This is a genomic window from Sarcina sp. DSM 11001 (assembly GCF_900101015.1).
Lineage (GTDB): Bacteria > Bacillota > Clostridia > Lachnospirales > Lachnospiraceae > CAG-791.
Genome location: NZ_FNFZ01000016.1, coordinates 23,159 through 80,829, shown reverse-complemented (window position 1 = coordinate 80,829; position 57,671 = coordinate 23,159). Strand labels below are relative to the sequence as shown.

Annotated in this window: 39 protein-coding genes; 8 read left to right on the top strand and 31 right to left on the bottom strand. The window is 50.1% G+C overall.

Translation table 11 applies throughout. The features are described from left to right. Positions 1–598: 598 nt before the first annotated feature. From BLT02_RS09940 to BLT02_RS09860, 17 genes are all read right to left on the bottom strand, one after another. Positions 599–1,345 (bottom strand): ATP-binding protein, encoded by a 747-nt coding sequence (locus tag BLT02_RS09940; protein WP_092994574.1) that lies wholly within the window; start codon positions 1,343–1,345, stop codon positions 599–601. Positions 1,346–1,659: 314 nt separating this feature from the next. Further along, entirely contained in the window at positions 1,660–3,303 is a 1,644-nt protein-coding gene (locus BLT02_RS09935) for an AAA-like domain-containing protein (protein WP_175453771.1), read from the bottom strand. A gap of 388 nt (positions 3,304–3,691) precedes the next feature. Next, positions 3,692–4,447 carry an adenosylcobinamide-GDP ribazoletransferase gene (locus tag BLT02_RS09930; protein ID WP_092994568.1) on the bottom strand — a complete coding sequence of 252 codons (756 nt, stop codon included), beginning with the start codon at positions 4,445–4,447 and terminating at the stop codon, positions 3,692–3,694. 149 nt (positions 4,448–4,596) lie between these two features. Beyond that, the gene (cbiB, locus tag BLT02_RS09925) at positions 4,597–5,922 is read right to left on the bottom strand and encodes an adenosylcobinamide-phosphate synthase CbiB (protein WP_092994565.1); all 1,326 of its coding nucleotides are present in this window, start codon (positions 5,920–5,922) and stop codon (positions 4,597–4,599) included. Between the two features lie 252 nt (positions 5,923–6,174). After that, on the bottom strand, positions 6,175–7,239 hold the full coding sequence (locus tag BLT02_RS09920; RefSeq protein ID WP_139187529.1) for a P-loop NTPase family protein: 1,065 nt from the start codon (positions 7,237–7,239) through the stop codon (positions 6,175–6,177). 155 nt (positions 7,240–7,394) lie between these two features. After that, the gene (locus BLT02_RS09915; protein ID WP_092994559.1) at positions 7,395–8,435 is read right to left on the bottom strand and encodes an AAA family ATPase; all 1,041 of its coding nucleotides are present in this window, start codon (positions 8,433–8,435) and stop codon (positions 7,395–7,397) included. A gap of 500 nt (positions 8,436–8,935) precedes the next feature. After that, positions 8,936–9,304 (bottom strand): RidA family protein, encoded by a 369-nt coding sequence (locus BLT02_RS09910; RefSeq protein WP_092994556.1) that lies wholly within the window; start codon positions 9,302–9,304, stop codon positions 8,936–8,938. 93 nt (positions 9,305–9,397) lie between these two features. After that, on the bottom strand, positions 9,398–10,312 hold the full coding sequence (locus BLT02_RS09905) for a Fic family protein (RefSeq protein ID WP_092994553.1): 915 nt from the start codon (positions 10,310–10,312) through the stop codon (positions 9,398–9,400). A gap of 362 nt (positions 10,313–10,674) precedes the next feature. Next, positions 10,675–13,500: an ATP-binding cassette domain-containing protein gene (locus BLT02_RS17875; protein WP_092994550.1), complete on the bottom strand. Its 2,826-nt coding sequence runs from the start codon at positions 13,498–13,500 to the stop codon at positions 10,675–10,677. 28 nt (positions 13,501–13,528) lie between these two features. Next, entirely contained in the window at positions 13,529–14,563 is a 1,035-nt protein-coding gene (locus BLT02_RS09895) for a FecCD family ABC transporter permease (protein WP_092994547.1), read from the bottom strand. Positions 14,564–14,601: 38 nt separating this feature from the next. Continuing rightward, positions 14,602–14,817, bottom strand: a complete 216-nt coding sequence (locus BLT02_RS09890; protein ID WP_092994544.1) for a DUF896 domain-containing protein — start codon at positions 14,815–14,817, stop codon at positions 14,602–14,604. Between the two features lie 311 nt (positions 14,818–15,128). Continuing rightward, the gene (locus BLT02_RS09885; RefSeq protein WP_092994541.1) at positions 15,129–17,378 is read right to left on the bottom strand and encodes an ABC transporter substrate-binding protein; all 2,250 of its coding nucleotides are present in this window, start codon (positions 17,376–17,378) and stop codon (positions 15,129–15,131) included. A 435-nt stretch (positions 17,379–17,813) separates the two neighbouring features. Beyond that, on the bottom strand, positions 17,814–18,347 hold the full coding sequence (locus BLT02_RS09880; RefSeq protein WP_092994538.1) for a hypothetical protein: 534 nt from the start codon (positions 18,345–18,347) through the stop codon (positions 17,814–17,816). Continuing rightward, positions 18,344–19,777 carry a DUF6765 family protein gene (locus BLT02_RS09875; protein WP_092994535.1) on the bottom strand — a complete coding sequence of 478 codons (1,434 nt, stop codon included), beginning with the start codon at positions 19,775–19,777 and terminating at the stop codon, positions 18,344–18,346. Before BLT02_RS09875 ends, BLT02_RS09880 begins: the two co-directional genes overlap by 4 nt. Then, positions 19,767–20,300: a hypothetical protein gene (locus tag BLT02_RS09870; RefSeq protein WP_092994532.1), complete on the bottom strand. Its 534-nt coding sequence runs from the start codon at positions 20,298–20,300 to the stop codon at positions 19,767–19,769. The genes BLT02_RS09875 and BLT02_RS09870 overlap by 11 nt, the downstream gene beginning before the upstream one ends. A 387-nt stretch (positions 20,301–20,687) precedes the next feature. Continuing rightward, complete coding sequence (locus tag BLT02_RS18105) at positions 20,688–21,020, bottom strand: HepT-like ribonuclease domain-containing protein (RefSeq protein WP_092994529.1); 333 nt, start codon at positions 21,018–21,020, stop codon at positions 20,688–20,690. A 39-nt stretch (positions 21,021–21,059) separates the two neighbouring features. Further along, positions 21,060–22,094 carry a DMT family transporter gene (locus tag BLT02_RS09860; protein WP_139187527.1) on the bottom strand — a complete coding sequence of 345 codons (1,035 nt, stop codon included), beginning with the start codon at positions 22,092–22,094 and terminating at the stop codon, positions 21,060–21,062. A gap of 790 nt (positions 22,095–22,884) precedes the next feature. On the opposite strand from BLT02_RS09860, the gene BLT02_RS09855 reads away from it, so the two are divergent. Together BLT02_RS09855 and BLT02_RS09850 are read left to right on the top strand one after the other, a co-directional pair. Beyond that, complete coding sequence (locus BLT02_RS09855) at positions 22,885–23,847, top strand: D-2-hydroxyacid dehydrogenase (RefSeq protein ID WP_092994523.1); 963 nt, start codon at positions 22,885–22,887, stop codon at positions 23,845–23,847. A gap of 27 nt (positions 23,848–23,874) precedes the next feature. Next, positions 23,875–26,490 (top strand): UvrD-helicase domain-containing protein, encoded by a 2,616-nt coding sequence (locus BLT02_RS09850; RefSeq protein WP_139187525.1) that lies wholly within the window; start codon positions 23,875–23,877, stop codon positions 26,488–26,490. A gap of 236 nt (positions 26,491–26,726) precedes the next feature. Here BLT02_RS09850 and BLT02_RS09845 read toward each other — a convergent pair whose 3' ends face one another. Beyond that, complete coding sequence (locus BLT02_RS09845) at positions 26,727–29,318, bottom strand: DUF6273 domain-containing protein (protein WP_092994517.1); 2,592 nt, start codon at positions 29,316–29,318, stop codon at positions 26,727–26,729. Between the two features lie 755 nt (positions 29,319–30,073). Continuing rightward, positions 30,074–30,553, bottom strand: a complete 480-nt coding sequence (locus BLT02_RS09840; RefSeq protein ID WP_092994514.1) for a TFIIB-type zinc ribbon-containing protein — start codon at positions 30,551–30,553, stop codon at positions 30,074–30,076. A 450-nt stretch (positions 30,554–31,003) separates the two neighbouring features. Between BLT02_RS09840 and BLT02_RS09835 the strand changes: the two genes are divergently transcribed. Further along, positions 31,004–32,770, top strand: coding sequence for an AAA family ATPase (locus BLT02_RS09835; RefSeq protein WP_092994511.1), 1,767 nt, complete (start codon positions 31,004–31,006; stop codon positions 32,768–32,770). A 481-nt stretch (positions 32,771–33,251) separates the two neighbouring features. Here BLT02_RS09835 and BLT02_RS09830 read toward each other — a convergent pair whose 3' ends face one another. Next, positions 33,252–34,307: a hypothetical protein gene (locus BLT02_RS09830; protein WP_092994508.1), complete on the bottom strand. Its 1,056-nt coding sequence runs from the start codon at positions 34,305–34,307 to the stop codon at positions 33,252–33,254. 644 nt (positions 34,308–34,951) lie between these two features. On the opposite strand from BLT02_RS09830, the gene BLT02_RS09825 reads away from it, so the two are divergent. From BLT02_RS09825 to mnmA, 5 genes are all read left to right on the top strand, one after another. Further along, the gene (locus tag BLT02_RS09825; RefSeq protein ID WP_347474935.1) at positions 34,952–36,139 is read left to right on the top strand and encodes a Rossmann-like and DUF2520 domain-containing protein; all 1,188 of its coding nucleotides are present in this window, start codon (positions 34,952–34,954) and stop codon (positions 36,137–36,139) included. Further along, positions 36,139–36,987 (top strand): 3-methyl-2-oxobutanoate hydroxymethyltransferase, encoded by an 849-nt coding sequence (panB, locus tag BLT02_RS09820; protein ID WP_092994502.1) that lies wholly within the window; start codon positions 36,139–36,141, stop codon positions 36,985–36,987. The genes BLT02_RS09825 and panB overlap by 1 nt, the downstream gene beginning before the upstream one ends. 156 nt (positions 36,988–37,143) lie before the next feature. Next, positions 37,144–37,998: a pantoate--beta-alanine ligase gene (gene panC, locus BLT02_RS09815; protein WP_092994499.1), complete on the top strand. Its 855-nt coding sequence runs from the start codon at positions 37,144–37,146 to the stop codon at positions 37,996–37,998. After that, the gene (panD, locus tag BLT02_RS09810) at positions 37,999–38,391 is read left to right on the top strand and encodes an aspartate 1-decarboxylase (protein WP_092994496.1); all 393 of its coding nucleotides are present in this window, start codon (positions 37,999–38,001) and stop codon (positions 38,389–38,391) included. It abuts the gene before it with no gap. A 218-nt stretch (positions 38,392–38,609) separates the two neighbouring features. Next, a complete protein-coding gene (gene mnmA / locus BLT02_RS09805; RefSeq protein ID WP_175453769.1) occupies positions 38,610–39,815 on the top strand; it encodes a tRNA 2-thiouridine(34) synthase MnmA in 1,206 nt (401 codons plus the stop codon). A 116-nt stretch (positions 39,816–39,931) separates the two neighbouring features. On the opposite strand, the gene BLT02_RS09800 is transcribed toward mnmA, so the two are convergent. From BLT02_RS09800 to BLT02_RS09750, 11 genes are all read right to left on the bottom strand, one after another. Continuing rightward, the gene (locus BLT02_RS09800; RefSeq protein WP_092994490.1) at positions 39,932–40,567 is read right to left on the bottom strand and encodes an MBL fold metallo-hydrolase; all 636 of its coding nucleotides are present in this window, start codon (positions 40,565–40,567) and stop codon (positions 39,932–39,934) included. Positions 40,568–40,580: 13 nt separating this feature from the next. Next, the gene (locus BLT02_RS09795) at positions 40,581–43,220 is read right to left on the bottom strand and encodes a homocysteine S-methyltransferase family protein (protein WP_242869761.1); all 2,640 of its coding nucleotides are present in this window, start codon (positions 43,218–43,220) and stop codon (positions 40,581–40,583) included. Between the two features lie 183 nt (positions 43,221–43,403). After that, positions 43,404–44,198, bottom strand: a complete 795-nt coding sequence (locus tag BLT02_RS09790) for a vitamin B12 dependent-methionine synthase activation domain-containing protein (protein ID WP_175453768.1) — start codon at positions 44,196–44,198, stop codon at positions 43,404–43,406. Between the two features lie 46 nt (positions 44,199–44,244). Beyond that, positions 44,245–45,108 (bottom strand): methylenetetrahydrofolate reductase [NAD(P)H], encoded by an 864-nt coding sequence (metF, locus tag BLT02_RS09785; protein WP_092994481.1) that lies wholly within the window; start codon positions 45,106–45,108, stop codon positions 44,245–44,247. A 289-nt stretch (positions 45,109–45,397) separates the two neighbouring features. After that, positions 45,398–47,695, bottom strand: coding sequence for a hypothetical protein (locus BLT02_RS09780; RefSeq protein ID WP_092994478.1), 2,298 nt, complete (start codon positions 47,693–47,695; stop codon positions 45,398–45,400). 109 nt (positions 47,696–47,804) lie between these two features. After that, complete coding sequence (locus BLT02_RS09775) at positions 47,805–48,773, bottom strand: pseudouridine synthase (RefSeq protein ID WP_347474933.1); 969 nt, start codon at positions 48,771–48,773, stop codon at positions 47,805–47,807. Between the two features lie 199 nt (positions 48,774–48,972). Further along, positions 48,973–49,662, bottom strand: coding sequence for a response regulator transcription factor (locus BLT02_RS09770; RefSeq protein ID WP_092994475.1), 690 nt, complete (start codon positions 49,660–49,662; stop codon positions 48,973–48,975). Positions 49,663–49,873: 211 nt separating this feature from the next. Continuing rightward, complete coding sequence (locus BLT02_RS09765; protein ID WP_092994472.1) at positions 49,874–51,391, bottom strand: sensor histidine kinase; 1,518 nt, start codon at positions 51,389–51,391, stop codon at positions 49,874–49,876. Positions 51,392–51,475: 84 nt separating this feature from the next. Beyond that, positions 51,476–52,429, bottom strand: coding sequence for a glycosyltransferase family 2 protein (locus tag BLT02_RS09760; protein WP_092994469.1), 954 nt, complete (start codon positions 52,427–52,429; stop codon positions 51,476–51,478). A gap of 56 nt (positions 52,430–52,485) precedes the next feature. Then, positions 52,486–55,563 (bottom strand): YfhO family protein, encoded by a 3,078-nt coding sequence (locus tag BLT02_RS09755; RefSeq protein ID WP_175453767.1) that lies wholly within the window; start codon positions 55,561–55,563, stop codon positions 52,486–52,488. A 223-nt stretch (positions 55,564–55,786) separates the two neighbouring features. Then, on the bottom strand, positions 55,787–57,391 hold the full coding sequence (locus BLT02_RS09750; protein ID WP_092994463.1) for an AAA family ATPase: 1,605 nt from the start codon (positions 57,389–57,391) through the stop codon (positions 55,787–55,789). Positions 57,392–57,671 lie beyond the last annotated feature (280 nt).

Here is a 57,671-nt window from a genome sequence, read left to right as displayed (position 1 = left end):
ATCAGTTCATCATAAGCCTCTGTACAGGTCCCGCACATATTCTCTAAACAAAGGCAATGTGAAGGACAGCTTCCCGTATTCTTCTCCTCTGACAATTCCTTTTTTAATCAGCCGCCTTCTGTATGGAGAAAAAGCACTGTTTCCCATTTTTGCCAGGCTCTGGATTTTTGATACTTCATCTGTCTCTGTCATTGCAGATACGATAAGTCTTTCTTTTGCGCTCATCTCAGACCAGAGTTTATCATAGACATACTCTTCGAGAAGCTGTCTGTATTCATCATATACCTTCTTGTAATCATGTTCCGGATTCCGAAAGGTCAGAAAGTGCAGATTGAACACGTATCCGGCCAGTAAGGACACATTTCCCGGTCATGTAAAGACATAATGCGCGGTCAATAATTGTCATTATTCCCGGTCAGCATAATTGATAGTTGTATCAGGGGCCAGCCCCCGAACCCCCGAGGTTTATCGCTTTGGGGTTTCCGTAAGAGAGTGATGCCGTTTGGTGCAAAGGGGAGTTATCTGGCCGTGACGCTGTCATCATCTGGCCAGAGATAGTGTCTTTTCTTGGCCGTGCATTGCGTCTTTATTGGCCGGTTTAGATGGCTGTCTGCAGAAAGCCCAGAACCTGAAATGCAAAGGCGTAACCTTTCGTCTCCCTGGCCATTTTAAAAGAGATCTCATCGTCTTCAAACCGGAATACGTTCTGGTATCTGACCGCCATTGCCCTGATATTCAGCGGAGTGATCAATATTTTCGGTGCTCTATATAAAAAGGTAAGACTCTTTTCATTCTGAAGGCTGTTGATGTTCTCATATAGTCCGGTCATCAGGAGGAAAACAGGCAGTTCCTCACGGGTCATGATCTGAAACTCCGCCACAAACTTTTTTACATAACTGTTGCTGGTGACCTCATCAATGGCGAACAGGACTCTGTCCCCTTTCTTCTTTATGCTCTGCAGCATACGTTTAACTGCTGTCCGGGTATCTGTGATCGGAGGTTCCCCGTCGATCTCAAAATTGATACCCGGCAGAGAAATGCTGATTTTCGCATCCTGAAACAGCTCTCTGTATTTTCTGGTATAACTCAGTTCTGCTGCAATCGAATGCAGAATATCATCTTCGGGGTTGACAGAGATAACGATCCAATGATCCCTCGTTTTCAATTCATTACAAATATCTGTCATCAAGACTGTTTTCCCGGATCCTCGTATGCCGGTGATCATAAAGACGTTCTGATACGTCGGTTCAGCGCTGAAGGCTTCAATCACTTCCTCACGCTGCATTGTCCGGGAAACAAGTTCCAGGGGTTTTGCTCCAAATAAAAGAGAAAATGGATTATTCATGGCATTCTCCAATTACTAAAATCAGCTAATTATCTAAAATAATTTTATTACTTCCAATTTTTTGCTTATTTTATAATTATTTCCGTAATTATTTATTAATTCTAATTATTTTAAATTATTTTTATTTCTTGAAATTATTTTAGTAAAACAATTTAGAGAATGCAAGATTGTCAATGGCTGCTTAAGTGACTGTTTTCAGGAGACAAGGGACGGTTCTCTGTCTCCTGTTCAGCTTAGGAGGAGACAAAAAAACCGTTCCTTGTCTCCTCTGGAAAGCTCTATCTCCTCTACTGGTCTCTTCCTTCAGCATTTTTTCACACAATGGCTTCGTGAAGGATCCTGCCATCGATGGTGTGAGTGTCGATTCCGACTTTCTTGTGTTTATTGAAGCTGAATGTCAGCATGTATCCGACATTGAGATTGAAATAATCCAGATATCCCCTGAGCTGTTCTTCGCCATCGCTGTTATATTTCGCGCCGTGCCAGATCTTGATTTCCAGGATGTAGCGCTTTCCGTGATAGTGGATGACCACGTCCATGCGGCGTCTGTCCAGGGTCTGTTCTTCGATGGAATAGGTTCCAGCGCCATTGATAATGGGAGTGAGGTAGAGGAGGAACTGTCTGCAGCCGACGTCTTCGATAAACTCGTTTTCCTGTGCTTCCTCATCGGGAAGGGCGGAAATCTTCCTGACGCGTGTGAAGGTGCTCAGGAAGTCTTCCAGGATGCGGTAGACATTGAGGTCGCCGGCAGGGTCCACGTATTTATTTTTTGACGCTTCCCCGGCATCCCAGACAGCTTTGTCCCGGGGACTTTTATTATGGAAGTCATCATCAAACTTTCTGCACAGGCGCACTCGGAAGATCTCGTTCGCAATCATAAGGCGAGCCCCGGAGACGCGGGCAAAGCCATAGAGCAGGAAGGATCTCTGCCGCTCGTTGTCGATGCTGAAACTGATATTTTTCCCTTTATAGAGGAAATCGCTCAGGTCCTGCGCAAGCGCCGGATCGTTATTGATCTTTCCCATCAGGGAACTCATCAGGCTGCTGTCTTCTGTGACGATCTTTGTGGCGGCTTCGTCGACTCCGGCAGTGGTCCAGGCTTTTGTGAGGCTTTTGAACCGGCCGGGCACCATTTCGGTGTCCAGGATCTCGCAGATGCGGGAGACCAGGTAGGGATAACCATTGGTCCATTTCATGATGGCGTCCGTGACTTTTTTGACATTCATCCGGATCCCGTGGTCTTTCTTATATTCCTGCAGCATCTGCTGAACACCTTTTGCGGGCAGCTCCATGGGGATCGTGATATTGGAGGCGATGTTCCAGGGGCTTCCCCTGCGCCGGGTCTCGTCATCCGGTCTGATCCCGCTCTTGAGGTGTTCGACATCGGTGACGCCCGCCAGGATGACGGACTGGAATGTGATGTTCATGTTCTCAGGATCCCTTTTGATAAAGGCGCTGCGGAGTTTTCCCAGAAAATCGCGGAATACGTCGCTTCCTTCCGCTGCGTCAACTTCATCAATAAACAAAACGACCGGTTTAAAGGAATTCCTGCACCATTTTCGAATCAGGGAAAACAACTGCTGAAGGTTTGCCGTGGTCTCTCCCCTTGCAATGGAGGCTATACTGTCTGAGACAGTATCAGGAAGGAGCAAGTCACTTTCTCTCCTCTCCAGGATATGATCCATAACCTGAAGGCAAAAAGCTTTTGAAAATGCCCTGCCGGATGAAAATGCCTCGTGATCCAAATCGATCATATCCATATTGATAATGATATATTCCTTTGAGAGCACCTGTGCCAGGGAATAGAGAGTTGTAGTCTTGCCAAACTGCCTGGGCCGGCTGACGATAAAATATTCTCCGGCCTTTACCATAGCTTCCATTTTCTCTATATTTTCGCTCATTTTTACCATGTAATGGATAGATTCAATGCATCTTCCCTGGCTGACAAATGATTTCATATTGTGCCTCCATATCAATTTCGATGTAATCTTCATTATACACAAAGAACCCTGCGGATTCCATAAGGATTCCGCAGGGGCTGGCAGGGACTGGAGGGACTGGCAGAAGAAAGATCTGGTCTCTTCAGGTCCTAAGCACTTTGGTTTCTCGATTGTGCCATACCATGGATAACTATTATGGGGAAACAATCTGGTTACACTTTATCTGTTGCTTCTCTGTCTGGTGACACTTTATCTGGTAAAACTCTATCTAGTGGCACTCTATCCGGTGGCACTCTGTCCGGTGGCACTCTGTCCGGTGGCACTCTAAGGATGTCTTTCTTATCGTAGAATCGCTGCAGTGATGTCACTACAGCGACGACTCCGGCAGCACCTTAAGGAAGTATTTTCATCGCAGAACCGCTGCGGTGATGACGATGGCTCCGCCGGTCACCAGTTCGCACAGTTGGGTGAACCATCCGGACAGATCACCTGTGATTCCTCCGAAGACTGTGACGGCCATTCGGTAGTAAAAGGCCAGTGTGAGAACAGAAGCCAATACAGCGGCAGCGCCGGGCAGGCCGCCCGTGTATATCATTACGGCGGCTAGTGCAAGGGATACTGCCGCCATGGCAGCGGCGGAGCTTTTCGCGGCAGGGTCTGTCTCCTGGCGGAGCATGCCGTCTTTTTTTGCCTTTGGAAAAAACAATGCGGAAAATGCGCTGAGGGCACGGGACAGGGCAAAGGTGATGCAGAGCGGGACAATGGTCCGGTTTTGGGCTTCTGACCACACACCCAGCTGGAGGGTGAACCAGACAAGGCCGCCGATTACCGCAAAGGCGCCGACGTGGGGGTCTTTGAGGATCTCCAGCCGTTTTTCACGTGTTCCATAGGAATGGATCGCGTCGCAGGTATCCAGAAATCCGTCCAGATGAATGCCCCCGGACAAAAGGACCGGAAGAGCTGTGAAGGCAGCCCCGCAAAAGACCGCGCCGGCGGACAGATGTGCCAGCAGCCAGTACAGAAGGCCCTGGGCTGCCCCGATGGCTGCGCCCACCGCGGGAAGAAAACAAATACACCAGCGCATGCTTTTTTCATTCCACTCTGTCTGGGGAACCGGTATTCTGGAATATAAAGAAAAAGCCATGAAAAAAGAGGTCAGCATTCCATAAATCTCCTGGTTCTACTGATTTTCTGAAACCGCTTATTTTCAGGTATTGCTGTAAAGCCTTTTTTCAGAGTATTTCTGTAAAGGCATTTTTCAGGGTATTGCTTTAGAGGCAATCGCAGTCGGGGCCCGGCGGGACAACTCAATCAGGGCCAGCACAATAACTTAATCAGGGCCAGCAGGACAGCTGTTCCAATCACATAGAGCAAAAGGGAGGTGCGGACCATTAAAGAGACTGCGCGGGTGATATCATGCGGCTCTACAGTCCGGTCTCCGTCACCGATTTCAGCCTTATGGTGGAGTTTCCCGAAATACCAGGTGTCTCCGAGCAGGCGCAGATGCAGGGCACCTGCACAGACGGATTCTGTCTGGGCGGAATTGGGGCTGGGGCTCTTCCTCCTGTCTCTTCGCCAGATTCGAAAGGCGGCGCGCATGTCCGGCAATTCCTTTCGTACTTTGTCCTGTGATTCCCCTTGCTGGCTGTCCGGCGATTCTTCTTTTAATCTGCCCCGTGATTTACTTTGAAATATACCTTTTGGGCTCTGAGGATTGGATATCCCTTTGAAGGGCACCGCACAGGTCAGGATCATCAGCAAAGCTGAGAGTCTGGACGGAATGTAGTTCATGACGTCATCGAGCCTTGCCGCAGCGGTTCCGAAAAAGCGGTAGCGGTCATTTTTATAACCGATCATGGAATCCATGGTGTTGACGGCTTTGTAGAAAATCCCTCCGATGCCTCCGAACAAAATCATATAAAAAAGAGGAGCAGTCACGCCGTCGGAGGTGTTTTCAGCAACGGTTTCCACAGCGGCTTTGGCGATGCCTTCTGCGTTGAGGGGGTCTGTATCCCGACCGACGATCATGGAGACTGCCCTTCTGGCCCCGTCCACATCTCCCTGCAGCAGAGGGTCGCGCACAGCATAAGCAGCTTCCCTCAGGCTCCGGAGCGCGAGCAGGCGTCCGCAGAGGATTCCTTCCGCTATGATCCCGAGCCAGGGGTTGATCCTGCGGCAGAGGGCAAGGAGAAGGAGGACCAGGCCTGTACTGGCAATGAGGACCAGCAGAACCAAAACACCGCCCGCGGCACGCTCCCGAGACTCTCTCGCGTTTTGAGTATCTTGAGCATTTTGAATGTCTTGAGTGTCTTGAGCGTTTTGTGTGCTTTGTGTGTTTTGAGTGTTTTGTGTGTGTTGAGTGTTTTGAGTGTCTTGGTTGTCTTGAGTGTCTTGAGTGTCTTGAGCGCTGCGAGCATTATCAGCATTGTTAATGTTGTTAATGTTGTGAGACAGTTTCTCTTTTCCCACGGGGATTTTAAAGAGTCGGCGAAGGCCGGATTCTGTTCTGCTGATGAGGGCTCCGATGCCCTGTACAGGGTGCCAGAGTCCGGGCGGATCTCCGACTGAAAGATCGACGATGGCCGCAATCAGCAAAATCCATATTCTGTTTCGGGCTGCAATTGCGATGACTGGCATTTCTTTAACCGTACAACTATCAGGCACTATGTATCATTTCATCTTTATGCCTCCATGACATAAACAATGCATGATTCATTATACACAAAGAACCCTGCGGATTCTATATGGAATCCGCAGGGGGATGATCGGAGAAAGGCCTGCTGTTACAGACCGTCTCGAAATTCGAAGCGTTTTTGCGTAATTTCCAACGCAAAAACCCGAGTGGAGCAGCCTGCTTACTCTGCCTGCTATACGGTCGGAAATGCAGCTTCATTCATCCATATGGTAGTCCTTAACAAAATTCCCGAAACGAGGAAGCGTAAGGTAGTAGCCGCGCTCAATTCCAGAGGAAACGCCAAGAATTCCCTTTTCTCTTAGTCTGCTCTGATACCGATTCATCATAGAAGAAGAAAAGCCGGTCTCGTTCATCAGAACCTGACGATTCACGGGATTTGTCCCTTCTGCACCGCATTTTACCATTCCTTTAACAACCAGCCTGTCTTTTCCGGAAAGCTCTGACCATATTTTGTTGTAAGAGTAAATGATCAATTCGCTTTCATATTCCAAAATAATATCTTCTATGGAAGTCGTGTCTGCTTTATCAAAATACAGTTTGCCAAGTACCTGAAATGCGAATGCATATCCGTTTGTCAGTCTGGATAACCGAACTGCTTCCTCTTTGGTTATTCCAAATACCCGTTTATAGCAGACCGTAATAGCACTGAGATCCAGAGACTGGAGGATGATAAAGGGAGCACGCTGTAAGAATGTACATCCCTCCATATTCTTAATGTGGTGGATATTTTGATACAATCCTGTCAGGATCATATAAACCGGGAGGTTTTCCCGGATCAGACGTTGAAAAGTCAGACAAAATACCTGCATGGATTTATTAGTTCCGGCTTCGTCGATCGTGATCAGTACTTTTTTCTTTTCCTTTTGCACAGCTCTCAGCATCTTCTCTATGGCGGATTCGATATCAAAGATCTCGTTTCCTTTTTCTATCGAAACACCCAGTCCAAACAAAGAGAGATCTATCTTCGCTTCAATAAAAAAGCGTTTCATAAAAGGAAGTTCATAGAGCCTGGCACCAAGAGACTGCAAAAGGTCTCTGGAAGGGTTCAAATCAATAACGATCCAGTCCTGCCTGCTTCCAATCTGGTTGGAAACCTCAGTAAGCATTACGGTTTTTCCGGAGCCTCGGATGCCTGTTATCATATATGCTTTTTCTACGGGGTCATCATAAGAAAAATTCTGCAGGATCACCTCAGATTGTTCGTTGCGTATATATTCTCTGGGCCTGACTCCAAATGTATAGGTAAATGGATTTTGCATTTTTGTCATCCCCTTCTTTGTGCATACGTGTGCATCAAGTGCTGTGATGTGCATCCGTGTTTACTCTTGCTCATATTGTAAATCCTTGTGCACAATCGTGCAATCGTGTTCTGTAAAAAAGGGGGGGATACTCCCCCCGAGAGACAAGTGGACGGTTATTGATAAGCGCGGGCTACTGAAGAAAATCGCGGGAGCGCCAGTGCCACGTATCCATGTTGCGGGGCGACGATCAGTCCTCTCCTGAGAAGGCGTTCTCTGTATTTGGAAAATGTAGCGGATGTCATAGCTGCTGAGATGCATAGTTCTTGTACTTTAACAGGGGTGTCTCCCATTGCACGTACGATTCTGCGTTCCTGTCCGGAAAGGCCTTCCCAGATTTTCTGGTAGACGAAATCATCCAGGATGTCATCCAGTTTTAAAAGTATCTGCTCCAGAGGCAGTTTTTCCCGGTATTCGTAATACAGCATGCCCAGCGCCTGAAAGGCGAAAGCATATCCCTTTGTCAGATACGCCATTCCCCTGGCTTCTTCAAAATCAAGGTTAAATATATCCTGATACTGCTTTGTAATCTGATGCATACTGAGTGGAGTCAGTCTGATTTTTGGTGCTCTGAGCAGGAAGGTCAGGGCAGGATCGTTTTGAATAGCATAAATATTCTCATACAGTCCGGTCATCAGCAGAAATACGGGATAGTCTTTTCTTAAGAGTATCTGGTACTCGCTGGCAAAGTGCCGCATGTTGCGGTCATGCTGCACTTCGTCAATGGTAATCAGGACTTTTTTCCCTTTTTTCTGCAGAGAAGACAATATCTCCTGTATCACACTGACAGAATCATGGAAGCTGGAACTTCGATCCAGGCTAAAGCCAAAGCCGGCAGCCGATACACTGAAACTTTCATGACGCAGATCAGGAATCTTTTTACAGGAATCTGAAAGGCGTACAGCAAGGTCAGTCATCAGGTCCTGGGTAGAGTTAAGGTCCACAACTATCCATTCCTGTGATGCTGCCAGTTGGCTTTCAATCGATGTCATTAGAACGGTTTTCCCGCTTCCACGGATTCCCTCAATCAAATATACCTGGCTGATGGGATTGTCTGCGGTAAAAGTGCTGATGATCGTATCTGTGTTTTCATACCTCTCGATATACTCCGATGGTTTTCTTCCAAACGTCAGGGTAAAAGGATTGTTTTTCTTCATAGCACTCTACTGCATTCCTTCTTGTTCAAATCAGTTTTGTTTTTACTTTCTGTTTTGTTACTGATCTATGCAATTGTATCCATCCGGCTGTTTCTTTTTATGTTGTTTTTCTTCTGTATCTTTCCTATTGCATCTTTTTTCTGCTGTATCTTTCCTATTGCATCTTTTTTCTGCTGTATCTTTCTTGTTATATCTTTTTTCTGTTTTATCTATCCGGTTACATCTATTGTGCCTGTACGATCACAATGCAGCTTTTTTCATAATTCCGCCTGACGTTCATATTTTATCATAAATCTTCTATTTTTTCATACTTCTTCATAATTTAAAGGTTCATGATAAAAAGGAAGGACTGATAATATCTGAATTAATACCTTTTTGCGCAGGATTCATCTGATATGTATCGAAAAGTCTGATTCTCAGGATTCATCTGATATGTATCGAAAAGTCTGATTCTCAGGATTCATCAGATATGTGTCGAAAAGTCTGATTCTCAGGAATCATCAGGCTTCCGCGATGCACTCGATCTCGCAGAGCGCGCCCTTGGGCAGATCCTTTACCGCAACACAACTTCTCGCCGGTTTAGATGTGAAGTACCTGGCATAAGCTTCATTGAAGGCAGCAAAATCAGCAATCTCGGCGAGGAAGCAGGTGGTTTTAATGACTTTCCCGGCACCGGAGCCGGCCGCCTCCAGGATTGCCAGCACGTTTTTGCAGCACTGCTCTGTCTGTGCTGCGATCCCTTCCGGCATCTCTCCTGTCGCGGGATCGATCGCGATCTGACCGGATGTGAAAACAAAACCGTTGATCACAAAGCCCTGGGAATAGGGACCGATTGCGCCGGGTGCGTTTTTTGTTTCGATTTTTTTCATAGTGTTTTCTCCCTCGTAAAAAATTTGTTATCTCAAAGTTGAATAAACTGCCAAAGCAGTATATTTTCATAATTATATTTTCATAATCAGTCTTCAATCTGCCTCTATATCAAACAGATCAAGGAGTCTGTGAAAAGTATCCTGTCCGTCCAGACATGTGTCTGTCAGATACCCTTTTTCGATGTCCCATTCTGAAAGCCCGCGGTAATAAAAAGCCTTCTTTGAATCCTCGATAATAAAGGGAACGATATTCCAGTGAAGGCATTCCTTCAGTGCGATCAGCCGCCCAACCCTTCCGTTTCCATCCTGAAACGGATGAATGTGTTCAAAATCCGAGTGAAATGTAATGATGTCCTCGATTGTAATATTCGTTTTTCTATTGTATTCGGCCAGCAGTTCCTTCATTTTTACTGGAACGTCTTTGGGTTTTGTAGTCTCATGCCCTCCCACAACGTTTACTCTGCGCTTATACTCGCCGACCGCAAACCATGAAAGCGAGGCAGCTTTGGTGTCATGTTTCAGAATGTAATGGAGCTCCTTGATGAAGTCTTCTGTCAATACTTCTTCAGCGTGTTCAATTACATAATCGATTGCCCGAAAGTGATGTACTGTTTCTAAAATGTCATCAACAGGAATACCATCATCGGCATCGATGGTATTGGTCTCAAAGATCAGGCGTGTCTGCTCTTCAGACAGAGCACTGCCTTCCATGTGATTAGAATTATAGGTCATTCTGACCTGCAGCTCATGATATAAACCGCTGGATAGCTTTGCCTCCTTTTCCTCCCGCAGACACTGCAGGATCGGATTATCGGAAATGATTTGATAGAGTTCATCCGGCTCACAGGCGAGGTAGCCGGCGATTTTATGTAAAACGATACGAGAAAGTTTTTCTCCTTTCCCAATCTTTGCAATTGTACGGGAGGAAATCCTGAGATCACGTGTCAAATCTGTTTTGTTCAATCCCCCGGCAGCCAGTTTCTTTTCAAGTTTTTCATATGAATACATTCGAAGTGCCCCCTGTCTTTACTTTATTGTACCCGCAGCGCGGTAATAAGTAAAGATTTTGCGAGGGATTTGCTAATAAGTAAAGATTTTGCGAGGGATTTGGTCAAAAGGTAAAGTTCCCGGAACCGATTAGAAATGTGACACATCGTCCCTAGTGTGCCGTCTCAATCATTTTTGAAGTTAAAATTGCCAGATCGTCGTCGTTCCCGCAAGGCGGAAGAAGGAGTCGATGTGAACCCATCGACGACTGATGACAACGCAGCGGGCGGCGACGAGATGGTGATTTTAATTCTAATTATGATTGAGACGTCACACTAGCGCAGCCATAACCATGACATCGTTTTATCCCTGCTTAGAAACAGCTATTGCGTTGCTCTTTTCGTTATCCTTCTCTTTATCCTCTCCGTCAGTTTCCTTATTTTACAGCCTGAATACATCCTGCACCGATCCAGAAATCTATTTATAAATCCAGGATTGGATCTGTAATACAGATGCGGAAAACCCGCCACAACATTTCCCTGTACAATCATACAGTCCCATGTGCGTTTTCCTCCAGGTTTTACAGCAGTACAGTATTCACCGTTGTTTGTAGAATCAAAGTAATGGAATTCATGACCCCTGATCACAGTTCCGGCACCTGATTCTGATTTTGGAGAAATCTCGATATATCCAAACCGTACCAGGTGATCAGTTTTTTTGCATGTGCCTTCTAAAATGCCGCACATAGTATATTTTTGCGTTCTCTGTGGTTCCCGTGTTTTTTGTGGTTCCCGCGTACTCAGTGGTTTGACTGATTTTTCTGCGGAATCGCGTTCTCCAGAATCCTGCTTTTCGAGATTCTGTTTTTCAGAATATTGCTTTTCGGGAGCCTGTTTTTCAGGGGCCTGTTTTTCAGAAGCCTGTTTTTCATCTGAAGTAACTTCCAGGTATTCCTGCAAATACATAAACCCACCGCATTCTGCCAGGACCGGCATGCCCTCTGCCACACGGGTCCGAATCTGTTCTTTCATCCGTGTATTTTCCGCAAGGGATTGGGCATACAGTTCGGGATAACCGCCGCCCAAAATCAGGCCGTCTGCTTCCGGCAGTTCGCTGTCATGAATCGGTGAAAAAAAGATCAGGTCCGCACCGCATTCCTGCAAAAGCTCCAGATTGTCCTCATAGTAAAAATTGAATGCCTCATCGCGGGCCACTGCAATCCGGACAGGACTGGATCGTAAGTTTTTCTCTGGCTTCAGGTTTTGTTCTGCGAGTTCTTCCTGAACCAGACTGACAGACAGGGACTTTTTTGTTTCCGGGTTTTGTTCTGAGGATTCTTCCTGAACAGGGCAGCCTGATTCAGAGACTTCGCGCCCGATCTTCAGCAGGAGTTCCGTGTCCAGGGTCGTCTCCAGCTTATCAGCCAGGCGGTCGATCTGCTCCTGAAAATCTGCAATCTCTTCCGGCTGCATCAGTCCCAGATGCCGGCTGCCCCAAGAGAAAGATGTATCCTGAGGAAGATAGCCTACGACACTCAATCCGGTCTCCTCTTCGATCCATTTTTTCATGACCGGAGCCATTCCCGGGGAAATGCAGTTGAGGATAACGCCGCGGATTTTCCCGGGGGACGTGTGTGCTGTTTTAACTGTTGTTTTATCTGTTGTTTTATTTGGTGTTTTATCTACTGATTTATCTACTGATTCATCTATTGATGATTCTTCAATTGATTCTTCTATCGGTTCTTCTATTAGTTCTCCTATTCGTTTTTCTGCTGGTTTTTCTGCTCTCTTATCTGCCGCCAGTATCGGCAGCTTTTCTGCCGCTCTGATTTCGTAATCACAGAAGCCTTTAATCAGGGAGACAATGGAACGGCCCATGCCTTTCGCGTTGACAAGCAGGATGACCGGAGTCTGTGTCTGCATTGCCAGGTCAAAGGAAGATGCTTCCATCCCGGTTTTGCCGGTTCCGTCAAAATATCCCATAACGCCTTCTATGATTGCGATGTCTGCTTTATTTTTTCTGACTGCCTTCTGCAGGATTTCAAGGGTCTGACCGTCCGGGGAAAAGAAGGTGTCGAGGTCTCTGGACGGTATTCCGAGTACCTGCCGGTGGAACATGGGGTCAATGTAGTCAGGACCACACTTAAAGGCAACGGGACTGAAGCCTTTTTTCTGCAAAAGCCTCAGGATCCCGCAGGTAACGAGCGTCTTGCCGCTGCCGCTGCCCGGCGCAGCTATCAGGACGCGGGGGGCGGATATTCCTTTTTCTTCTTTATTTTTGTCTTCCTTATCTTTGCCTTTACTATCTTTCCCTTCTTTATTCTTGTCTCCCTTTTCTTTGTCTTCCCAGCCTTTAACTACTGTGTCTTTATCTTTCTCATTATCTTTATCTTTCTCATTATCTTTATCTTCCCCTGGTTTCCGGTTTTTTACAAAATTCAGTTCCAGGCTTCCTGTCTGTGTATCAAAACGACCAAGGGCAGGGTCAAGGTCGTAAAGCTGCCGGATCGCTTCGTCGTTCAGGACCTCTCCCGGCGCACCGCAGGCAAAGATCCGGTCTCCTTTGACGCATATGATCCGGTCGGAAATTTTCATCGCGAGATCTGTCTCATGCAGGGACATGACGACCGTGATCTGCTCCTGTTTTGCCATTTTGTGGAGGATTGAAAGGAGTTCCAGCTTGTGTCGTATGTCCAGAAAGGAGGTCGGTTCGTCAAGGACAATGATCTCCGGTTCCTGGCAGATCGCGCGGGCAAGGAGAATCCGCTGCCGTTCGCCGTCGCTGACCGCGTCGAAGGGACGCTCCGCCAGATGTTCCGCATGCACTGCGGCCAGAGCTTCATCTACCTTTTTTTCATCATGCGGAGAAAGGATGCCCAGCCACCCGGTATAGGGATATCTTCCCATCGCTGTCACATCGCGGCAGGTCATCAGTTCGGTCTGGATCCGTCCCGTAAGCACTACAGCCATGCGCCGGGCCAGCTCTCCGGGGGTAAACTGCAGGAGATTTTTCATCTCCAGCAGGACTTTCCCGTCAATCGGTTCCAGCTGACGGGTGATACTTTTGAGGATCGTCGATTTTCCCGCGCCGTTTGGGCCAATCAGCGTCACGATCTCGCCGCGCCGCACGCCAATCTCGATTCCGTGGATCAAGGCGCGACCGTTATAGCCGACCGCCAGCTGGTGCAGATGTAAATGAACTCCTGACATATTTAACAACCTTTAATGCGAAGCTTCTTTAAAAAGCACGTTTCTTCCTGATCAGCATGTAAATGACGATCGGGGCACCGAGCACGCTGGTCACTGTGCTGATATTGAGTTCCGTCGGGGCGAAGGCCATGCGGGCGATCAGGTCGCTGATCATGCAGAAAACAGCGCCGCCCAGAAAGGCCGCAGGGATGACGACGATAGGTTTCGAGGTTCCCAGGGCCTGTTTGACCAGAAAAGGCACGGCGATGCCGACAAAGGATACCGGTCCGGCAAAGGCGGTGACGCAGGCAGACAGGATGCCGGAAAGCAGGATCAGAGCCACGCGGAAGCGGCGGATGTTCACGCCCATGCTCTGCGCGTAGGCCTCTCCCATCTGATAGGCACCGATCGGTTTGGAGAGAAAAAAGACGCAGACAAAGGCGGTCCCGGTGATGAGAGCCGCTGTTCCTGTGCTGGACCAGTTTGCGCCGGAAAAGCTTCCCTGAGACCAACCGTGAAGATTTACGATGTCGGAATCCTCCGCGAAAGTGATGAGAAACTCTGTCACCGCGCTGCAGATATATCCGATCATAATACCAGCGACGAGCAGGCCGGCCATATGCCGGACGGAACGTGAGACCACGAGAATAAAAGCAGTCGAAAGCATGGCGCCCGCAAAAGCTGCCAGAATCAATATCCATGAAGACACTTCGCCGAATCTTCCGAGCAGGGCGATCATCACCAGGGCAACACACATTTTTGCCCCTGAGGAAATGCCCAGCACAAAGGGACCTGCTATAGGGTTTCCAAAAAAAGTCTGCAGCAGAAAACCGGAGAGGGCAAGCCCTCCGCCCAGCACTGCTGACAGCAGGATCCGCGGCATACGGATCTTCCAGATAATGCCGACTTCACTGGTCTCCCCCCGGCCGGTAAACAGGATCCGAAGGATCCTCCCCGCAGGGATATGCACACTGCCGGTATTTATATTTAAAACCGTGACGATCAGAATAGCTGCTGCGAGCATGGTGAAAACCACCGTATAACGCAGCCTCCGCGCTGAAACTGTCTTCTCTGTACCACTCATTTTTCAGTTCTTACCTGCAATGCTTGATTATTTCGATTCTATTTTTTCTTTTTCCGCAAAGTCCTGACCGGAGTAAGGCTCCCATCCGGTTCCACGATCGTTATATTCTCAATCTGCCCGCGAAGAGCCTCCCTGAAATCACGAAGATATTCCTGACGAAGAACCTTCTGTTCCTCCTTCTCTTCTTCTGTCAGACCGACACTTTTTGATTTGCGCGCCAGTTCATTGATTCGATCAAGTCTTTTCTGATTCATATTCATCCATTCTTTATTTGTAAGTAATGTAATTTGTAAGTGATGCAATCTGTAAGTGATGCAATCTGTAAGTGATGCAATTTGTAAGTGATGTAATTTGTAAGTGATGTAATCTGTAAGTGATGTAATTTGTAAGCGATGTAATTTGTAAGTGATGTACGTGTAAAAGATGCCTGAGCCGCATAAAGCGGGACAGCGGCACAGCATTTATCGGATTTTTTTCTTTTTCCGTGACAGGGCAGACCGTCCGAAAACCAGCCAATGTGGGAGGCTGGAGAAAAGGAGACAAAGAACCGTCCCCTTCCTGCTTTTCAGTCACTGACCGGTTCCAGGAAAGTCATTTCTGTTCCGTTTTGTTCTGTCAGCATGCGCCGGAGGTCGGTGATCATCCGGGCGGCAATGTCCGGGGACTGGTAGAGGCTGCTCCTGACTTGCCAGACGTGTCCTTCCTGCACTGCCTTAAACTCTGAAAGGAGGGCGAATTTGCTGCAAAGTTCACGGATACTGCCCACCGGCTTCTCAATGGTGGCGTTGTAGATGAGGTAATCCGCATCCTTTGCGGTGTTGTAGAAGTCCTCCATGGACAGGCGGACGGAGGCGCTGTTTCCGGTCCCTTTTGTCAGATCCGTAAAAATATAGTGTCCGCCGGCCAGGCTGATCATTTTAGGTATGTAGTCGTCAGCGGCGCGCACGATTACATTTCCGTTGGAAGTGATTGAGAAAAATGCCGTCGTTTTCCCGGTATCGGTATAGGAATCCGACTCTGCAAATATTTCAATCTGTTTTTCAAAAAACTCATCCGCTTCTTTTTCGTGTCCGGTCAGGATACCGTAGAGGCGCACCCATTCGGTCCGGCCCATGGGATGGGTTTCTGAACTGGAGGTGTCAATGAAGACCGGGATGCCAAGCTCCTCCAGTTTTTCTTTAACCTCGGGCGTGTGCAGGATCATCATTGACTCGACTGCGAGGTCACATCCGGAGACTGTCAGAAGCTCGTAGTCCGGTGCGCTGTACTTGCCGGCATAGACCATGCTTCCGTTTTCCAGTGCCTGCCTGGGGGCATCGATATACCATCCCTTTGCATCTGTACCGGTCAGCTTCACCTGGCTGATCGCGCCCGCTGCGTCAAAAAGGGCCATGGAGGAAGTCGCGGCGACATAGAGGTTATCCAGCGGTGCCTGCAAAACCGTGATTTTCCCGGTTATTGCGGAACTGTCTGTGTTTGTGTTTATGTTTATGTTTGCCGGGGAATCCTTTTCCCCGCGCAGGGTTTCCTGCTGATCTTGCTGCAGCGCTTTCTGCTGCTCTTGCTGCGGTGTTTTCTGCTGCTCGTTTTGTAACGTTTTCTGCTGTTCTTTCTGCGGTGTTTTCTGCTGCTCTTGCTGCAGCGCTTTCTGCAGTTCTTTTGGTATTTTTGCGCCTTCAGGCACGAGCAGGTAGCGTGCGCCGCCATTTCCGTACACATCGATCAGACGGAAAAGTCCGTCTGTGGAAGAATCTGAAGCAGCATCTGTAGTAATATTTCCGGAAGTGTCTCCCGCAGAATCTATGGTAACGCCGCCTGGAGTATTATTGGAAACTGCGTCTTGGGCGATCCCCGACTCTGCAGCTCTGTAATTGTAGACTGCGAAGGCCTCCGCATAAGCCAGTTCTTTCTCCGAGACAAAAGTCAGGCCCGGAATCTCCGGTGCTGTGTGGCTTTCAGGCTTTTCCCGTTCATAGATTTCCTCATCTTCGCTATCCGGGAGGATACTGGTTTCAGATTTTTCGAGTGCACCTGTTTTCTCAGATGTGTCTGTTCCTTCAGGGGCATCTGCTTTTTCAGGTGCGTCTGTTTCTTCAGGAGCATCTGCTTTTTCAGGTGCGTCTGTTTCTTCAGAAGCATCTGCTTTTTCAGGTGCGTCTGTTTTCTCAGATGTGTCAATATTTTCAAGCGCGTCTGTATTTGGGGAATCCTGCGTTTCCTCATTCAGGCTGATAAAAATCGTGTATTCGATTTCATGAGGCTCCGACATTGCCGTCGTCAGCGCACTGATCTTCATCTCCTCATCCAGGAGGACGGGAATGGTAAAGATTGATGTCTCTCTATTGGATTCCTCTGTATTATCCGGGAGATACTCGATCCCATCCGATTTTACCCATTCATAGTGGGGACTGCTGAAGACAAGGACTGCTTCCGCAATTTTATCCCTATTTTTATCCTTTTCCCCGTCTGATATTTGGCCGTTTATCTGGGTGCTTGTCTGGCTGCTTATTTGATTGCTTATTTGATTGCTTGTCTGGCTGTTGATCGTTACTTCAGGGCAAGTGATGGTTACTTTGCCTGTTCCGCCTGAAAACGAAAAAAAGGCAGGTTTACAGGTTTTAGGGAAAGCAGCGGCATCCGCTTCTGTCACAGGCACGGACTCAGAGAGAGTCACAGATTCAGCAGACAGACCGGGGGTTCCCCCTTCATCCGGTCTGCTCTCATCTGCTCTGCCGGTTCTGCCGCAGGCTGCCGTGAAAATCAGCATTGTAAAAAATATAGACAAGATTTGTGTATACAGCTTTTTCCTGAGCATCAGCTTTTATTCCCCTCATCGTTTGCCTGGATAAAATCAGTTGAGAGTACAGTATAGCACATCTCCTGAACAATGTTCTTGTAATTCCATAAGTGTTTTCAGCGTTTTCAGTTGCCTTTTTCATTCACTTTTTCAGTTACTTTTTCAGTTGCCTTTTGAGATATCTTTTCAGATACCTTTTCAGTCACCTTCTCAGTTACTTCACTGATGCGCTGTCCTGATTCTGTTGACAGCCGGCGGCGAAGGGCACCACAACAATTTCAGAGAAATATGCGTATAAAATGTGCTATATTTCTCTGAAATATCGTTTTATGACCTGTTTTTAGAGGATTATCAGCTTTTTTTGATTATGATCTATACGAAATCTATACGAATAAATGCCGAAAGCAGCAAAGTGGAAGGAGATATTTAAGGTACTGTTTATAGTATCCAACCTTACTGGATATACACGATTGCGGTGCTGCGTAAGGCCGATACAATGTGGACAATTCCGGAGTATATGATTCCGGCGCAGAATAAAATAACGAGCCTGCGGACGGAAGAGGCGTATCGGATGGCTGCCGCCATGATCAGCATGTGGAGAATTCCCTGCATGCAGTCTCTCCTCCAGGTCGGCGTGAGGTTTCTTTTTTCCACGACCGCTTTTATGATATTGAGGCTTCCCCAGAAGAAGTGGGAGACGATCAGGTAGCTGATGAGGAACAGCTTTGGCCTCTCGACCAGGGAATAGGAGAATATCCCGAAATCCATGAAGAGCATGCCGATAAAGAGGATCATCTTTCCTCCGACCATATGCCGGGCCATCAGCACGTAGTACAGCAGATTTCTCAGTCCCATCAGAACCAGGACTGCCACAAGGATCCTGGCGATCGGGACATAGGATTCAAAGGGCTTATAGATCATGAATATGCCGAACAGTACTCTCACCAGGCCTGCCAGTGAATATTCGATCCGTTGAAGAGTGCTCATGCTTTCCTCCTGTCATCCTTTTCCACCAACTTCATGAAATCCTTGATCCCTTTGAATCCTTTTTGTCTGAAATCAATGGAAAAGCCGGCGAGCATATTTCCAGATTTGAAGATCTTGTTGGTCACCATACTCTTCTGTTCCATGGCGGCCAGGATGAATTTCCCCAGAAAAGTATCATCCCGGGTCTCTTCGGGAGCAAAGGTGTATTCCCGCGTATAAGCCTCCTGATCAAAATCCTCGATCTCTCTGCCTGATAGTTCCTGCGCGAACGCTTTCCAGTCTGCAGAGGCATCAGTCTGTCTCTTTTCGAGGATCTGTCTGATCCCGGGCTCCCACGGCGCCACGGCTTCTGTGTCATATTTCTTTCTTTCAAAGGTGTCACAGGACCCGCGCAGATATTTCATCGCGTAGATCATCTGACAGAAGGCATGGTAATAATCCGATGGATTGTCTTTGACGATTTCCGCATAATTTCCCCAGGCAGGCATATACCGGTACCGGGCATAGCTGTAATCCGGCAGGTGCCCCGCCCTCCCGTGGCCGAGGTTCATGGGGGAATTCTCCCTCACCTGATAGAAGGTATTGATATAGATCTGATGCTCCGGGTCATCCTCCTGACCGGGATTGTGGATGAACTTTATCGGAAGGAGGGTACAATGTCTTCCGTCAGGGAGATGGATATGGGTGGCAGTCCCTTCTTCGTTGAAAAATATGATGTGTTCAGCGGCTTTCTCTTTGTCCTGATCCTTTTTCTCCTGCGACGGGGAAAATGTTTCTGCAGGCGGATTCTGATCTTTTTTCTCCCGCAGCGGGGAAAGTGTTTCTGCAGGCGGATTCTGATCCTTTTTCTCCTGCAGCGGAGAAAATGTTTTTGCAGGCGGATTCTGATCTTTTTTCTCCTGCAGCGGGGAAAATGTTTCTGCGGCAGGATCCGGAATCAGTTCAAAAAAGACGGGATTGGTATTGTTGATGACCAGGGACGGTGTGCCGGCAAAGAATTGATGGGCCCAGGTATCCGCAAGGATATGCATGGCGATTCCGACCGCCTGCAGGCTGCCGTCGTTTTTTGCCAGTTCGACCGTGTCGGACACGAGCTCGCCGTTGGGGCCGCAGATCAGCCTGTATTTGTTCCGGTAACTCTTTGCGGTCCATTTCCCGGTCTCCGCATACAGGTCTCTGGGCAGGAAATGAAATGAAGCCCATATCCTGGTCATTTCCTGCAGACTCAGGATATCTGCCTTTGCATCCACGAGCTCCAGTTTCTCCTGGGTCGTGGCTGCGGCCCTGGGTCCTTTGATCCTGGAAAGGAAGCTGCGTGAACAGCAGTCTACCATCTGGGCACTGTAACAAATCTCGAGACTCTCTTCATGAGTATAGCCCGCCAGAAAAGCGGCGCAGTATGTCGCATAGTAATGAAAATCAAGCTGCATTGCTTTTTCCCTGCTTCTTTAATTCTTTGCGGATGCCTCTGATGGCCATTGCAGAGTTGATCAGCTGTGTCAGGGTGATCAGGGAAGTGAGCTCTACGGCAGCCGTTACATGAGAGATCGTTGCGACCCTCTCCCCTGTCACGATCGCCCTGATCTGTGCAGTTACCAGAGTTGCCGAAGAAAAAGCCAGGAACAGGGCTATTGCAACAAAAACAAACCTGCTCTTTCCCCCTCTTCCCACTGAGATCGCGGACATGCCCACAAACAGACGAAGTCCCAGATCAATTAACAAAACCAGGACCACCGCAACAGAGGCAGCGATCCTCCCCACCAGAGTATCCTCCTGCATAATCATGTCATACATGCTCCCCATATTCAGCAGGAGAGTAAACACTGCTTTCAGAAGGCTCCATAGCCCGAAAATGATGACACCTGTCCCGACAATGATCAGCGTGTCCTGGTTACGTCTCAGGGTAATCTCCCGGGGCTCCTTTTGTTGTTTGTTTTGTGTTGAAAAAAACATCTGTCCGCCTATTTCTGTTATGTGTTATGAAAATATTATTATCGATAACGGTGCGTAAAACCCCGGCCAGCCAGAGTGTTGTCCGCGGGTACATCGCCTGTTCATAACCATCTGTTCACATTTATCTGTTCACATTTATCTATTTGCATTTATCTATTTGCATTTATCTATTTGCATTTATCTATTTGCATTTATCTATTCACAATCAGGGAAAAACCCCCAATGAATCCAGTGAAATGAGGAATAAGCAACTCTGAATCAAAGACACAGAAATAGCCGCCCCGTCCCGACAAGATGAGCGGCTAGTCTTGCAGACAATCGCTTTTGATTGGCTGACATCCAGGGCAAGTTATCCGGTCTATTGCGTCCGACAACGAATATAGTGGCTCACAATAGTTTTTCAATTTGGTTCACAAAAACCGGAAGTTCATCAAAAACCACCGCGACAATTATGTTCCAGTTCGTACCATCATAGTCATGAACCAGCCTGTGTCTTAATCCTGCTATCATAGCCCATCCTTTTATTTTTTCCTCTATAACATTTCCTTTATAATAAGACAAACAGACATGTGACAGCAACCCTGTTTTCAGGAGGAAGAAACAATTCAGAGCCAGCTCTGAATTGAAGTCACAGGAATGACCGTCCGATTCTGACAAAGTCAGCCGGTCATTTTGTAACTTGAAACTAAAATCAGGGGTTAACGTCTGTCGGCAGCACATTTTCCTGATTATGCGGGATATTATCCAGTATTCTGCTCATCAGACTGATTCTCTGCTGAAGGGATCAGGAAGAGGAATCTGGACCAGAATAATAGCAACAAACATGACCACGCAGCCTGCCATTTCGCGCAGCGTCATGCGTTCGCCCAGGAGGATCGCTCCGGCCAGCACCGCAAACACAGACTCCAGGCTCATCAAAAGTGACGCAATTGTCGGATCCGTAAACTTCTGCGCTATGATCTGCAGTGTATATCCGACACCTCCCGAGAGTATCCCGCAGTAGAGAATCGGGATGGCAGCCGAGAAGACCTTTTCCCAGGTCGGATTCTCCAGGATGCAGGCGGTGACAGCAGAAAGCGCGGAACATGTGACAAACTGAATGGCGGAAATCCAGATTGCCTCTCCCCTCTGAACAAAATAGTCGCAGCACAGGATATGGCCGCTGAAAAGCACCGCGCAGATACAGACCAGTGTGTCCCCGCGTGTCAGGGTAAATCCTTCTGTCATGCACAGGAGGTACATCCCGGCCACACCGATCAGGACCGCCAGCCAGACAAGCCAGGTGTTTCTCTTTTTAAAAAGGACAAAACCTATCACCGGGACTATGATCATATACATTGCCGTGATGAAACCGGCTTTTCCCGCCGTCGTATAGACAATGCCCATCTGCTGGAAAATGCTGGCGCAGGCCAGAAATGACCCGCAGCAAATACCGCCGAGAACTGTGTTTTTCCGGCGGGTTTCTCTTTCCCTTTCAGCGAATGTTATTTCCGGTTCGGAAAGTGTTCCTTCCGGTTCAGAAAAAGTTCTTTCTGCCCCAGAAAACGTTATTTCCGGTTCGGAAAGTGTTCCTTCCGATTCAGAAAACGGGGCAGTTTCCGCAGCAGTTTTTTTAGTAAATATTAACGCCGCAATACTTACCGCAACAGCCGCCAGAGCCATTCTGGCGGAGGTAAAGGTGATCGGTTCAATAGATTCCATTCCCTTGCGCTGAAAGACGAACGCCATTCCCCAGATGAGCGCCGTCAGCGTCAGCAGAAGGTTGCCGGTCATTTTTTTTTTGTTTTTTATCATATATGTTCTCCGGATTATCGCAAAGCAAATTGAAGGCTGCAGAAAGCAGAAAAATACTGTTGTTCTGTTCTGCGGCTTTGTTCTGCGTGTCATCCCGATGCAGAATGTATGCTGCCTCTGTCAGGTATCTTGGATTGTTTTACCATTATACACAACAAAGACCGCTGATTCCATATCAGTTCGATGCGGATCAGTCACAGTTCAGTTTACAGATCAGTTCGCAGATTAGTTCACAGATCAATTCACAGATCATTTCACAGATCATTTCACAGATCATTTCACAGATCATTTCACAGATCATTTCACTATAGATTGATTCTGTACATATCTATTTTATGCTTCGCTTTGGGGAAACATGGGTGACCTTTTTTCTGCCATCTGCTCTTGTCGCTTTGATCTCCAGCCCGATGGGGTGACCTTTCCCTTTTTCGATGCCTCGGTCGCTTCGCTTTTAGAAACATAGGTGATGGAAAAATAAAGTGAGAAAACCGTAGAAAATGTGAAAAAGAAAAACAGGCATGACCCCCTCGAAAGCAGCCAGAAAATGGAGTACAATAGAACATGCATGTAACTCCTGCACAGGGTATGGAGAATATTGGAAGATCAGGTTCAAAAGTGAGTGGGCCGAAAACACAGAAATACCACGGATATATCATGCAAGGGAAATGCCCTGTAACGGAAATACCACATAGCAGAAATATCCTGTAAGCAATGCAGCAGTTATAAGCAATACATAGAAGGCAATTATAATAATACATAGAGAGAAGATGTGATTAAGAGGGAGATATGTATGAAAATTGTTGTTTTGGATGGATATACAGAGAATCCCGGTGATCTGAGCTGGGGAGAGCTGGAAAAACTCGGGGATCTGACGGTCTACGACAGAACCGCTTATCAGGAATCCCCTCTGATCGCAGAGCGCATCGGGGGCGCAGAGGTCGCGGTCATCAACAAGACTCCGATTTCCAGAGAAACCATCGACGCATGCCCCAACCTGAAAGCTATTGCGGTTCTCGCGACCGGGTATAATGTCGTAAATTATGAATACGCGAAGGAAAAGGGGATCATCGTGCAGAATGTTCCCACGTACGGAACCCAGATTGTCGGCCAGTATGCGGTCGGCCTGCTTCTGGAGATCTGCTCGCACTACGGTCACCACGACCAAACCGTCAAGGCCGGCGCCTGGGAGAACAATGATGACTGGTGCTATTGGGACTATCCCCTGATTGAGCTCTATGGTAAGACCGCCGGCATCATCGGTCTTGGCCGCATCGGTCAGGCAACGGCGAAGATCCTGAATGCCATGAACATGAAGGTTCTGGCCTATGACGCGGTCGAATCGGAAACAGGCCGTCAGGTCGCCGAATATGTGACGCTGGACGAGCTTTTTGCCCGGTCCGACGTCATTTTCCTGCACTGCCCGCTCTTCCCTTCCACCGAAGGAATCATCAATAAGGACAACATCGCCAAAATGAAAGACGGCGTCATCCTGATCAACAACAGCCGCGGCCAGCTGGTCGTCGAGCAGGACCTGGCCGACGCCCTGAACAGCGGAAAAGTGTTTGCAGCAGGCCTCGATGTCGTTTCCACTGAGCCGATCAGGCCTGACAACCCGCTCAAGACTGCAAAGAACACGATCATCACGCCCCACATATCCTGGGCGGCGCAGGCCGCGCGCCAGCGCATCATGGACATCACTGTAGATAACGTCAAAAGCTATATTGAGGGCCATCCGCAGAATGTTGTCAATTAGAAAAATTGTAAAAGAAGGGGGATTTCCTTGAAACACAGATCCGATTACTCATCGATGAATATGCTTTCCGCCCAGGCCAGAGAGCGCCTTTCCGATACATCTACTCCGGAGATCAGTATTTCTGCAGATGGTGTTTCCGGTGAAGGCGGCTCCGGGAACGGAGTCTCCCATGATGGAGTTTACGGAAATGCCGCCTCCGGGAAAAGTATCTCCAGAGATGGCGGTTCCGGGAACGGAGTCTCCGGTGATGATGTCTCCAGAAAAGGTATCTACGGGAACGGAGCCTCCGATGATTTTTCCAGAGATGATTTTCCCGCAGGTATCAGCGGCACCGTTTCGACAGGTCCGGACAGGCCTTCGCAGGAGACGGACAATCTGGCAGATGATCTGGCGGACAATCAGATGAACGTTCTGACGGATGATCTGACGGACGATCTGCTGCAGGAAAGGTCCGAAACCTTTAAAGAGGAGCAGGCGCATCTCTCTCTGACCGTTGAAAAGCTGAAAAAAATGGAAAGGGAGCTGGAGGAGAAGATCGACTCCATCGCGGCGCAGGCTGCGGCGGAAAAGCGGGAGATTCGCGAAAATCTGGCTTTGAACTTTGACGGCGACACCGAGTCCATGGAGACCTATATCGAGTTCGAGGTCATGAACCACACCATAGACCGTTATAACATCACCCGGGACGCGGCCCAGGAGGAGCTCACCCGCGTAAAGCACCTGCTCAAGGCACCTTATTTTGCCAAAGTGCAGCTTCGCTATGAGCCCGATGAAGAGCCTGAGGAGTACTATATCGGCAGTGCCGGGATCTCTGAAAATGTGGTGGAACCGCTGGTGATCGACTGGCGCTCCCCCGTCGCGGAGACCTACTACAACCAGGATAACGGGCAGACTTTTTATACTGTGGACGGGCACCGGATCGATGTCGAACTCCTGCTCCGGAGGCAGTTTGTCCTTTCCGGCGACCGGCTCCAGAGCTTTTTTGACACACAGATCGCTATAGAGGATCCGCTCCTCATCCGGTCTCTCACTCGGCAGCGCAGTGACAAGATGCAGGCGATTACGGCAACCATCCAGAAGGAGCAGAACGCGGTCGTGCGCCATGAAAATGTCCCTGTCCTGCTTGTCAACGGCATCGCAGGAAGCGGCAAGACAAGTGTCCTCCTGCAGCGCATCGCCTGGCTTTTTTACCGTCAGCGGGATACCCTCCGTCCAGATGAAGTTGTCCTGATGACCCTCAACCCCATTTTCCGCAGCTATATCGACCAGGTCCTGCCCGATATGGGCGAGATGAACCCGGTCTCCCTGACCTGGACAGAATTTTTGTCCATGGCGGGCGTCTCGAAGGGATTTCTGTCCGGACAGGGCGGAGAAGGAGGAACAGGAAAGACTCTCCCGCAGACCCTCCGGCAGATCGAGGAAACTCTCCCCGCCCTGCGTCTGGAGCCGGGAGATCTCCGGCCAATTCATCAGAAAAACATACAGATTCTTTCTCCCGAAAGGATCGCAGCCCTCCTTGCTTCGCATGAAAATATCCCCACCGGCGAGCGCCTGGTCCAGATCGTCCTCGATGAACTGAAGGAACAGGCAAAAGCAGAGATCCGCCGCAAAGAGCGCGATGATGCGAAAAACGATCCCGCCGGGAATTTACTGGCAGATAAGGAGGACGGCTCCGACTCATTTTCCGTCACGGGTAACGTCGCGGGTAAAGCCGGCAGTGGGGATTTCCTGAACGACGGCAGTCCTGCGGAGGAAAACCGCATCCAGAGTCAGTACGGCGGCGCCTTCCACGCGATCAACACCTGCCAGTGGCTCGATATCGGAAAGATCGGCAAGCGGCTCCTGGGCAAAAAGAGACTGAGCGCTGTCGAATGGCTTTATCTCAAAATGCTTCTCACCGGGCAGAAGGATCTGCACACCAAATATGTCATGGTGGACGAAGTGCAGGACTACACCGCAGCCCAGCTCATGGTGCTGAAAAAATATTTCCCCAGGGCAAGATTTATGCTCCTCGGAGACGAATTCCAGGCGATCCGGGAGGGAACCGCGACCTTTGCAGAGATCCACGACCTCTTTGAGGACGCGCCGGTTCCAGGCCCCGGCCCCGCAGGGGGTGCGGGAAAACCCGGCCGCGTGTCGGAGCTTCAACTGACCACCAGTTACCGCTCTTCCCCCGAGATCACAGCCCTTTTCGCAGGCCTTCTTCCAAAAGAAAAACAGATCCTCGTCTCCTCTGTGCAGCCCTCCGGCACCGAGCCGGTTTTCCGCATCGGGAAGACTCAGGAAGAGCACGCGGGTAATCTCCTTCGGGCAATACAACAGGCGGAAAAAGAAGAGGGGCTCACCGCTGTCCTCTGCGCAGGCGCCCGAAGCCTGGAAAAGACCGCCGCAATGCTTTCGCAGGACTGCCGGATCCCCGTCATCCGTTCCGGTGACAGCCTGCCGGAAAAAGGCGTCTTTCTCATTACACTGGCCCACGCAAAAGGCCTGGAATTTGACGGCGTGATCCTGCCGGATGCCGACGCGGATATCTATCCTGATACCGCACTTACCCGACACCGCCTCTATACTGCGATGTCCCGCGCCACCAGACGCCTGACTGTGCTGGCAAAGGGCGGGCTGACTCCCCTGCTGCAAAAATGAGTGTAAAAAAACATGGGGACGGTCCTTTTGTTTCCGTCCCCATGTTTTTCTTTATCAGATTTTGTGATTTGTGAGAAATTACCCCGGCAGGTATTTCTGCCTCCGGGGTAATGTCAGGCCGTTCCCAACAATTCACAAAATCAACAGGGTAAAAACAGGGGGACAGATACAAAAGGACCGTCCCTATGACACACCCCTATGACACCCTATGACACACCAATGACATGATCGATCATTCACTCCGTATACACCCAGATAGCAGGGCGCACGGCAAAGGTGTTCCCGAATACCAGATTTCCGCGGTGGAGGATATCGCCCTTGCAGTTTACATATGCTGCGTATTTGGCATCATCTCCGGGATTTCTGACCCAGTACCAGCAGGCTTGATTCTGCGTGTCTACGAAGGCTCCCTTGTTTTGCGCGTACTCAGTTGGCATGATCTTCCTGTCTTCGTCAGAAGAAAAATAATTTTCCAGTTCCTTTATATCGAGGATGAACACCTGGTCTTCCGTAATCTCCCCGCCGGAGTTTCCGCCATTGTCGCGGTTGACAACTGACTTAGTAATAATGCTCTTTCTTTCATCGGAAGAAAAGGCTTCCTCAAGGAAAGAATCGTTGAGCCAGGAACGCAGGGAACAATCCGCCCAGGTTGTCTTAACCCATTGATCATTATAGGGGAGGCAGTCCACCCCGTACTTGCTGATCAGAAGAGCCCTGTCGTCCTGCTTTTCTAAAACCATCCACTCAAGAGAGGATTCTTCCTGGTCAGCCCCCGACACAAAAGAGCCAAATTTCACGGTATCTCCGACTTCTGCATCTGCAGAAACAACACCGGTCGTTCCCTCTGATCCGGGTGCAGGGGCATAACCGGTGGATCCCCTTGACCCGGATGCAGGGCCATAATCGGTCGTTCCCTCTGATCCGGGGGCAGGAGCAGTGCTCTCTCCTGTGCTGCCGGGAGCGGTCACTTTGGAAGGATCTCCGGATGCAATATTCTCAAGAAATGTATTGATTTGGGAATATACACCGTCTTTCTTCTGGATGTTTTCTTCCAGCTTTGTATAATCATCAATCGTGGCCGTCATCTCTCTGTTATCATTGGGTCCTGTACCGGATTCCGTGATTCTGAGGGATTTTTTCAAAAATTCTGTATTCCAATAGGTCGGGAATTGGTCTCTGAACTGGTCTCCCATAGAGTCGGTTTCTGTCGTGGGATCACTGTCACCGGCCAGAGGAAGCGGCATACCGATCCTTTTATATCCCTCTCCCACAGCTTCCGCTTCATCCGCGCAGGGGCCTTCACCCCTCTCTGTCCAGAGTATTACATCACTATCCGGTTCATCAGAGAGTTCGCCGTAAGACCGCAGAGAATATGCCGGGCTGCTTTCCCGTCCGTCTGTTTTGCCAATCTCCCAGTAAGGACGGAGAAACACTCCCCCGTAGTTTTCATCAATCCCCTGAAAACCTGCAGTGAATGTACTGCCGTTTGCGTAATGAGAGACATGGGCATATTCCGTCCATATATAAGGTCCGCCTATTAATGTCACTACACCGATTCTGATTGAATCATATGACACACCGGTAAGCGGAGCCATATCACTATTATAGGCACATCCTTCCAGGAATCCGTTGATTTTCCCGTCCCTTCTGGAGTATACACTCAAATACACATCTTCGTGGGGAAGCGGAAACTGCGAAGACACTAATCTGTACAAAACAAGGTCGTCTTTTCCGTCTCCGTCCATATCCAGGATATCTGCTCCCAGAATACCGTTCCGGGAATGCCATCCCATGTCATCGACAGAATGCACCACGGATGTCACTGTAGAAGTATCCGCAAATGCCTGCGGATCGTAGTCATAAAGAGACCTGAGAAGTCCGTACCAGTCCACTTCACCGTTTTTTCCCACAGCAACTTCTGCCGGATCGTACTCTTCTGTCTCTCCCCGCATCGAGGAAGGGTCGATCGCGTAGCCCATCTCTGCCAGAATCATCTGTGGGTCTGAACCATCCGCCTCTGCCGCGGCGCAGGCCAGCGTATAGAGGAAATGATCACTGTTGGCCAGAAGGATTGTATCTCCTTCCATAAACCTTACAGTAGTAAACTTGCTCTCATCCGGAAAATCTCCGTCCTCAATCGTGTCTATATCGCCGTCTTCCCCGATCTTAGTATAATGGACATCATCGCTGTCCGATACCGATCCGCTTTTTATATAGTCACGGTCCTTTCCCTTCAAAATACATCCATAGCCGGAATCATAGGCTCTTTCGAAAGGAGTATCGCTTTCAAAAGCCATGTGAGGAGCTCCATTACGCCATGTCCATATCTGTTCATTGGCTGTGCTTCTGTACTCGGTATTCCGGTCTTCCTCTCTGCTGGCAAGGACCATATCCGGCACACCATCTCCATCGAGATTGAGAAACATGCCGCCGCAGAATCCTACTCTGTGAGGTACAAGCTCGTCATCTCTCCAGCACAGCCGCTCCGGCCCATACTTTTTGCAGAGATCCTTTACAATCTTCAGATACTCTGCTGCCACTTCCGGCGTCAGGCCTTTCGGGATGGTAACCCCGGTCTTATTTCCGAAAATCTGCTGTACAGCATTTCCGGCAACAGCAGGATTTCTCTCCATGCAGAAAGCATTCCTTTCCATGCAGAAGGTATTTCTTTCCATGTAGGAGCCATTCCTTTCCATACAGAAGGCATTTCTTTCCATACAGGAGCCATTCCTTTCCATGCAGAAGGCAAGGCAGCACATGTTCAACATCAGAATCCCCATCAGGACAATTGAAAGGATCACCTTCAGTCTCTTTACAGCTCTTTTCATCGCGGTACCTCTCTTAACTCACTCCCATAACATCCTGCCCGGATACGGGCATATGTCCCGGATCAGTTGCGCGTTAGTGTCCAATTGCTAAGGACCTGTCACGAATTAATCTATACATCTTGCTTGCCTGATTTCCCGATATCTGCGTCAAAAAGCCTCGCCGTACCCCGGTACGGCTATGTTTTTTCCTTGATCTCGGAAAATCATTCCGCGCAATCTGCATAGTTAATTTCGTAACAGTTCCTAACTTATTATCATAATAGTATGGAAATCCCGATCTGACCAAAAGAATTGACAGACTGCCTGTTTTTCTGACAGACTGCCTGCTTCCGACAAAATTGCCTTTTTCCGAATAAATTGCCTTTTTCTGACAAACTGCCTTTTCCCGACAAACTGCCTTTTTCTGACAAACCGCCTTTTTCTGACAAACCGCCTTTTTCTGACAAACCGCCTGTCTTTTTCTTACAAGCTGTTGCCTTAATCCATGAAGCTCAAGTTGTTAAAGAATATTGAAACCCGGAAAAATACTGAGTTTCACGGGTTAAGGAAGGATTGATTAAGGAATAAGAAAAGGAAAAAGTGCAAAAGCATACAGAAACAAACGTTATATAAACGTATCCAGAAGTACCATAATGATTATCCAGGCCAGAAAAATCACAAATCCCCAGAATGTCTTTGTCAGAACTCTGACGAGCCTTGAATCATCCCCGATTCCAGGAAGGCGGGAGTAGAAACCTGTCCAGTCCGTGCAGAGATCAACGACCGACAGGCACCCGATGGTCCAAGAAAAGGGCATCTTTAAAGCCGCCCAGGCTGCCTGCTACACCCAGAATAAACAGATAGCCAATCACGGCCAGGATCATGTGCGGAACGTCTTTTGTCCTGAATCCGGGAGGCGGAAAAAGAGAGGCAGCTCCTCTCCAGCGCTTTGCTGTTTCCATATTCCTTTCAGTTCTGTTTTGTCCCCGGACAGTGTTTTTTCTCTGTGCTCCGTATAGATCTGAGTATTCGGCCTCCCCGGGAAGCTCCCTCCCATTGTTACCGATGTTCCCCGGCTTTGTATTTTCCTTCCCGGCATTGTTATCGGATTGATTGCTGAATCCAGAAGCATCCTCCTGACGGTGACCACTGATCAGAACAACAGAATTACAATATTCACACTTAGTACTTCTCTGATCCGGCTCCACCTTCAGAGCCGCTCCGCAATAGGGACATACAGCCTTCTCAAATTTCATGAGTACAATCTCCACTGTTGTTTTATTATTTTTTCAAATCTCTGCTCTGTAAAAGGGCAGGGAAAAGCCGGCGGCTTCGCCTGAATACTTTCCAGTCAAAAGTCTGCTTTTCTATCATAAAAATAATTACAGAGAAAATCAATAGATCAAAAGGAGACAAGGGGCGGTTCTTTGTCACCTGTTACTCCTGTACACGCCCCCTCGAGGGGCGGAATCATTGCTTCGCAATGCATTCCCAACAATTCACAAAATCAACAAGGTAAAAACAGGGGGACAGATACAAAAGGACCGTCCCCCGTTCATCCCTTTCCGAAGTCCTGAAGCACGCCATGGTGTTTTTCCAGTCCACTTATGCTATGATAAAGGCGTCAAGACTATTAAAAACAAATACCTGACACGGGCAATGAGCCGCAAAGTGTACAGGATGCGTCTGAGAAAGGAGCATTTTCCATGTCCGATCTGTTGAAGCTCCCGATCGGGGAGGAATTTTTTACTTCCATTCGCAGAAAAGGCTTTTATTATGTGGACAAAACCCAGATGATCGCGGACTTTATGAGAAACCGGGGGAGTGTCAACCTCTTCACGCGTCCCCGCCGCTTTGGGAAAAGCCTGAACATGGATATGTTCAAGTCTTTTCTGGAAACAGGAGCGGATCCAGGCCTCTTTGAGGGTCTCTCGATCATGCGCGACACAGCTGTCTGTGATGCCCACCTGGGAAAATATCCTGTCATATCTGTCAGTTTCAAAGATGTAGACGGCTCCACCTTTGAAAAGGCTCTGGACAGCATGTCTTCAATCCTGACAGAAGAAGCCCGCAGGCATGCTTATCTTTTAGAAAGCGAAAAGCTGAGTGCGATCGACAAGTCATATCTGCAACCGCTTTATTCGCTTGAATTAAAAGAGAGTACACAGCGTTCCGCCCTCCGCCTCCTGAGTGAAATGCTGGCAAAGCATCACGGCACTAACGTTGTCCTCCTGATTGATGAGTACGATGTGCCGCTGGACAAATCATGGCAGAAACACTACTACACCGATATGGTGGAGCATATTCGTCTCATGTTCAGCAAAGCGCTGAAAACCAATCCTTTCCTGGAATTTGCCATAATCACAGGATGCCTTCGGGTCGCAAGGGAAAGCATCTTTACAGGAATCAACAATTTTGAGGTCAACTCCATTTCCGATACATTATTTGCTGATTCCTTCGGCTTTACGGATGAAGAAGTTCGAGGTATTCTCGCGTATTATCAGATGCCGGAACAATTTTCCATCCTGAAAGAATGGTATGACGGATACTGTTTCGGAGGTCATGAAATCTACTGTCCGTGGGATGTCATCAAACAGGTAAAGAAATTCCTTGTCAGCCCGAAAGCCCCCATGGAGCCGCATTGGATAAACAGCAGCAGTAATTATATCGTCCGCGACCTCATGAATAATCCGTCTAAATCGACGCAGGCTGATATCGAAATGCTGATATCCGGGGAAGCGATCACGAAAGCGATCGCTCCTGAACCAACCTATGCTGATCTGGACACTGAGGACGAAGAGCTCCGCCAGACATGGCTCTGGAGCGTTCTGTACGCAACTGGATATTTGACCGACCAAAGAAGAACCGACACAACAGATTACGGCGCAGACAAACCTGATTCCCGTAACAATACAGAGGAAATGAATTTTTCTGCCAACGGAAGAATGCACCGCCTCGTCATTCCTAACAGAGAAATACGGGAAATCTTCGAAGCTCAAATTCTCTCGTGGTTTAAGCGAAAAGTCCGAAAACAGACAAAAGAATGGAGCGCTTTCTGCGATGCACTTTTTGCCGGAGACGCAGAAAAAGTGGAAAAATGCCTCAATGGTTTTCTGGAAGAATCCATCAGTATCCGTGACACCGCTGCTCGTAAAGAAAGAAAAGAAAACTTCTATCACGGTATACTCCTTGGCCTTCTAAAGGCAGATGGGCGGCTGATCATACAGTCCAACGCGGAATCCGGCATCGGATATCTGGACATCAAAGTCATCGATCCCTTCCGTAAAATCGGGTGCGCGATTGAAGTAAAATATGCGGAAAACGGTAATTATGACACAGCCTGCGCAGAAGCCATGCATCAGATTGAAGATAATGATTACGCCGCTGTTCTGCGAAAAGAAGACATAACTGTGATTCATAAATATGGTATCTCCTTCTACAAAAAAAGCTGCCGTGTACGGCATGAACAGTGATATTCCCCTAACATGTCCACGCCCCCTCGGAGGGCGTGGACATTTAACGCTTGCGCGCGGTGATTCAACAATGCGAAGCTTTGTTATATGCTTTGAGGATAACATGGGGACCATCCCCCGTTCATCTGTAACATGGGGACGGTCCTTTTGTATCCGTCTCCCGTTCATCTGTAACATGGGGACGGTCCTTTTGTATCCGTCCCCCGTTCATCTGGATCGAAGAGATTAGTGACTCCCTGATATGGACAGGGGCAGTGGGACTAGACTGCATAGCGGCACCTCCAAAAAATGATGTATATAACGAGGCGCGCTACATATTTTTGTTACTTTGTCAAGCTTTTTTGTGAAAAAAAGCAAAAAAATCAGAGGGTATTTCACCTCTGATAGAACTTAGAAACTATTATTTTGGACACAGGGAGTGCTTAGCTTAATGTCATTGGGACGGTCCTTTTGTTTCCGTCCCGCGTTACACCCCGTTACATCAACTTATCTTGAACTCTGTGTACAGGACCTCCCGATACTTCTGATCAGTCGCGGCCTTCTGGAGATCCTCCATGCGCCCAAGAGAAAGGAGTTTCTTCATCAAGGCAGCCATCCTGCCCTCACCTTCGGCTAGTCCCTCGGCTTTTCCCTCGGCTCTTTCCATTTCCAGAGCCTCCTTCATGGCCTCTGCCTGATCCGCAATAGTAAACATAATCGCAGCCGCCTCCTCTCTTGCAAGATAATCGTTCAGCACATTTTTATTCTTACAGATTCTGATTGTTTCTTGAACGATCTTCTCTCTATCCCCCGGATAGAGCTTCTGCTGTTCATCAAAAACCCTGCTGAAAGTGATGTACTGGTTCAGGATGTCGCCCTGTTCGCTCTCGCAGATCACTTTTGCAGTAATATCCACACAGCAGTCCTCTCCTCCGAAAAAGTTCTCCTTTAAAGAAATGGTATCCGGATTATCCTCCCGTTTTCCTGTGAAAACCAAATACAGTTCTGGTTTTGGAATATACACTTTTTTTTCACTATAAATCCTGAGCCCCTTTGTTTTGATATATCTGCGGTACGTCTCTCCCAGATACATCAGGAAACGGACAAGTATATTCTCTGACCAGGTGCTCTGGGCTTCCACAAGTACGAGCAGCCTGTTCCGAACAAGGAAGCCCAGATCATTGTAAATGTTCCTGGCTACTGTCCTGCTCAGGGTCACGATCGTCAAATCGTCCTCTGTTGTTTCCGTATCATCAGGATGCAGCACTTGATAGAGCTGCATCAGATACTCAGGCATCCCGAACAGATTACAGAAAACGGAATCCTTAATATTCCGGTTAATTTTATTATCTGTGGTTTCCAACGGCTTCTCCGCAGGAAACTTCTGCATTTTCTCCCCCGGAAGTTTCTGCGTCTTCTCCTCCGAAAGTTTCTGCATCTTCTCCTCCGGAAGTTTCTGCGTCTTCTCCTCCGGAAGCATCTGCAATTTCTGCCCTTCCTGCTTTTTCTTTACCCAGCTTTTTCTGTCCTGTTCCTGTTTCTTTTTTGCATTTGTCATGTTTATGCACCTCCCTGTTGAGCAAAAAAGGAGGGGCTTCGGCGCGCAGTTTTCACGCAGTGGAAGACCATTGATTTCTCTGTTTTAACCTGTTTTAGCGTTCAATAGTTCTCCCATCTGCCTGCAGTCTGCCGGAGCCCCATGGAATAATAAGACCCGGCAGTACTGCAAGACCAGCACCGCATCTATGACAAAGCACTTCGGAGAAGGCCCTATGACCCTTTCTCCGGAATACTCTGGGATACAAATATTTTAACAGCGCAAAGCAATAATTGCAATATGCCATGACTGAAAAGTTTGCAGTTTCATTATAATGCCATTTAAATGAATCTTAGAGAGTACTAACAATAATCCGAAATCCCCATTAACCAGGACCAGATTACCCCGGCAGACATTTCAACCTCCGGGGTAATGTTAGACCGTTCCCAACAATTCACAGAATCAACAAGGTAAAAACAGGGGAACAGATACAAAAGGACCGTCCCAATGACACCAATGTTAGACCGTTCCCAACAATTCACAGAATCAACAAGGTAAAAACAGGGGGACAGATACAAAAGAACCGTCCCAATGACACCACATTCATAACATGGGGACAGATACAAAAGAACCGTCCCTATGACACCTCCAAAAGAACCGTCCCTATGACATTTAATTATATTCTTCATCGCGTAATACCCATGTCTTCAGTCGGGGGATACGCGCGCAAAAGAGGCAACATGTACCTCAAAAAAGCCACTCTTTCTTTTTACCGTCGCTTTACCGTGGGTCAATGTGGTGCTATAATCCTGACGTTTGTACAGATATGTGCAAATATATTCAAAGATGGATGGTATTCATGTAATCATGAAACTGTACCAGATTGCTCTGCATTACCTCCACAGAAGGAGCAGTGTCACTGCGTCACACCCCCGCGTAATGAATATGGAACGGAATTTTATCAATCTGTATCCGACAGGAAGGAGTGTGATACAATGAAAATCGGCTTTATTGGAGCAGGCAAGGTCGGCTTCTCTCTCGGAAAGGTTTTTTCCGAAGGCGGACTTCAGGTGATCGGTTATTACAGCCGACACAAAGAATCAGCAGAAGCTGCAGCGAAGTTTACAGAAAGCAAGTGCTATGATGATCCCGGCAGGCTTGTCGCGGATTGTGACGCGGTCTTTCTAACTGTTCCCGATGGAGTGATCACAGAAATATTTGAAAAGTTGAAAGATTACGATCTTAAAGGCAGGCAGATCTGTCATTGCAGCGGTTCCATGACGGCGCAGAAAGCGTTTCCCGGAATCGGGCAGACAGGTGCTGAGGGCTATTCCATCCATCCTCTTTTCCCGGTCAGCGACCGTTATGCGTCGTACAGGGAATTGAAGGATGCTTTTTTTTGCATTGAAGGCTGTGAAGCGCATCTGAATGAATGGAAGGAGAGGCTTGAGGCTCTGGGGCCGCAGGTCCAGATCATTCCTTCCGGACGGAAGGTGCTCTATCATGCCGCGTGCGCGATCGCCAGCAACCTGGTCTGTGCACTGGTGCAGGAAAGTCTTGACCTGCTTGAGGACTGCGGTTTTTCCCGCGCATATGCCCTTGAGGCGATCACACCTCTTCTACGCAGCAACATGGAGCACATTATTTCGGAAGGTCCTGTGGGGGCACTCACCGGGCCTATGGAGAGAAATGATGTCGGCACCGTGCACAGCCACCTCGACGCGTTCCCGACAGTCGAGGACAGGGAGCTTTACCGCACGGTTTCGAAAAAGCTGCTTGCGGCAGCGCAGCAAAAGCATCCGGACACAGATTACACAGAGATGAAAAAGGTACTAGGAAAGGAGTCCGAGTGATGGGCAAAAACACAGTAATCACACTGAAGGCAATGAAGGAGAGGGGAGAAAAGATCTCCCAGGTCACCTGTTACGATTATTCCATGGCCCGCCTGGTGGAGGCGGCAGGCATAAACATGATCCTGGTCGGCGACAGCCTGGGAATGACCATGCAGGGTTATAAAGATACGCTGCCCGTAACGGTCGACGAGATGATCATCTACGGACGGAGCGTTGTGCGCGGATGCGAGAATACTCTGGTAGTTGTAGACATGCCTTTTATGAGTTATCAGATCTCCCCCGCCCAGGCCCTGGAAAACGCCGGCCGCATCATGAAAGAAACGGGCTGCGCCGCCATCAAGCTGGAGGGCGGCAAGACCGTCGCGCCCGCGATCAAGGCCATCACAGAGGCGGGCATACCGGTAGTAGGCCACGTCGGAATGACCCCTCAGTCCGCCAACGCTTTCGGCGGTTTCAAGGTACAGGGCAAGGGCGAGGAGAACGCCCGTCGCGTCCTCGAAGACGCCCTGGCTGTCCAGGAAGCCGGTGCCTTTGCAGTCACACTTGAGTGTGTTCCGCCCAGGCTTGCAGCCCTGATCACCAAAAAGCTCGACATCATCACGATCGGGATCGGTGCGGGCAGCTGCTGCGACGCGCAGGTCCTGGTCTGCCAGGATCTTCTGGGCATGTTCGGAAGCTTTGTTCCCAAGTTCGTCAAGCAGTATGCCAAAATCGGTGACCAGATCATCGATGCCTTCAAATCCTATGACAAAGAAGTCAAAGAGGGAGTCTTCCCGACGGAAGCCCAGTCCTTTGTCAAGAGCGACAGCTCTGAGGAATTCCTCGCGCAGCTTGGCAGAGCGTATTAAAGAGCTTGGCAGAGCGCATTAAAAATGCTGGGCAAAGCGTATTAAAGAGCCTGGCAGAGCCCATTAAAAATGCTGGACAGAACGTATTAAAAAGCTTAACAGAGCGCATTAAAGAGCCTGGCAGAGCACATTAAAACAGGAAGGAATAATACAAAAATGATCATCGCAGAAACGATCCGCGAAGTGCGGGAACAGGTGAGAGAGTGGAAAAAAGAGGGACTGACCGTGGGCCTGGTCCCGACCATGGGATTTTTACACGAGGGACATGCAAGCCTGGTGGACCGCGCTGTCTCCATGTGCGACAGGGTAGTCGTTTCGGATTTCGTCAACCCGACACAGTTCGGCCCGGGCGAAGACCTGGAGACCTACCCCAGGGATTTCGAACACGACTGCGCGCTCTTAAGGGAGCACGGATGCAGCATGGTCTTCCATCCTTCCGTCGCTGAAATGTATCCGGAAAACGCGGCGACCTTCGTGGAGATCCTCAACGATATGCCGAAACAGCTCTGCGGCAAGACCCGCCCCATCCACTTCCGCGGTGTCTGCACAGTTGTTTCCAAGCTCTTTAATATCGTCCTTCCCGACAAGGCATTTTTCGGCCAGAAAGACGCCCAGCAGCTCTCCATCATCCGCAAGATGGTCCGCGACATGTCCTACGGCATCGAGATCGTAGGCTGTCCCATTGTCCGCGAAGCGGACGGCCTGGCAAAGTCCTCCCGCAATACCTACCTCAATCCCGAAGAGCGCAAGGCTGCCCTGATCCTGTCGCGAGCCGTCAGACTGGGACAGAAGATGGCAGAGGACGGCGAAAAGGACGCAGGCGTTATCGTGAACGCCATGAAGGCTGAGATCGGGACAGAGCCCCTGGCTGTCATCGACTACGTGGACGCGGTTGATATGGATACACTTGAGAAGGTTGAAAAGATGCAGGGCACCGTCCTTGTCGCCATGGCTGTCTACATCGGAAAAACCCGCCTCATCGACAACTTCATCGTTAAGGAGCTGAAATAAATGGTACTGAATATGCTGAAAGGCAAGATCCATCGCGCAACTGTCATACAGGCCGCACTGGACTATGTGGGTTCCATCACCATCGACGAAGATCTGATGGATGCGGCAGGAATCCTGGAATATGAAAAAGTGGATATTGTCGACGTCGACAACGGAAGCCGCTTTTCGACATATGTCATAGCAGGAGAACGGGGATCGGGCATGATCTGCCTCAACGGCGCCGCCGCCCGCTGCGTCTGCGTGGGAGACAAGGTCATTATCATGTGCTATTGCCAGATCACACCTGAAGAAGCAAAAGAGCACCACCCCAACGTCGTCTTTGTCGATGACAACAACAAGCCCTTCCGCGTGACAACCTATGAAAAACACGGCCTTTTGAAGGACATGGATTAAATCTTAATATGACTGATCTCACGGAGACAGGGAACGATTCTCTGTCTCCTTTTCTCGAAAGACAGAGAACAGTCATCTTCTCCTGTTTCCTTTCCGATGGCCCTTTCCGAAATTCTTTCCGATGGCCCTTTCCGATGGCCTGGAGCACGCCATGGTGTTTTTCCAGTCCGCATATGCTATGATAGGGGTGTCATTATTATTTGGACAGGAGAATGCTGATGAAAAGAGTTCTGGTAGGAATGTCGGGCGGTGTGGACAGCGCCGCGGCAGCTTATCTGCTGCAAAAAGAAGGGTATGAAGTCTGCGGTGTGACGCTGAGGACCTGGGACGCGGGGGACGGCTCCGAAAGCCGCTGCTGTGAGATCGATGACGCACAGCGGGTAGCCCACAGGCTGGGGATCCGCCACTACGCACTGAACTGTGTGGCAGATTTTTCCGGGAAAGTTGTGGATCCTTTTGTGCGGAGCTATCTGGAAGGACAGACGCCCAATCCCTGCATTGAGTGCAACCGCTATGTGAAGTGGGAAAAGATGCTTTATGCGGCAAAGGTCATGGAGGCGGACTATGTTGCCACCGGCCACTATGCCCATGTCGTCCGTCTGGCAAACGGCCGTTACACTGTCAAAAAAGCCAGGCATGCCGCCAAGGATCAGACTTATATGCTCTATAAACTTTCCCAGGAGCAGCTGGCCGCCACCCTGATGCCCCTCGGAGACTACACCAAGGAGGAAGTCCGGAGGATCGCTCTGGAAGCGGGGCTGCCTGTGGCACAGAAGCCCGATTCCCAGGAAATCTGTTTCGTGACGGACGGCCACTATGCTGATTTTATCGAGCAGTATGCGGAAAAAAGGAACAGGGAAATAGTCTTTGATAACGTGAACAGCCGCCTGAATGAGGACAGCGGACGCAGCGCGGGCAGTAAAGAGATTGGAGACTCTGCGGGCAGTAAAGAGATTGGAGACTCTGCGGGCAGTGGAGCTGGCGGGTTAAAAGTCCCGGGGCCCGGCTGTTTTGTGGACGAAGAGGGGAACTATCTGGGCACGCACAAGGGCATCACGCACTACACGATCGGGCAGCGCAAGGGTCTCGGGATCGCTCTCGGACACCCCATCTATGTCAAGGAGATCAGGGCCGATTCCAACGAGGTCGTCCTGTCCGACGAGCCCGCCCTGTTCAGCCGAGAAGTCCTGTGCCGGGATGTCAATTTCCTCTCGATCCCCGGCATGGATCCGGGACAGCAGATCCCCGCAAAAGCAAAGATCCGCTACCATCACCAGGCAGCGGATGCTTTGCTCGAAATGCAGGCGGACGGCTGTGTCCGCATTTTGTTTGATGATCCGGTCCGCGCCGCGGCCCCCGGCCAGTCCGCTGTCTTTTATGACGCGGACGACTGTGTGATCGGCGGCGGGATCATTGTAAAGTAAAATCAGTTCTTCCGCATTGAACAGTGCCTGCTCCGAAACTCTCTGTCTCAGGATCGCAATTTACTGATCAGTGCGGAAGAACTGCTATTTGCAGCAATTCTGTAGTTATTTTGTCATTATTTGACAGGCGGTGTGAGGACAAAAGTGCCTTTTCCCTCGTCTTCGGGCAGGGAAAGGGTATTTTTTTCGAGGCGGACAACATCATCGCACATGGCGGTATATTTCTCCAGGGGAGCGATGACATCATAGCCGAAGCCTTTTCCGCGATAGTGCATGGGGACGAGCATGCGGGGAGAGAGCTCTTTAACCAGCGCATATACGTCCTCAGGCTCCAGAGTAAAGAATCCTCCGACCGGCATCAGCATGACATCAATGCCTTTCAACTGTTCTTTCTGGTCTGCGGTCGGCACGCAGCCGATATCGCCCATGTGGGCGATCCTGTACTGTCCGTCATCAAAGATGCGGATCGTGTTTTTCCCTCTCTTTGTTCCCTTTTCTTCATCATGGAAGGAGTGGATCTCCGTGATCCGGAAAGGATTCTTCGCTCCTCCGCTGTTTTTGCGAATTTTCACACACTGGGCTGCGTTGTGGTCCCCATGTCCGTGGCTGCACAGCACCTCATCCGCTGTGAGCTTCAGCGGACCGAAGCCGGGGACTGCACCATCCTCATAAGGATCCAGGACAATGGCATAGCCATTCTCTTCCAATGTAAAACAGCTGTGTCCGTTCCAGGTCAGTTTCAGTTTTCCCATTTCAGACTCCTTTCTAACCAAAGATTTTCTCCGCATAGTGGACGGTCGCCATGGCATCCGGCGCGTAGCAGTCCGCGCCGATGGCATCAGCGTACTCCTGCGTCATGACCGCGCCGCCGACCACTACCCTGGTATCCGGTTTCTTTTCGCGGAGCAGGCGGATGGTTTCTTCCATGCTGACCACTGTCGTTGTCATGAGGGCACTGAGGCCGACGAGGGCAATGTTCTCTTTCAGCGCGGTCTCCACGATGGTCTCGGGGGCGACGTCTTTGCCGAGGTCGAGGATGTCATAGCCGTAGTTTTCAAGCATGACTTTGACGATGTTTTTGCCGATGTCATGGATGTCCCCCTTGACGGTGGCGAGAATGATGCGGCCTCTGCTTTCTCCTTCTCCTCCCTGAATCGTTTCCTTGATCACCTCGAAGGCAGCCTTTGCCGCCTCGGCGCTCATCAGAAGCTGGGGAAGGAAGATGGTCCCTTTTTCAAAGCCCTTGCCGACGCGGTCGAGGGCAGGGATGAGTTCATTATTGATGATCTCCAATCCGGGGATTCCGCTGTCAAGGAGCCTGCGCACGGCATCCGCCGCGCTTTTTCCCATGCCGCGTTCTATGCATGGACCGAGGGACATGGCAGATCCGGATCCGGTTCCGGTTCCGCCGGCTCCGTTTTTGCCATCTGCGGCATCGATTCCGGTATTCCTGCCGCCTGCCGCGGAGTTCCCGTCGTTCCTGCCGTCTGCTGCGGGGGTGCCGTCGTTCCTTCCATCTGCCATGGAATTCCGGGCCGGCAGGCCGGCTGTCGTCACCTTTGTCCTCTGGGCGTTGGCATAAGCATTGATATATCCCATACACTGGGGATCCATGTCCGAGAGGGCGAGGAAGGCACGGTAGGCGCACATCATATCCTCATTTCCTGGATTCATGATGGCGCAGGAAAGGCCCATCTGCAGAGCCATGGTCAGGAAATGGGCATTGATGATGGCGCGCTGGGGCAGGCCGAAAGAAATGTTGGAGACGCCCAGGATCGTGTGCCCGTGCAGTTCGTCCCTGACGCGGCGGAGGGTCTCCAGGGTGACCAGAGCGCCCTTCGTATCAGAAGAAATTGTCATAGCCAGGCCGTCGATCACGACATCCTCGCGGGGTACACTATAGCGGTCGGCGGCTTCATAGATTTTTTTCGCGACCGCAATGCGGCCGTCCGCAGTCTCCGGAATCCCGCTCTCGTCCAGAACAAGGCCGACGACTACGCCTCCGTATTTTCTGACAAGGGGAAAAACAGCCTCGAGGCTTTCTTTTTTCCCATTCACCGAATTGACCATGGGCTTGCCGTTGTAGAGGCGCATCCCGCGCTCCAGCGCGGCGGGGTCGGAGGTGTCGATCTGCAGAGGCAGGGCCAGGATGCTCTGGAGCCTGGTGACTACGGTCTCCATCATCCGCGGTTCATCGATCTCGGGCAGGCCAACGTTGACGTCCAGGATATGGGCGCCGCTCTCCTCCTGATTCAGCCCTTCCGTCAGGATGTACTCAATGTTGTTTTCGCGAAGGGCCTCTTTGAATTTCTTTTTGCCGGTGGGGTTGATCCTCTCACCGATAATGACCGGTTTTTCCCCGATCTCCACTGCCTGTGAAAAAGAAGAGACCACTGTGCGGTGTTTCGGGGTGTTCGGAACAAAGGGGACGCCCTGCTCTCCCTGTACTTCCAGTGCCTCATGGCCTGCCGCAGGGGCAGTCCCCCTGACGCACTGCACGGTCCGCCGAATGTGTTCCGGCGTTGTTCCGCAGCAGCCGCCAATGGCCTGCACGCCCATGGCGGCGATTTTTTTCATCCATTGAGCAAAGGTCTCCGGATCCACGTCGTAGACCGTTTTTCCGTTTTCTGTACGCGGAAGACCTGCGTTGGGATTGACCAGGATGGGAACGGAAGCAGTCTCGGTCATCCGCTTTACGATCGGGATCATCTGCTCGGGTCCCATGCCGCAGTTGACGCCGAGACCGTCGACCCGCAGTCCCTCCAGCATCGCTACGGTGGAATCCACGGTGCCTCCGGTCAGGAGCTTCCCGGTGCTGTCGTAAACGTTGGTGATCAAGACCGGAAGGTCACAATTTTCCTTTGCCGCCAGTACTGCCGCCTTGGACTCATAGCTGTCGCTCATGGTCTCAATGAGGACTAGGTCTGCTCCGGCTGCCGCTCCAATGCGGACGACCTCGCCAAAGAGGTCTACAGCCTTTTCAAAGGGAAGGTCTCCGAGAGGCTCCAGCAGACGCCCCGTCGGACCGATGTCCAGCGCAATATAGGCATCCTCGCGGCCGGTGCGGCGGCGGGCTTCCTTTGCCAGGGCTACAGCGGCTTCCACGATCTGGCTGAGATCCTCCGGGTATTTCAGCGCATTCGCGCCGAAAGTGTTTGTGTTGAAAATATCACATCCGGCGTTCAGGTAGCCGCAGTGCAGATCGATGATATCCTCCGGGCGCGACAGGTTCCACTTTTCGGGCAGTTCCCCGCCTTTCAGTCCTTTTTCCTGCAGGATCGTACCTGTCCCGCCGTCAAAAAAGAGCCACTCCCTGCCGAGCCGTTCCAGCAGGGGCCGCCTGCCGGAAGGATCCGGCAGGATGGGTTCTTTTTTTTCTGTGCTCATAAGTGTTCTATCTGGCATTCGTAGTTCTCCATGCTCAGCAGCAGAGGCACTAAAAGGACTTATTAATTACTACGGCTGTAAAATATTATGATTTTGTCTGCCTGAATGCTGCCTGTTTTATTATTTCATTTATTGTTTCATTTATCTTTTCGTATATCTTTACTGTATTGAGTCAGTATCAGGCTGAATTGCTTCAGTACCCTATGGCTGCTGTTCCAAAGCCTTTATACGGGAAAAACTGCATTCTTCGGCTTTTGAACAGACCTCGCAGCCGTGGAGCGCACATTCTTTTTTTACAGGGGACAAGCCTATGACGGCTGTGACGGATTTTGACGGCATCATAAGCAGGCTCTGCGTCAGAGACACTCCGATTTCTTTCTGTATGCGCAGGATCTGCGCAAAGTCCTTCTGATATTCCAGGGAAAAATCTCCGTACCCCGGAGAAAATCGGGGTCTGCAGTAAAGCCCCTGGTCCTCCGCCTCTTTTATGATCTTCTGATTGACTTCATCACACCAGGCTTCGATCATGGCGGCGGCCGCCGCCTGCAGGATCACCGCCCGGCTCATCTTAGCCACGCTCGCCCTTGCGATCAGGCGGTCCGGACCAATCCCCAGAGTTGCAGCCATCAGATATGCACTCTTACAATCCCGCAGATTGCGGCACAGGCTCCTGCTCTGAATCTTCATACCGGCGATAGACAGAAGTTCTGTCCCCGGTTTTTCCTCCGAAAAAGGTCTGTCTATAAAAAGTTCCGTCCCCGGTTTTTCGTCCAAAAAAGGTTTTTCTATAAAAAGTTCGGCCCCCGGTTTTTCGTCCAAAAAAGGTCTTTCTATATTGTCCGTAAAAAATCTTTCTATAGGATACTGCCGATAGACGAATCTGGGTGTCACTGCCTCCCGAAGCTCCTCCAGGCACCTGTCCACTTCCCTGAGGACATTTTCATCCGGGACTCGGCCCTGATAACCCAGATAGCGGTAAATCTCTCTTTTGTCCACATTCATTATTTCCTGGTCTGTTTCGTAGTGAAACCGGGCTTTTATCTCAGCCCCACAGCGCTGAGAGGCTGCTCTGGATGCCCGCCGCGATCTCGGGCTTGTTCATGGTGTAAACGTGGATATGGCTGACATCGTTGGCGATCAGGTCGACGATCTGCTCCGCGGCATAGACGATTCCGGCCTGTTTCATTTTCTGAGGATCGTCACCGAAGCGATCCACCATTGCGCGGAAGCGGTGGGGAATGGTCGCTCCAGAAAGGGCGACGGTCCGCTTGACCTGAGCTTTCGTCGTGATGGGCATGATCCCGGCGACGACGGGAACTTCGATTCCGATTTCCCGGATCCTGTAAAGGAAGCTGTACATGGTGGAATTGTCAAAAAACATCTGGGTCGTAAGGAAGTCACAGCCCGCATCCACTTTTTCCTTCAGATGACGGATATCTTCGGCCTGGCTCGCGCTTTCCACGTGCCCCTCGGGGTAGCATGCGCCGCCGATGCAGAAGTCCCCGTCGTGGGATTTGATGTCATAGATCAGTTCGGACGCATAGTTGTAGTCAAAAACGGAGCGTCCCTCAGCGGGAATATCGCCGCGCAGGGCCATGATATTCCTGATTCCATGCTCCTTGTAGGTATCGATCATCTTTCTGACAGTTTCCTTCGTCGAAGAGACGCAGGTCAGGTGCGCCAGCACATTCGTCCCGTATTTCTTCTCCAGATCCGCGGCGATCCTGGTGGTGTGTTTACTGGTACCCCCGCCGGCTCCATATGTCACGCTCATAAAATCAGGGCGAAGAGCAGCGATGATCTCCGTCGCTTTCTCCACGGACAAAAGCGCCTCCTCGGTTTTGGGAGGAAATACTTCAAACGACAATGTGACTTTTTTCTGATTCAGAATATCGATGATTTTCATCTTCGTACCAGAGCCTCCTTTTCATTGACTCGTTAAAACTATTTACCCATTCAAGTTTTTTGACCCGTTTAAGCTTTATTGACTCGATTAAGCTCTATTAATTCGTTTATTGGCTCGTTTAAGCTTTATTGATTTGTTTAAGCTCTATTGCTTCGTTTATTGGCTCGTTTAAGCTTTATTGACCAGTTTAAAATGACTCGCTTCACAGCAGTACAGGCAGGGAGCAGACTGGTCCGCTTTATGCGGATTAAGAAAAGACAAAGAGCCGTCCCCGTTTAAAATCTGTTACTTATTTCAGTTTTTCCAGCATTTCCTCTGCGGTGAGGATGTTTTCGCCCTCTCCGCAGGTCTTTGCTCTGGACAAGTCAAATACGAACATGATGCCGTCACTGTAACCGCTGCGTGAGACTTCTCCTCCGTCCCAGAAATAATTGTAGATTTCCTTTCCCTTCTCATCATACCGTACCCGAGCGAATTCTTTGTTTCCATAGTATCCCTGCACGGACAGGCCCAGCTGGCCTCCGGTAATGCTGTAAAAAGAGTCAAAGTGCAGGTTTTCCATGCCCGAGGCGCTGTAGAGCAGGTTTTCGTATTCGAGATAGCGGAAGGAACGGCGGTTGAGCCAGGTCTCCTGAAGGGATCCGTTTTTGTAAACCACTACGGTCGCTCCCTTGGCGGAAGTCGCGCCGGCCTGTACGAGTTCGGGCACCCGGTCGTCGTTGAGATAGATCAGGGCAAAACCGTCGTATTCGTTTTTGTCCGTATGCCGGATGCGGTCTGCAAAAGCCTCTTTCCATGAGTTATATTTTTTTGTACTGCCGTCGGACTCGCCGGTGAGATATTGAGTGATGTCCGTAATGTCCAGGGTATGGACGTTTTTATTCACTTCCTCTGTCTTTTTGAGATTGAGGACAGGAAAACCTTCTTTCTGCCCGGTATAGACTCTTGCCTCCCGGATCCCGTTCGTTCTCCTGCTGTCGCTGCCGGTTCTGGTATATCTGCAGACCGTCAGGATGTCCTGGCACCCGTCGCCGTTGTAATCTGTGAAATCCACGGCATCGACGCCTTCAAAAGTCAGGTCTGTCCGGATGTTTCCTTCTTCCATGGGGTCAAGCAGGGCCAACAGGGCATGCCGGCGGACCAGACCAAAAGAGACGTCCGCATTTCCTGATACGGATGTGTCCGGAAAGAAGGGAGCGAAAAGGACTTCTCCCTCATCATCAAGCTCTGCCAAGTAAGACTGGGCCTCGATGAGGTCCTTCTGCACCCAGAGGATGTTGGAACAAAACTGCCAGCCATCTGTGGTTTTTTTGAGCCGTGCTTCATAAAAGGGTCTGTAAAAAGCGGTCGTTTTTTCCTCGTCGATGTCCGCTTCCGCAATAGTGTCCGCTGTACCGGCAATTTCTGCGGCCATATTCGCATCCGTTGCTGTTTCTGCAGTGCCGGCAATTTCTGCGGCCATATTCGCATCCGCTGCTGTTTCTGCGGTGCCGGCAATTTCTGCGGCCATACTCGCATCCGCTGACGTTTGCGCGGTGCCGGCAATTTCTGCGGCCATGTCCGCATCCGCTGTCGTTTGTGCGGTGCCGGCATAAGCAGCGGTTGTTTCTGATGTTCCGGAAAATTCAGCTTCTGAGGATTTTTCAGTCTTTGAGGGCTTATCAGTTCCTGCGGTTTTTTCAGTCCCTGTGGTTTTTTCAGCCCTTCCGGATTTTTCAGGTCCTGAGGATTCTTTCGGGTCTTCCGGCAAGGGATGGATGACCGGTTTCCCAAGCTGGTAATGTACGATGACCTGATCTCCCTGCTCCCAGGCGTCGGTGCACAGGATCTGTTTGCGGTTTGTTTCCGCGTTCAAAGTATACCAGCTGTTATATCTGCCGATGTGAGCCCATTCCTCCAGGTCTCCGAGAGGATGCAGAAACTCCTCATGAGACAGGCCTGTCTTCTGTTTTAAAAGAGCTTCGACATCTTCCTCTCTCACCTTGTTGACAGGCATCGTGATCTCTTTTACCGGCATGCGCTCCACCAGGAGCTTTCTTTCTTTTTCAGTAATTCCTTTCTGCTCGAATCCTGCGCCGGCATAAAAGACCTGGTTCAGGTCGATCTCCTGAGGCTGTTCATAGGAGGAGAGCAGGAAGCCGTAGCTGCTTTCCTCATTGAGGTAAGCCTCCAGCTCTGCCAGCTTTCCACTGTCCATCTTCGAGACCGTACCCCGGATTCCCGCAGACAAAGCACTGTCTGATCCCTGGCCGGAGACACCGTTCTGTGCTGCATCCGGCATTTCCCCCGCCGCTCCCACAGAAGCTGCTGTATTTCCGCCTGCTGACCCGGCTGTGTTCCCTGCTTCCACTCCGGGCTGCACAGAACTCTGGGAGCTTTGCGCTTCCGGCTTTGAAGATTCCTCTAAAGGCTGTCCTTCTCCAAACAGGGCGCCCGCGCTCTCCCCGGGCCCGGGTTCCGGACCGCATGAGCCAAGAAAACACGCAGCTGTCAGGACAGCAGCAAAAACGCAAATCGATTTTTTCCATCCGGACAGAATTGACTTGGCTTTATCCTGCCCGGTCCCTTTCTTATTTTCTTTTTTCATCTTTCCTGTTTTCGTTTTTTATCGATCATAGACCGCATTCACACGTTTCACGATTATCCCAGCCGTTCCCCTGTCAAAATCCCTCTCAGGCAGATGATCTGCCTCTCCGTCATGTTTCCCTGAGAAGCCGGATCTCTTCCTGTGTCAGTTCCCTGAATTCGCCTGGAGACAGTGCCTCATCCAGCAGCAGCGGTCCCATAGAAAGGCGTCGGAGATACAGGACTTCCTTCCCGACGGCGGCGAACATGCGCTTGATCTGGTGAAATTTTCCCTCCCGGATCGTGACGAGGACCGGGGAAAAAGAAGTGGTTCCCGGCGGGATCAGCTGCTGCGGGTCCTCCGGGATGAGGCCCGAGAGCTGCTCTGTTTCCCGGGCTGCTTCCGCCGCTGAGAGAAGGCGGGCGGGCATAGCTGTCAGCGATTCATCCACACAGAGCCCCTCTGCAAAACGGCGCCTGTCCTCCTCTGTCACCTGTCCGGTCACTACTGCGTAATAGACTTTATCCACATGCCGGCCGGGAGACAGGAGGCGGTGGGCCAGCTGTCCGTCATCGGTGATGAGGAGCAGACCCTCGGTATCCCTGTCGAGCCGTCCGACCGGGAAAAGGTCCCGGCGCAGAACGGGCTGAACAGCCCTGGAAGACTGAGCGGGCTGTCTCTCTGACGGACTTCCTGAAGATTCCGGCGTGCGCAGAAGGTCCAGGACAGTGGCTGTCCGGCTGTCCTCTGTCGCGGTGATCACTCCCGCAGGCTTATAGAGCATATAGTAGACAAACTCCGCGCGGGCGATTACATTATCGTCAAACCGTACCTCGTCATCAGAGGAAATCTGCCGTCCGGGATCTTTTTCAATTGTTCCGTTCACAGCAGCTCTGCCGCTGCGTATAGCTTTTTTGATCTCGCTTCGTGTCCCGAACCCCTCCTGCGCAAGGAGGCGGTCCAGGCGCATCACGCGAGTTTCCGTACTTTTTTGCCCGATATTTTCCCTGATATTTTCTCCGATATTTTTTCCGGTTTTTTCTCCAATATTTTTCCCGGTATTATCTTCGATATTTTTATTCCTGCTTTTCTTTTTCATCGATGCAGCTGTTTTTTTTGTATTTATGTCTGCCATGCAGAGGATACTTTATAATGTTTTTCCGGCATGCAGATAATTATCCATATAGTTTTTTCTGTTATACAGCGTTATACAGATGGCAGTCTACACGGTTTTCCGGCATGCAGATGATTATCTATATGTTTTTTTCTGTTATGCAGATGCTGATCTTTATGGCTGCTTATGCCCTGAATCTGTAGCCCACGCCCCAGATTGTCTCGATGTACTGAGGATGGGAGGTATCAAATTCAATCTTTTCACGGATCTTTTTGATATGGACGGTTACGGTCGCGATGTCGCCGACGCTGTCCATATTCCAGATCCGGCGGAAGAGCTCATCCTTGCTGTAGACGTGGTTGGGATTCTCCGCGAGGAAGGTGAGAAGGTCAAATTCCTTAGTCGTAAAGTTCTTTTCTGTCCCGTCGACAAAGACGCGGCGGGCGGTTTTGTCGATCTTGAGTCCGCGGATCTCGACCACGTCGTTGGACTTCTGTCCTGCTCCAACCAGGCGCTGGTAACGGGCCATATGCGCCTTGACGCGGGCCACGAGTTCGCTGGGGCTGAAGGGCTTCGTCATATAGTCGTCGGCGCCGAGTCCCAGTCCCCGGATCTTGTCGATGTCATCTTTTTTGGCGGACACCATGAGGATCGGGACGTCCTTTTTTTCACGAATCTTGCGGCAGACGTCAAACCCGTCGATCCCGGGAAGCATGAGGTCCAGTACGATCAGGTCAAAATCCTTGTGAAGAGCTGCCATAAGGCCCTTGTCGCCCCGGGTCTCAATCTCCACCTCAAATCCGCTCAGTTCCAGATAATCCTTTTCCAGATCCGCGATTGCTTCTTCGTCTTCAATGATCAGTATTTTGCTCATATTTTTACTCCTTTTTTCCTGCCTCTTATCTTCTCTGCCTTTCTCTTCACAGTCTCTATTCTTCGTCTCTATTCTTCCCCGCTGTCCGGGAAGGACAGGGATCCATGAACTTCAATCCTTCAGAACTCCATGTCCGGTCGTCCTTCAGGAATCCTTTCAGAACTCCATGTCCAGTCGTCCTTCAGGAATCCTTTTTGTCCTGCTATACTCATTAAATGTCATCCTCCATGGATTCCTCTGTCTCCGAGGATACCACGGAGTCTCCGGAATCCGACTCATTGGGAATGTATTTGCGGATGACAAAATGCATGCAGGTTCCTTCTTTCTCCACGCTGGTCGCCCAGATATATCCGCCGTGGTCCTCGATGATCTTGCGGACGATGGAGAGGCCGATCCCGCTCCCTCCACGGGAGGAATTGCGGGAGGAATCGGTGCGGTAAAAGCGGTCGAAGATTTTGGGCAGGTCTCGGGCGGCAATGCCCTGTCCGTTGTCCTCGATCTCGATGCGGATGCTGTCGTGCTCATCGAGGATGCGGAAATCGATCCGGCCCTTCTCTTTATCCATATATTTTACACTATTTCCCACAATATTGTTAATGACACGTTTCATCTGCTCGGGATCCGCGACGATCATGGTCTGCGGCGAGACAAGATTCGTGTAATTGAGCTCGAAGCCGCGGGATTCCATGTCCATGCCGATCTCCTCGACACAGTCGCCGAAATAATCTCCGACATTGATCCTGTGGAAATTGTAGGGGATGCGGTCGCTCTCAAAGCGGGAGTAGAGGGTCAGCTCATCGATCAGGCGGTCCATGTCGTTGGCCTTGTTGTAGATCGTGAGTATATACTTTTTCTGCTTCTCCGGTGTGTTGGCGACCCCGTCGATAAGGCCTTCGACATAACCCTTGATCGATGTGATCGGGGTCTTGAGGTCATGGGAAATATTGCTGATCAGCTCCCGGTTCTGCTTCTCCCTCTCCAGCTTCTCGTCCGCGGACTCCTTGAGCCGCAGGCGCATGTCCTCATAATTGCGGTAGAGCTCGCCGATCTCGCCCTCTTCGCCCGTCGACAGGGTGTAGGTAAAATTGCCGTCGCGGATATTGTTCATCGCGATATTGATCGCGCTGATCGGTGTAAAAATACTGCTCTCCAGCCATCGGGTGAGCAGAAAGGCTGTGAAAACCAGGATCGTGAGCATCGAGACGACGAGACCGCTCAGAAATTTTCCTGAGATCAGTCCCATGATCCTGGTGACGACAAACAGGCTTCCCTCCGCTCCGTCAGGAAAGAAAAAATCCACCTGCCTGACCATCAGGCTCCGTCTGCCCACATGGAGAAAGGCGCCTCCGCGGCGCTCGTTCATCCTCGCTTCATCAAAGGGAGGGAGCACATCCAGGTCTGCGGCCGCCATCTGTTCGTCACTGGCAAAATACAGATCTGTGTTGCGCCGCACAACGAGGTAGAGGTTCCTGTCGCGGATCTCCGAGGCAAGCTTCCCCAGATATTCCACATCCTGCAGATACTTCCTGTCTGCCCAGGCCTCCTGATACAGCTCCTCCGCCTTGTACTCATAGTCGTCAAAGCCGCCCACTATGGAAGTATACCCCTGCAGTTCGCCTCCCTCGCCGATCAGATAATTGCCCAGCGCTAAAAAGGTGACTGCAAACAACAGAAGCGGCACCACGATGACCGTGGAAAATGCCACCAGCAGTCTTTTTCGGAATGTCATGCCTGCAAGCTGTCCTCCCCTGTTAATGCGGTTTTGCTGCCGCGTTTCATTTTCATTTACTACGGATCACCCTACTACTACGGATCACCCTACCTTTTTTACATCCTCCCGGCTGCTCTCGCTGATGATATAGTGGGGTCTTTTTTTGACCTCCAGGTACACAGTCGCGAGATATTTGCCTATGATGCCCAGGCAGAGCAGCTGGATGCCTCCGATAAAAGTGATGATACAGGCTGTCGAAGCCCAGCCCGCGACCGGATCTCCAAAAAGGAGTTTGCGGATCACGATAAAGGCGATCGCCAGAAAGGAGACCATGGTCATCAGGATCCCGAACCAGGAAGCGATGTCCAGAGGTACATGGGAAAAATTGACGATGCCGTCGATCGCGTATCCGAACAGGCCCCAGAAATTCCATTTGGTCTTGCCCGCGACCCTCTCCACATTTTCATAGGGCATCCAGTAGGTGCGGAAGCCGATCCAGCCAAAGATTCCTTTTGAAAAACGGTTGGATTCACCCATCGCCAGGATCGCGTCCACCATCTCCCTTTTCATCAGGCGGAAATCCCTGGCGCCGTCCACGATATCAGCCTCTGAAATGCTGTTGATCAGGCTGTAAAAACGCCGGGCAAACCAGCTCCGGACGGGAGGTTCTCCCGCCCTGCTCACGCGTCTGGCAGCCACACTGTCATATTCGCCTGATTCGAGGATCTCAAGCATTTCGGGCAGCAGGTCGGGCGGATCCTGCAGGTCCGCATCCATGACCGCCGCGTACTTCCCGCGGGCATGGCAGAAGCCGGCATACATAGCCGCTTCCTTGCCGAAATTCCTCGAGAAGCTGAAATAGCTGACCTCCGGGTCCTGATGAGCCAGTTCCCGCATGACCTCCAGCGTTCTGTCCTTTGATCCATCGTTCACGAGCAGAATCTCAAAACTGTAATCCGGGAGCTTTGCCTCCGTTTTTTTGACCGCCTCGTGAAAGAGCCGCAGAGACTCTTCCTCATTGTAACAGGGCACGATAATACTGATCAGATCCTTCATGTTTTCCCCATCTGAGACTTTTATTTGTTCGGAATTATAAGCTTCTGCTGCAATTGTCAGCAGCTTTTCTTTTGCGGATCGCCTCTTCCTTTGGACCGCCGGCACAAAACCGCGAAAAAGATCACAAACGCGATGACGGAAACTGCTGCGCCCGCCGCAAGGCCCGGTGTCCGGTAACGGAGCTCGATTTCGTGGGTCCCCGCCTCCAGAAGGAGAGCGGAAAACATCGTATCCGCCTGGAAAAGTTCTGTTTCCTGGCCGTCCACAAAGGCCCGCATCCCTCTGCAGCGCGGGATCTGCAGGCACAGGAGCCGTCTCTCCGGCAGGGTCACCTTTCCTGTGATCCTGTCGGTCGCACCGCTCCCCGGCAGTTCATGCAGGTCTGTTTCCTCCATCACATATTCCCGCAGGGCTTCCGCCTGAGCGGGATAAGCTTCCATGGGCTGGCAGACCACCTGAAGGCTCCGGAAGGAATAGATTCCCGGTCTGGAAAACTTCAGGCGGATCTTGGACAGAGGCTGGTCGGAATAACCGCAGCTGCTCAGGAAATCCGTCCTCCCCGTCTTCCAGGGATTGTCCGGAAGAGTATAAGCCACTTTCTTTGTGGAGACAGTGTGGCCGTCCCGTTTTGCCGTCACCTTGATCTCCACCGGGTCTGTATTGGTCCAGCGGAGCTGCTCTTCTGCAGAGACATCCGGAAGCGCCGCGTAGTCCATACCGGTAAACAGAACTCCTGTCTCACAGCCTCCCGTCTCCTCCGTATTTTCCAGGAAAACCGCTTTCTCTGTGTCGCGGACCTCGAAGCAGACGCCCGCTTCGTCATTCTGCAGGATCTCGATCCCCTCTTCAGCGCGGGCTCTGTTCGGGAGAGTCCTTCCGGTAAAGGAAAGCGCGTCTCCCTTGAGTTCCTTCAGGGCTGAAAGGGTATTCTCTTTGCCCCCCTCTTCTTCCAGCAGGATCCCCTGCATCAGGGCTTCCTGCCTCTGCGGGATCGTCAGGCTGTCATAGGTCTCCCTGGAAAGATATTTCGCACAGGTAAAGCCCAGAGGCAGCGTGTACTGATTTTCATATATGGAAAAAGCGAACACCGGAAGCGGGTCGTCCTTTTTTTCCTCAAAAAGCTCCCTGTTGTCGTAGTGGAGCCCTTCCACTTTCTCATATCCAAAAGGCAGGAGAGAGCCGTCGCTGCGGATCTGATATCTGACACCTGCGATCTCGTCTGTCATCGTCCGGTTGTCGAGGTTGTCGTACAGATGGACCATGCCGTTGCTCTGTCCTGTCTCTGTAAAAAACTGCTCGATCGCTCCGTCTGACAGGCTCCAGTAATACTGGGTGTTGGACACATCATGGAGCAGGGAAAAATTGTTGGCCAGATTCCTTCCGGAATATCTGTAAAACCGGTCATTTCCGATCAGAGTCTTCATTCCCGCCGCATCGGAGGCCTGCATAGCTTCAATATACTGCCTGGAATGATATTCCTCAAGACTGCTGTTCATCCGGCCCGGAATGAAGTCCACATAGGCGTGCAGAGCTGTAGTCCCGATGACTGCTGCCAAAAGGACAGCGCTCAGCGCCGGAGACACAGAGGTCATCCGGTAGGGGGTCCGGTAAGAATCCCGGTAAGAGTCTGCTGATCTGTCAGATAGTCTGCCTGATAATCTGTCCGATAATCTGCCGTCTTCCGCATTTCCCTGAGCTGCACTTCCCTGAGCCGGGCACACCTGCGCCGGGCTTTCCTGACCTGTTCTTTCCGCGAGCGGACAGGAAGCGGCTGACGGACAGCCTGCTGCCGGGCAGGAGGAGATCGGACTGCCCTCCGCTGCAGGGGATGCCTCAGATTCTGCGGCTGCGCAATCTGCCTCAGGCTTTGCCGCTGTGAGAACTGCTCCATTCCCATTCCCACGGATTGCCGCGCGCAGAAACACTGACGCGAGGACTGCGACTGCCGCCAGCGCCATCTCCGGGTAAGTACTCCTGTGGGCATGAGCCAGGTAGCAGACCACTGCATAAAGGTTGATACATACAAGCAGCAGCACTGCCTTTTTCCAGGAGATCCTCGCAAGCGAGGGGATCATGACCGCCGTGATATATCCCGCCAGCAGGGCAAAAGCCCAAGTCCACCGGTTCGAAGGGTAGGAAAAGCCGTTCAGGGCCGCTCCTGCGGAAGGGAGTACTGTCAACAGGAGCATTCCGGCAAAGGCAAGTCTTAAATCAAGGAGTTTCTTTTCCCTGTCTGCATCCAGAATCAGCAGGAGGACGCAGACTAATCCGATCCCCCCGAATCCCAGGCAGGTCCAGTATTCCAGTGTGGCATCTGTTCCGAAAGCGACAAAGGCTTCCGGCAGTTTTGTATAGTAAGACAGGCTATAGAGTTTTCCATACACTGTCTCTCCGGCCGCCCTGGGATCTCCGACAAAGCGGATCAGAATCGGCAGCAAAAAGCACGCTCCCATAGCACTGCCGAGGACACCGCGCGCCAAAAACTTACCTGCCAGGAGAAGGAGTACCTTCACCCCCTTTGTATACCGGAGAAAAATCCGGCAGGCGCGCCAGACAACATAAACCACAGTCATCAGCACCAGCATGTAGAAAAAATAGAAGTTGCTGATGCAGGACAGGAAAACAGCGATGGTAAAAAGTCTCCCTTTCGAACCCCGCAGGATTCTTTCCGCCCCGGTCAGAAGGAGAGGGAACCAAATCATGGCGTTCAGGAAATAAGGATGACGCATGCCAAAGAGGGCAAAGGTACTGAAGACATAGACCAGAGCCCCGCAGAGGTTCCCGGTCAGGTCTCTGCGCCCCATGGTGCGGCAGTATCCGTCAAAACTTAAGCCTGCGAGATACATGCGCAGCACGATCATGGTATCATGAAACTCCAGCATATACCGCTGCGGCACGAAGACTGCCGGCAGGCTGAAGGGATCTCCGATCACATAATACTGAAGGGTCGTAAACAGATCCGAGCCGAATCCCATATGCATATTGAAGGTCGGAAAAGCAGGGCGCCCCGAAAGAAGGCTGCCAAGAACAGCCTTTCCCCATCTCGCGTAATAACACAGGGCCAGATAATGCTGCGAAAGCCCGTCGCCCTTCCAGACCATCTGCTTTCCCGCTGCAGAGAAATACCAGAGCATAACTCCTGCAGAAACGGAAAACAGAATAGTATAAAGAAGCAGAAATACTTCTTTCTGTCTTTTTTCCTTTTTAAATATCATATTTAAATATCATGTTTGAATTTCAATTAAAGTGAATATATTTCTCTCAAACCACTGTCCAGGCATGCATAGTTCAAATTCTGATTTCGCTGAATTTGATCCTGCTCTCTTTTTTACTTTTTAAACCATCTGGAACCTGGATTCATAGTCTGCTTCTGGCAGATTCAATCCTGCACTCATGAACCTTGGTCTTCTCATCGTAATTAATCCCCACCAGAATCACTTCTCCGCCGTAATTCTTCAGGATATTCTGATAGCCGTTCTCTTTAATCTGCCGGATTGCCCCTTCCGGGCTCTTGTTCCATTTTAACTCAACGATCAGTGCAGGAAGGGGAGATCTTCTTTTCGGGATGAAAACCACGTCGGCCATACCGTGCCCGGAAGGAAGTTCTTCTACTTTGGCATACTGGTCGATACAGGAAAGGTAAGCCAGCTTGACTACGTATAGGAGACTCTGCTCATTATTGTAAAATGTCGGGGCATATTCGGAATCATGTACTTCCTGTATCGCTTTTGCAACAGCTGCCGTATTTCCGGCAATAGTATCGGCAAGAAGCTGATCCGATTTTTGAACAAGAGCAAGCAGGCTGCGATGCTTTGCTTTACGGAGAATCTGACGGAACTCCGTGCGGATTTCTTCATTCGGAATGTGGGCAAGACCGGTCAGTTCTTCGTCCTGTTCTGCGCTGTAGGAATCCGACACCTCCTCGTAAGTGAGGTAACCCAGATGAATGAGCAGCGTAAGGACATCGTCTTTATCGGCAAACGTCTCAACATCGTTCTGGAAGAAATCAGTGTTCACAGTGACGCTCTCACCTGCGATCAGACGGGCAATATCCTCCTGAAGACCATCAATGTCCATATCGATATAGGTCATCAATGTTTCTGCCGCGGAAGTCTTTTTCCAATAAGATCTGTATTTCCCGGAGTCAACAGCCTGCATCACAGAATAGGGGTTATATACAGAGTGCTGTAATCCCACGGTGTAACCATCGTACCATTTTTTGATGCTCTGAAAATTCCCCCTTTTTTTCTCACACAGAGTACGAACTTCATCCTCGGTAAATCCGACATAATCGGCATAACAACGGGGATCGAGCATGGAGTATTCCTCAAAATCTGATATTGCCGACTGCGACCCGTCCTTTTTTATGGGGAGGATACCTGTCATATAAGCAGCAGCAAAGATTCGGGAAGTTGTCCCGCTGCCTTTAAACAGCATTCTGAGGAATTTCAGATATTCAATCTCGATTTCCGGTGTTTCCCTGATCGGTGCGTCCCATTCATCAATGATCATGATAAACGGACTGCCGGTGTGTTCCACTGTATGGATCAGCACTTCATCAAAGGATCCGTCAACCTCTACTCCGTCATAGTCTTTTTGGATGTCTGTCAGGACTTTCTGCTCGATATAGGGAACCAGTTCTTCCGGCTTTACTTTTCCAAGGAGGTTTGTCATGTCCAGATATATGACATCATACTTATTCAAATAATCGCCATAATCTGGTTTCTCTGCAATTTCCAGATTCGCGAACAAATCCCGCGAATCGCAGCTTCTATCATAATAGGCACACAGCATCTGCGCCGCGTAGGATTTCCCGAAACGGCGGGGCCTGCTGATACAAATCAGATTCTTCGTAGTACCGATTGCAGAGTTAATCAGACTGATCAGCCCGGTTTTATCAACATATTCCCCATTAACGATTCTTTTGAATCCTTTATTTCCAGGATTCAAATATGTGCCCATGTTTCAGTCCTCCTCTAAAGGTCACTTCGTGACAGGCTCCAACTTTATCGTCACCTCTTTTCTAGTCACAGTATCTAGTTTTAATGGAAAATCCTGGTACCTGCAACCTAGCGTTTCGGGATATTTTTAGTTCATCTCTTCACCCTTCGCCTTTTCTTCATTACATGTACCCCATGGGGTGACCAGTATTCAGAATTACATCGCTCTCAAACATAAAGAAAAGGAGGGAAAGATCATGGGAAGCTTGACCACCATTCAGAATTACATCACTCTCAAACAT

What these genes read in the sequence shown, in the direction of transcription:
- BLT02_RS09920 (WP_139187529.1), bottom strand. Translation starts at nt 7,239, where the DNA reads ATGCAAAATCCATTTACCTATACATTTGGAGTCAGGCCCAGAGAATAT.
- BLT02_RS09840 (WP_092994514.1), bottom strand. Translation starts at nt 30,553, where the DNA reads ATGAAATTTGAGAAGGCTGTATGTCCCTATTGCGGAGCGGCTCTGAAG.
- BLT02_RS09800 (WP_092994490.1), bottom strand. Translation starts at nt 40,567, where the DNA reads ATGGGAAAACTGAAACTGACCTGGAACGGACACAGCTGTTTTACATTG.
- BLT02_RS09760 (WP_092994469.1), bottom strand. Translation starts at nt 52,429, where the DNA reads ATGAAGGATCTGATCAGTATTATCGTGCCCTGTTACAATGAGGAAGAG.
- BLT02_RS09870 (WP_092994532.1), bottom strand. Translation starts at nt 20,300, where the DNA reads ATGTTTTTTTCAACACAAAACAAACAACAAAAGGAGCCCCGGGAGATT.
- BLT02_RS09860 (WP_139187527.1), bottom strand. Translation starts at nt 22,094, where the DNA reads ATGATAAAAAACAAAAAAAAAATGACCGGCAACCTTCTGCTGACGCTG.
- BLT02_RS09835 (WP_092994511.1), top strand. Translation starts at nt 31,004, where the DNA reads ATGTCCGATCTGTTGAAGCTCCCGATCGGGGAGGAATTTTTTACTTCC.
- BLT02_RS09875 (WP_092994535.1), bottom strand. Translation starts at nt 19,777, where the DNA reads ATGCAGCTTGATTTTCATTACTATGCGACATACTGCGCCGCTTTTCTG.
- BLT02_RS09890 (WP_092994544.1), bottom strand. Translation starts at nt 14,817, where the DNA reads ATGAATCAGAAAAGACTTGATCGAATCAATGAACTGGCGCGCAAATCA.
- BLT02_RS09910 (WP_092994556.1), bottom strand. Translation starts at nt 9,304, where the DNA reads ATGAAAAAAATCGAAACAAAAAACGCACCCGGCGCAATCGGTCCCTAT.
- BLT02_RS09780 (WP_092994478.1), bottom strand. Translation starts at nt 47,695, where the DNA reads ATGAAAAAAGAAAATAAGAAAGGGACCGGGCAGGATAAAGCCAAGTCA.
- cbiB (WP_092994565.1), bottom strand. Translation starts at nt 5,922, where the DNA reads ATGCCAGTCATCGCAATTGCAGCCCGAAACAGAATATGGATTTTGCTG.
- BLT02_RS09905 (WP_092994553.1), bottom strand. Translation starts at nt 10,312, where the DNA reads ATGTATTCATATGAAAAACTTGAAAAGAAACTGGCTGCCGGGGGATTG.
- BLT02_RS18105 (WP_092994529.1), bottom strand. Translation starts at nt 21,020, where the DNA reads ATGTGCTGCCGACAGACGTTAACCCCTGATTTTAGTTTCAAGTTACAA.
- mnmA (WP_175453769.1), top strand. Translation starts at nt 38,610, where the DNA reads ATGAAAAGAGTTCTGGTAGGAATGTCGGGCGGTGTGGACAGCGCCGCG.
- BLT02_RS09855 (WP_092994523.1), top strand. Translation starts at nt 22,885, where the DNA reads ATGAAAATTGTTGTTTTGGATGGATATACAGAGAATCCCGGTGATCTG.
- BLT02_RS09765 (WP_092994472.1), bottom strand. Translation starts at nt 51,391, where the DNA reads ATGACATTCCGAAAAAGACTGCTGGTGGCATTTTCCACGGTCATCGTG.
- BLT02_RS09770 (WP_092994475.1), bottom strand. Translation starts at nt 49,662, where the DNA reads ATGAGCAAAATACTGATCATTGAAGACGAAGAAGCAATCGCGGATCTG.
- BLT02_RS09885 (WP_092994541.1), bottom strand. Translation starts at nt 17,378, where the DNA reads ATGCTCAGGAAAAAGCTGTATACACAAATCTTGTCTATATTTTTTACA.
- metF (WP_092994481.1), bottom strand. Translation starts at nt 45,108, where the DNA reads ATGAAAATCATCGATATTCTGAATCAGAAAAAAGTCACATTGTCGTTT.
- BLT02_RS09830 (WP_092994508.1), bottom strand. Translation starts at nt 34,307, where the DNA reads ATGACAAATGCAAAAAAGAAACAGGAACAGGACAGAAAAAGCTGGGTA.
- BLT02_RS09880 (WP_092994538.1), bottom strand. Translation starts at nt 18,347, where the DNA reads ATGAGCACTCTTCAACGGATCGAATATTCACTGGCAGGCCTGGTGAGA.
- panC (WP_092994499.1), top strand. Translation starts at nt 37,144, where the DNA reads ATGATCATCGCAGAAACGATCCGCGAAGTGCGGGAACAGGTGAGAGAG.
- BLT02_RS09825 (WP_347474935.1), top strand. Translation starts at nt 34,952, where the DNA reads ATGACATTTAATTATATTCTTCATCGCGTAATACCCATGTCTTCAGTC.
- BLT02_RS09845 (WP_092994517.1), bottom strand. Translation starts at nt 29,318, where the DNA reads ATGAAAAGAGCTGTAAAGAGACTGAAGGTGATCCTTTCAATTGTCCTG.
- BLT02_RS17875 (WP_092994550.1), bottom strand. Translation starts at nt 13,500, where the DNA reads ATGTCAGGAGTTCATTTACATCTGCACCAGCTGGCGGTCGGCTATAAC.
- BLT02_RS09795 (WP_242869761.1), bottom strand. Translation starts at nt 43,220, where the DNA reads ATGCCAGATAGAACACTTATGAGCACAGAAAAAAAAGAACCCATCCTG.
- panD (WP_092994496.1), top strand. Translation starts at nt 37,999, where the DNA reads ATGGTACTGAATATGCTGAAAGGCAAGATCCATCGCGCAACTGTCATA.
- BLT02_RS09895 (WP_092994547.1), bottom strand. Translation starts at nt 14,563, where the DNA reads ATGAGTGGTACAGAGAAGACAGTTTCAGCGCGGAGGCTGCGTTATACG.
- BLT02_RS09750 (WP_092994463.1), bottom strand. Translation starts at nt 57,391, where the DNA reads ATGGGCACATATTTGAATCCTGGAAATAAAGGATTCAAAAGAATCGTT.
- BLT02_RS09940 (WP_092994574.1), bottom strand. Translation starts at nt 1,345, where the DNA reads ATGAATAATCCATTTTCTCTTTTATTTGGAGCAAAACCCCTGGAACTT.
- BLT02_RS09935 (WP_175453771.1), bottom strand. Translation starts at nt 3,303, where the DNA reads ATGAAATCATTTGTCAGCCAGGGAAGATGCATTGAATCTATCCATTAC.
- BLT02_RS09915 (WP_092994559.1), bottom strand. Translation starts at nt 8,435, where the DNA reads ATGAAGAAAAACAATCCTTTTACCCTGACGTTTGGAAGAAAACCATCG.
- BLT02_RS09755 (WP_175453767.1), bottom strand. Translation starts at nt 55,563, where the DNA reads ATGCTCTGGTATTTCTCTGCAGCGGGAAAGCAGATGGTCTGGAAGGGC.
- panB (WP_092994502.1), top strand. Translation starts at nt 36,139, where the DNA reads ATGGGCAAAAACACAGTAATCACACTGAAGGCAATGAAGGAGAGGGGA.
- BLT02_RS09775 (WP_347474933.1), bottom strand. Translation starts at nt 48,773, where the DNA reads ATGAAAAAGAAAAGCAGGAATAAAAATATCGAAGATAATACCGGGAAA.
- BLT02_RS09930 (WP_092994568.1), bottom strand. Translation starts at nt 4,447, where the DNA reads ATGCTGACCTCTTTTTTCATGGCTTTTTCTTTATATTCCAGAATACCG.